The organism is Vreelandella sp. 162(4c) (genome assembly GCF_058152265.1).
Genome location: NZ_CM176981.1, coordinates 4,802,671 through 4,860,341 on the forward strand (window position 1 = coordinate 4,802,671; position 57,671 = coordinate 4,860,341).

At 55.8% G+C, this 57,671-nt stretch carries 49 protein-coding genes (2 of these 49 only partly in view); 21 read left to right on the forward strand and 28 right to left on the reverse strand.

The genetic code is table 11. From position 1 onward, the window contains the following. From AC4EYZ_RS22075 to AC4EYZ_RS22100, 6 genes are all read left to right on the forward strand, one after another. Positions 1 to 252: the final stretch of a DinB family protein gene (locus AC4EYZ_RS22075; protein WP_474192841.1), read on the forward strand. 294 nt of this gene lie to the left of the window's left edge; only the last 252 of its 546 coding nucleotides appear in the window; its start codon lies off the left edge, out of view; the stop codon is at positions 250 to 252. A gap of 66 nt (positions 253 to 318) precedes the next feature. Continuing rightward, positions 319 to 588: a type II toxin-antitoxin system toxin DhiT gene (dhiT, locus tag AC4EYZ_RS22080; RefSeq protein ID WP_427769839.1), complete on the forward strand. Its 270-nt coding sequence runs from the start codon at positions 319 to 321 to the stop codon at positions 586 to 588. After that, the gene (gene dhiA, locus AC4EYZ_RS22085) at positions 582 to 1,103 is read left to right on the forward strand and encodes a type II toxin-antitoxin system antitoxin DhiA (RefSeq protein WP_427769838.1); all 522 of its coding nucleotides are present in this window, start codon (positions 582 to 584) and stop codon (positions 1,101 to 1,103) included. Before dhiT ends, dhiA begins: the two co-directional genes overlap by 7 nt. Before the next feature lie 14 nt (positions 1,104 to 1,117). Next, positions 1,118 to 1,567, forward strand: coding sequence for a hypothetical protein (locus tag AC4EYZ_RS22090; protein WP_474192840.1), 450 nt, complete (start codon positions 1,118 to 1,120; stop codon positions 1,565 to 1,567). Between the two features lie 703 nt (positions 1,568 to 2,270). After that, entirely contained in the window at positions 2,271 to 2,618 is a 348-nt protein-coding gene (locus AC4EYZ_RS22095; RefSeq protein ID WP_474192839.1) for a hypothetical protein, read from the forward strand. Beyond that, on the forward strand, positions 2,619 to 3,677 hold the full coding sequence (locus AC4EYZ_RS22100) for a protein kinase domain-containing protein (protein WP_490204018.1): 1,059 nt from the start codon (positions 2,619 to 2,621) through the stop codon (positions 3,675 to 3,677). 345 nt (positions 3,678 to 4,022) lie between these two features. Here AC4EYZ_RS22100 and pgi read toward each other — a convergent pair whose 3' ends face one another. The 4 genes from pgi to ptsP form a co-directional block, all read right to left on the reverse strand. Next, positions 4,023 to 5,684 (reverse strand): glucose-6-phosphate isomerase, encoded by a 1,662-nt coding sequence (gene pgi / locus AC4EYZ_RS22105; protein ID WP_427769834.1) that lies wholly within the window; start codon positions 5,682 to 5,684, stop codon positions 4,023 to 4,025. Positions 5,685 to 5,862: 178 nt separating this feature from the next. Continuing rightward, a complete protein-coding gene (locus AC4EYZ_RS22110) occupies positions 5,863 to 7,602 on the reverse strand; it encodes a PTS fructose-like transporter subunit IIB (RefSeq protein WP_041158636.1) in 1,740 nt (579 codons plus the stop codon). After that, complete coding sequence (gene pfkB, locus AC4EYZ_RS22115) at positions 7,599 to 8,582, reverse strand: 1-phosphofructokinase (RefSeq protein WP_490204019.1); 984 nt, start codon at positions 8,580 to 8,582, stop codon at positions 7,599 to 7,601. Before pfkB ends, AC4EYZ_RS22110 begins: the two co-directional genes overlap by 4 nt. Beyond that, positions 8,582 to 11,452, reverse strand: a complete 2,871-nt coding sequence (ptsP, locus tag AC4EYZ_RS22120) for a phosphoenolpyruvate--protein phosphotransferase (protein WP_490204020.1) — start codon at positions 11,450 to 11,452, stop codon at positions 8,582 to 8,584. Before ptsP ends, pfkB begins: the two co-directional genes overlap by 1 nt. Before the next feature lie 300 nt (positions 11,453 to 11,752). On the opposite strand from ptsP, the gene cra reads away from it, so the two are divergent. Then, positions 11,753 to 12,730, forward strand: coding sequence for a catabolite repressor/activator (cra, locus tag AC4EYZ_RS22125; RefSeq protein ID WP_022523011.1), 978 nt, complete (start codon positions 11,753 to 11,755; stop codon positions 12,728 to 12,730). Here cra and AC4EYZ_RS22130 read toward each other — a convergent pair. Both AC4EYZ_RS22130 and pyk read right to left on the reverse strand, forming a co-directional pair. Next, the gene (locus AC4EYZ_RS22130; protein ID WP_022523012.1) at positions 12,727 to 13,203 is read right to left on the reverse strand and encodes a methylglyoxal synthase; all 477 of its coding nucleotides are present in this window, start codon (positions 13,201 to 13,203) and stop codon (positions 12,727 to 12,729) included. The genes cra and AC4EYZ_RS22130 overlap by 4 nt on opposite strands. Positions 13,204 to 13,307: 104 nt before the next feature. Continuing rightward, the gene (pyk, locus tag AC4EYZ_RS22135) at positions 13,308 to 14,810 is read right to left on the reverse strand and encodes a pyruvate kinase (RefSeq protein ID WP_009287090.1); all 1,503 of its coding nucleotides are present in this window, start codon (positions 14,808 to 14,810) and stop codon (positions 13,308 to 13,310) included. Positions 14,811 to 15,021: 211 nt separating this feature from the next. On the opposite strand from pyk, the gene gap reads away from it, so the two are divergent. Next, positions 15,022 to 16,026 carry a type I glyceraldehyde-3-phosphate dehydrogenase gene (gene gap / locus AC4EYZ_RS22140; RefSeq protein WP_474192607.1) on the forward strand — a complete coding sequence of 335 codons (1,005 nt, stop codon included), beginning with the start codon at positions 15,022 to 15,024 and terminating at the stop codon, positions 16,024 to 16,026. Positions 16,027 to 16,040: 14 nt separating this feature from the next. Here gap and AC4EYZ_RS22145 read toward each other — a convergent pair whose 3' ends face one another. From AC4EYZ_RS22145 to AC4EYZ_RS22170, 6 genes are all read right to left on the reverse strand, one after another. Beyond that, positions 16,041 to 17,072 carry a LacI family DNA-binding transcriptional regulator gene (locus AC4EYZ_RS22145; RefSeq protein WP_035538316.1) on the reverse strand — a complete coding sequence of 344 codons (1,032 nt, stop codon included), beginning with the start codon at positions 17,070 to 17,072 and terminating at the stop codon, positions 16,041 to 16,043. A gap of 183 nt (positions 17,073 to 17,255) precedes the next feature. Then, positions 17,256 to 18,362, reverse strand: coding sequence for an ABC transporter ATP-binding protein (locus AC4EYZ_RS22150; RefSeq protein WP_474192606.1), 1,107 nt, complete (start codon positions 18,360 to 18,362; stop codon positions 17,256 to 17,258). 62 nt (positions 18,363 to 18,424) lie between these two features. Beyond that, complete coding sequence (locus AC4EYZ_RS22155) at positions 18,425 to 20,044, reverse strand: alpha-glucosidase family protein (protein WP_474192609.1); 1,620 nt, start codon at positions 20,042 to 20,044, stop codon at positions 18,425 to 18,427. Between the two features lie 30 nt (positions 20,045 to 20,074). Next, positions 20,075 to 20,917: a carbohydrate ABC transporter permease gene (locus tag AC4EYZ_RS22160; RefSeq protein WP_133732639.1), complete on the reverse strand. Its 843-nt coding sequence runs from the start codon at positions 20,915 to 20,917 to the stop codon at positions 20,075 to 20,077. Further along, positions 20,917 to 21,900, reverse strand: coding sequence for a carbohydrate ABC transporter permease (locus AC4EYZ_RS22165; RefSeq protein WP_490204021.1), 984 nt, complete (start codon positions 21,898 to 21,900; stop codon positions 20,917 to 20,919). Before AC4EYZ_RS22165 ends, AC4EYZ_RS22160 begins: the two co-directional genes overlap by 1 nt. Before the next feature lie 15 nt (positions 21,901 to 21,915). After that, complete coding sequence (locus AC4EYZ_RS22170; protein WP_022523019.1) at positions 21,916 to 23,187, reverse strand: ABC transporter substrate-binding protein; 1,272 nt, start codon at positions 23,185 to 23,187, stop codon at positions 21,916 to 21,918. A 455-nt stretch (positions 23,188 to 23,642) separates the two neighbouring features. Here AC4EYZ_RS22170 and AC4EYZ_RS22175 point away from each other — a divergent pair, with 455 nt between their 5' ends. The 7 genes from AC4EYZ_RS22175 (at position 23,643) to AC4EYZ_RS22205 (ending at position 32,983) form a co-directional block, all read left to right on the forward strand. Continuing rightward, the gene (locus AC4EYZ_RS22175; protein WP_027958695.1) at positions 23,643 to 25,151 is read left to right on the forward strand and encodes a carbohydrate porin; all 1,509 of its coding nucleotides are present in this window, start codon (positions 23,643 to 23,645) and stop codon (positions 25,149 to 25,151) included. Between the two features lie 139 nt (positions 25,152 to 25,290). Then, positions 25,291 to 27,996, forward strand: coding sequence for an HTH-type transcriptional regulator MalT (gene malT, locus AC4EYZ_RS22180; protein ID WP_474193046.1), 2,706 nt, complete (start codon positions 25,291 to 25,293; stop codon positions 27,994 to 27,996). A gap of 145 nt (positions 27,997 to 28,141) precedes the next feature. Continuing rightward, positions 28,142 to 29,836, forward strand: coding sequence for an alpha-glucosidase (locus AC4EYZ_RS22185; protein WP_490204022.1), 1,695 nt, complete (start codon positions 28,142 to 28,144; stop codon positions 29,834 to 29,836). Next, on the forward strand, positions 29,824 to 30,939 hold the full coding sequence (gene ugpC / locus AC4EYZ_RS22190; protein WP_474192968.1) for a sn-glycerol-3-phosphate ABC transporter ATP-binding protein UgpC: 1,116 nt from the start codon (positions 29,824 to 29,826) through the stop codon (positions 30,937 to 30,939). The genes AC4EYZ_RS22185 and ugpC overlap by 13 nt, the downstream gene beginning before the upstream one ends. Positions 30,940 to 31,051: 112 nt before the next feature. Beyond that, entirely contained in the window at positions 31,052 to 31,576 is a 525-nt protein-coding gene (locus tag AC4EYZ_RS22195; RefSeq protein ID WP_041158625.1) for a DUF3455 domain-containing protein, read from the forward strand. 118 nt (positions 31,577 to 31,694) lie between these two features. Next, positions 31,695 to 32,249 (forward strand): sigma-70 family RNA polymerase sigma factor, encoded by a 555-nt coding sequence (locus AC4EYZ_RS22200; protein WP_236614951.1) that lies wholly within the window; start codon positions 31,695 to 31,697, stop codon positions 32,247 to 32,249. Continuing rightward, positions 32,246 to 32,983: an anti-sigma factor gene (locus tag AC4EYZ_RS22205; RefSeq protein ID WP_474192967.1), complete on the forward strand. Its 738-nt coding sequence runs from the start codon at positions 32,246 to 32,248 to the stop codon at positions 32,981 to 32,983. Before AC4EYZ_RS22200 ends, AC4EYZ_RS22205 begins: the two co-directional genes overlap by 4 nt. A gap of 17 nt (positions 32,984 to 33,000) precedes the next feature. On the opposite strand, the gene trkA is transcribed toward AC4EYZ_RS22205, so the two are convergent. From trkA to malE, 7 genes are all read right to left on the reverse strand, one after another. After that, positions 33,001 to 34,374, reverse strand: a complete 1,374-nt coding sequence (gene trkA, locus AC4EYZ_RS22210; RefSeq protein WP_490204023.1) for a Trk system potassium transporter TrkA — start codon at positions 34,372 to 34,374, stop codon at positions 33,001 to 33,003. Further along, positions 34,371 to 35,093, reverse strand: a complete 723-nt coding sequence (locus AC4EYZ_RS22215; RefSeq protein ID WP_474192703.1) for a response regulator — start codon at positions 35,091 to 35,093, stop codon at positions 34,371 to 34,373. Before AC4EYZ_RS22215 ends, trkA begins: the two co-directional genes overlap by 4 nt. Continuing rightward, complete coding sequence (locus AC4EYZ_RS22220) at positions 35,083 to 36,228, reverse strand: sensor histidine kinase (RefSeq protein WP_474192702.1); 1,146 nt, start codon at positions 36,226 to 36,228, stop codon at positions 35,083 to 35,085. Before AC4EYZ_RS22220 ends, AC4EYZ_RS22215 begins: the two co-directional genes overlap by 11 nt. Positions 36,229 to 36,268: 40 nt before the next feature. Beyond that, positions 36,269 to 37,759: a TrkH family potassium uptake protein gene (locus AC4EYZ_RS22225; protein WP_474192701.1), complete on the reverse strand. Its 1,491-nt coding sequence runs from the start codon at positions 37,757 to 37,759 to the stop codon at positions 36,269 to 36,271. Between the two features lie 133 nt (positions 37,760 to 37,892). Beyond that, positions 37,893 to 38,783, reverse strand: a complete 891-nt coding sequence (malG, locus tag AC4EYZ_RS22230; RefSeq protein WP_027957650.1) for a maltose ABC transporter permease MalG — start codon at positions 38,781 to 38,783, stop codon at positions 37,893 to 37,895. Between the two features lie 10 nt (positions 38,784 to 38,793). Then, positions 38,794 to 40,365 carry a maltose ABC transporter permease MalF gene (malF, locus tag AC4EYZ_RS22235; RefSeq protein ID WP_088699807.1) on the reverse strand — a complete coding sequence of 524 codons (1,572 nt, stop codon included), beginning with the start codon at positions 40,363 to 40,365 and terminating at the stop codon, positions 38,794 to 38,796. 74 nt (positions 40,366 to 40,439) lie between these two features. Then, entirely contained in the window at positions 40,440 to 41,627 is a 1,188-nt protein-coding gene (gene malE / locus AC4EYZ_RS22240; protein WP_490204024.1) for a maltose/maltodextrin ABC transporter substrate-binding protein MalE, read from the reverse strand. Between the two features lie 308 nt (positions 41,628 to 41,935). On the opposite strand from malE, the gene zwf reads away from it, so the two are divergent. From zwf to AC4EYZ_RS22260, 4 genes are all read left to right on the forward strand, one after another. After that, complete coding sequence (gene zwf, locus AC4EYZ_RS22245) at positions 41,936 to 43,441, forward strand: glucose-6-phosphate dehydrogenase (protein WP_088699809.1); 1,506 nt, start codon at positions 41,936 to 41,938, stop codon at positions 43,439 to 43,441. A gap of 1 nt (position 43,442) precedes the next feature. Then, the gene (gene pgl / locus AC4EYZ_RS22250) at positions 43,443 to 44,108 is read left to right on the forward strand and encodes a 6-phosphogluconolactonase (protein WP_474192759.1); all 666 of its coding nucleotides are present in this window, start codon (positions 43,443 to 43,445) and stop codon (positions 44,106 to 44,108) included. 45 nt (positions 44,109 to 44,153) lie between these two features. Continuing rightward, entirely contained in the window at positions 44,154 to 44,816 is a 663-nt protein-coding gene (locus AC4EYZ_RS22255) for a bifunctional 4-hydroxy-2-oxoglutarate aldolase/2-dehydro-3-deoxy-phosphogluconate aldolase (protein WP_022523036.1), read from the forward strand. Between the two features lie 249 nt (positions 44,817 to 45,065). Further along, positions 45,066 to 46,661, forward strand: a complete 1,596-nt coding sequence (locus AC4EYZ_RS22260) for a solute:sodium symporter family transporter (protein WP_009287074.1) — start codon at positions 45,066 to 45,068, stop codon at positions 46,659 to 46,661. A 93-nt stretch (positions 46,662 to 46,754) separates the two neighbouring features. Here the strand turns inward: AC4EYZ_RS22260 and AC4EYZ_RS22265 are convergent, their stop codons facing one another. From AC4EYZ_RS22265 to edd, 9 genes are all read right to left on the reverse strand, one after another. Further along, positions 46,755 to 47,651 carry an SMP-30/gluconolactonase/LRE family protein gene (locus tag AC4EYZ_RS22265; protein WP_474192758.1) on the reverse strand — a complete coding sequence of 299 codons (897 nt, stop codon included), beginning with the start codon at positions 47,649 to 47,651 and terminating at the stop codon, positions 46,755 to 46,757. Positions 47,652 to 47,666: 15 nt separating this feature from the next. Beyond that, positions 47,667 to 48,287 carry a 2-dehydro-3-deoxy-6-phosphogalactonate aldolase gene (locus AC4EYZ_RS22270; RefSeq protein ID WP_258955969.1) on the reverse strand — a complete coding sequence of 207 codons (621 nt, stop codon included), beginning with the start codon at positions 48,285 to 48,287 and terminating at the stop codon, positions 47,667 to 47,669. A gap of 7 nt (positions 48,288 to 48,294) precedes the next feature. After that, complete coding sequence (locus tag AC4EYZ_RS22275; protein WP_490204025.1) at positions 48,295 to 49,293, reverse strand: 2-dehydro-3-deoxygalactonokinase; 999 nt, start codon at positions 49,291 to 49,293, stop codon at positions 48,295 to 48,297. Positions 49,294 to 49,296: 3 nt separating this feature from the next. Then, the gene (gene dgoD / locus AC4EYZ_RS22280) at positions 49,297 to 50,445 is read right to left on the reverse strand and encodes a galactonate dehydratase (protein ID WP_009287071.1); all 1,149 of its coding nucleotides are present in this window, start codon (positions 50,443 to 50,445) and stop codon (positions 49,297 to 49,299) included. Between the two features lie 43 nt (positions 50,446 to 50,488). After that, positions 50,489 to 51,208: a FadR/GntR family transcriptional regulator gene (locus AC4EYZ_RS22285; RefSeq protein ID WP_190373037.1), complete on the reverse strand. Its 720-nt coding sequence runs from the start codon at positions 51,206 to 51,208 to the stop codon at positions 50,489 to 50,491. Between the two features lie 181 nt (positions 51,209 to 51,389). Beyond that, complete coding sequence (locus tag AC4EYZ_RS22290; RefSeq protein ID WP_474191881.1) at positions 51,390 to 52,340, reverse strand: carbohydrate kinase family protein; 951 nt, start codon at positions 52,338 to 52,340, stop codon at positions 51,390 to 51,392. A 37-nt stretch (positions 52,341 to 52,377) separates the two neighbouring features. After that, the gene (locus tag AC4EYZ_RS22295; protein ID WP_039859176.1) at positions 52,378 to 53,247 is read right to left on the reverse strand and encodes an aldo/keto reductase; all 870 of its coding nucleotides are present in this window, start codon (positions 53,245 to 53,247) and stop codon (positions 52,378 to 52,380) included. A gap of 35 nt (positions 53,248 to 53,282) precedes the next feature. Then, positions 53,283 to 54,248: a glucokinase gene (gene glk, locus AC4EYZ_RS22300; protein WP_474191882.1), complete on the reverse strand. Its 966-nt coding sequence runs from the start codon at positions 54,246 to 54,248 to the stop codon at positions 53,283 to 53,285. Next, positions 54,248 to 56,137 carry a phosphogluconate dehydratase gene (edd, locus tag AC4EYZ_RS22305; RefSeq protein WP_474191883.1) on the reverse strand — a complete coding sequence of 630 codons (1,890 nt, stop codon included), beginning with the start codon at positions 56,135 to 56,137 and terminating at the stop codon, positions 54,248 to 54,250. Before edd ends, glk begins: the two co-directional genes overlap by 1 nt. A 281-nt stretch (positions 56,138 to 56,418) precedes the next feature. Here edd and cobT point away from each other — a divergent pair, with 281 nt between their 5' ends. Continuing rightward, positions 56,419 to 57,468: a nicotinate-nucleotide--dimethylbenzimidazole phosphoribosyltransferase gene (gene cobT / locus AC4EYZ_RS22310; protein WP_474191884.1), complete on the forward strand. Its 1,050-nt coding sequence runs from the start codon at positions 56,419 to 56,421 to the stop codon at positions 57,466 to 57,468. Further along, positions 57,465 to 57,671 carry the start of an adenosylcobinamide-phosphate synthase CbiB gene (cbiB, locus tag AC4EYZ_RS22315; RefSeq protein ID WP_427769815.1) on the forward strand. 798 nt of this gene lie beyond the right edge of the window, so only the first 207 of its 1,005 coding nucleotides appear in the window; the start codon lies at positions 57,465 to 57,467; the stop codon falls past the right edge of the window. Before cobT ends, cbiB begins: the two co-directional genes overlap by 4 nt.

Sequence of the window (57,671 nt, forward strand, 5' to 3'; positions counted from 1 at the left end):
CATCGCCAATGGCTCGATACCGTGATTATTAACTGGGTAGCGGCGCTGACAGACGACGATTTGAGTACCACGCTGAGTTATCACAACATAAAAGGAGTGGCCTCAAAACGGCGCTACTCAAGCCTGATCGTTCACTTCTTCAATCACCAAACCCACCACCGCGGGCAGGCATCTACTTTGTTCTCCCAAGCCGGTGTAGATATTGGTGTCACCGATCTGCTGGCGTTGATTCCGGAGGAGGTGGATGGATGATGATTATTTTGTCTCTTTTAAGATACAGTGCTATTCTGTCTTTAGGGTGTAATTCAAGAGGTGCTCATGCCAGAGATTGATGCTCTGCTAGGGCTTTCATTTTGTATGTATTTTTTTGATAACAAGCAGCATAAGCTACCTCATTTACACGTTAAGTACGGTAGCTTCGAGTTGATCGTCGCTATCGAATCCGGTGAATGCCTAGAAGGCTATTTACCCAATAAACAACGTAAGCGGGCTGAAAAGCATATTGCTGAGCATCGTAAGCAACTCATAGGTATGTGGCAGAAAGCGGTAAATGGTGAAAACCCAGGTAAGTTAGGTGACGTATGCTAAAGATCATTGATGTCGATTTGATTGGGCCATATAAACTAGAGCTAATTTTTAGCGATGGTTTCCAGGGTATTGCTGATTTGTCAGCATATTTTAGCAAAACTCCTTTTTCTGGGGTCAAAAACTTCCAAAAGTTCTCACTGACCGCGGGTGGGGCACTCAACTGGAGCGGTAATGAACTTTCTGCGAGCACCCTACGTGCAGTGACAAAAGGCGTGCAAAAAACAGCAGCTCTTAGCTTCAACGTGCAGGAAATGGAGGACGTCATTAAGCAAGCTTCTTGGGACTCTATGCAGGAAGGACGCCCCGACATTTTGCAGGCTGCCATTCGCTCTTATGTGGAGCAGTTTGGGCATAGCCAAGTCATTGCCAAAGCAGGTATCAAAAGCCGTACTAGTGCATATCGTTCTTTAAAGCCACAAACCACACCCAATTTCGCCACTTTGGTTCAACTGGGGCATGCGGTCATCGAATTAGCTAAAGAAAATATCAACGGACGTTCTGAAACACAGCTATAGATCCAGGAAATTAAATGACACCTTTCTCCATCCTTCTAATACGTGTATTGGCAATTTACCTTGCGTTGAGCCCTCTTATGTCGGTGTCACCGATGCTGTTTATCCAGAGGCCGGATGAGTCGATAAACGAATGGCTGCCTGTGTTAATAGCATGGGTATTGATGCCCATGGTAGCGGGCGTTGTACTCTGGTTTTCAGCACGAGCGTTAGCTAATAAAATCCATGCTAGCTCTCGCGAAGAGCCAAGCGTAAATATTAGTGATGAAGGCTTAGTGCGAGCAGGTAGCTTTCTGATAGGTGTCTATCTGTTTGTTCAATACCTAGGCATAACGATTAGTCAGTGGGCCTGGGGTGGCATTCTTGCCTATGGCTCGCTGTCCGTTATCGTCATCAGCGTGGGATTGGTAGTAGGGACTAGCTCTATGGGTAAGCTATATAAAAAGGTTAAGTATGCAGGTGGTTGAAGGGTGTTTTCAAGCCCACAACCGAAAAAATGGCGCTTTTTTACTAATTTAATCTAGATTTTTTTATGACCACTTCATGCGTGCTAATCATCGTAGATATGTAGTAAGGCATGAGCAGTACTTCTATCGGGGAGTGTAACAATCCTTATACTAAGGGCAGTATGTGTTGCTGATATAGGAGTATGGTGTAGCATGATAAAAACTACGTTAACTTTGCTCGTTAGTCTACTCTGGTTTAGAGAGCTGGTTGCACATGCGCGGCACATTACGTAATTGGTCTTTGTTGGCGTCAGTAATCGTTTATACGAGCCTGTAGGCATGAAAACAAAGCCTGAGTTGTCAAATTGCTGGGACAACGCACCCATGGAGAGGTTTTCAGGAGCCTGAAGGCTGACCGGGCAACCATGTATGGTTATAGCTATAGCTATAGCTAATTTGTTCAAGCACAGCGCCATATTGTAAAGTATTTAATTGGGTATTACAGCCATCTTCGGCCGCATCAGGACAGAAAAAGGCATGAGCCCGAATCAGGTTGAGGAATGTTGCTGAATTAACTATAAATCGATGGACAGTTTTATTTTGCCACTAAAAATATATTAAGGAAGGGTTGGTGAGAATATATAGAGGAGTTTCAAAATACTATAGAGCCTGTACATTAGAAAACGAATATTTAAAAACACCTAGGTTGCCTAGGAATGTTAGTGTGAATGTCCATAATGTTGCGGATAAATGGTTCTATAATAAATTCGGCATAAAAGCTCGAAGTGAATGTATTTTTTGCACTCCATGCATAGAACAAGCAAAAGAGTTTGGGAGGCCGTGTGAAGTATCCTTGGCAGAAGGGCTAGAGTATGTTTTGGTTTATAGTGTCAATGTTGAAGATTTTATCGAAATTGAATTTGATATAAGAGACGTAAGTGACGACAATGAAATAATTTTATGGCTGGAAAATAAGTCGTATGAAAGTGTAAGATCATTAGAGGAATTACCCAAAGGCTTTCAAGGAGAGATTATGCTTTATTGTGAAAAATATAAAATTTCGGAGGTTTGAATGGAGGAAGTAAAAGAGTTATTGGGTTCACTTGGCTTGTTGGAAATTGATGGATATAAATTTTCAAAAAAATTAAGTGGTGGAAGTGCTCTTAGTAGTTTGTATGTTAAGAATGATGAGAAAGTAGTATTCAAATTTTTAATAGCACCGAGGAATTGTATTGAATTAGAAAGATTTAAGCTTGAATTTTCAGTGTTAAATAATAATAAAGTCAATTTTTTATACAATGAAAGACGCATGTTCCTTTTTTTGGGGCCGGAGGCTAGTTATCCTTTGCCTAGAATAAAGTGCGAGCTTAGAAGCAAATTTTCAGATTTGGTTAATTATTTCGCTTATGCTTATGAAGATGGGGAGTTGTTGCCATCGCTAACATCTAAGTTAGAAAGCTCAGAAGATAAAATATTACTACTATATCGCTTGTCATCAGGGTTGAATTATTTTAATCAAGTGGGTTATTCTCATAGAGATTTGCATCCTAGTAATATTTTATTATTAGATGGTTTTCAGATGACAAAAGATAGATCACAAGAAAATGACCCTAGAGTTAAGTTCTTGGATATGGGTAATTGTCAAAAAAATAGAGAAAATTCTGATATAATTCCTTTAGAAAGAGATTTAGATGAAGATGCCGTTTTTAAAGATAATAATAGGCGTATTTTAGCTTCGTTCGTATCCATGCCACCAGATTTTTTGAGAAAAGGGGAGTTTACCAAAAACTATGATAGCTGGTCTTTTGGCATTTACGCATATCAGTTGTTATTTGGCGAAACCCCATTTGAAGCAAATCAGATAGGGGACATAACTTCTTTGCTAGAAACTAGAGAGTTTAACGAAAATTACGAGATTAATTTAAATTCACTATCAGTTGGTATGAAGCTAGTATTAAAGCATTTATTGTCGCCGGATGGTGAAAGTCGTCCATCAATTGATACAATTGTACGGCTTTTTCATTGGTTGGTTAATGAGAATAAAAGGTTTCAAAACTCAATTTTTATTAAAGAAGTTATTCATAATGATGGTTTTGACCCTTATCATAATCCAATAGATGATTATTATTAATCTTGAGTATTATTTAATGAGAGCCTGGTAGGTGTTGAGGTTTTTCGTCAGCCTTTTTTTGACAATTCGAGTAGTAACATCTGCTCGACGTGGCGTTGCTCCCACCTTAATCCGAGTTTGAAGATGTAAATAAAGCGCTGATGCTTAAGTTTTATAAGGGATAGGATGGTAAACGATAATTAGTATGCTTGCATGTCCCTTTTCAAAGTCCATATTTAAAAATAAGTGCACGAAGGTGGTTGATCAGCTCTAGTCGTTTTCAATGGCTAATCTGCACAATAAAAATGCCTTGGCTTGTTCCAAGGCATTTCTGGTTCCGAATGCTTAAAGATACTGTCGTTCAATCTAACCTTTCTTTTTACTCGCCTTTTTACCGCTTTCGGCTTGGCCATTTTTTTCCATACTGCCACTCTGAAAATGCGCACGCACCAGTTCCAACAGTCCCTGCGTGGAGGTGTCGAAGTCAGCGGCGTTGGTGTCGATGCGTTCGCTGATTTCACCGGCGATGCGCTTGCCGAGCTGTACGCCCCACTGGTCAAAGGAGTTGATGTTCCAGATTACCCCTTGCACAAACACCTTGTGCTCGTAGAGCGCGATTAGTGCCCCCAGGTTTTTCGGCGTTAGCTCATCCAGCAGTAGCGTGCTGGAAGGACGGTTGCCGGGACAGCTGTAGGGGTCGTGTTGACTGAGCTCTTTGCTGTCCCCTTGGCTGCCTTCCATAAAGGCGTTGGCCTGGGCGAGCATATTGGTCAGTAGGGCGAAGTGGTGGTCTTCCACGCCCGGTTCGGGTTTGAGCGAGGCAATAAAATCAATCGGCACGTAGCGGGTGCCCTGGTGCAGTAGCTGGAAGAAGGCGTGCTGGCCGTTGGAACCGGTTTGGCCCCATACAATCGGGCCGGTTTTATAGTTCACCGGGTGGCCGAAAATATCCACCGACTTACCGTTTGACTCCATATCCAGCTGCTGCAAAAACGAAGGCAGTTGGTTCAGCGCCTGGTCGTAAGGCACGATGGCTTGGGTCTCAGCGCCAATAAAGTTGATGTACCAAATACCAATCAGTGCCATCAGCACGGGCATGTTTTGCGAGAAGGGCGCGTTGATGAAATGGTTATCCATCTCATGAGCGCCTTCCAGCAGTTCGATAAAGCCTTCGAAACCGATCGACAGCGCAATCGGCAGCCCGATGGACGACCACATGGAGTAGCGTCCACCCACCCAGGCCCAGAACTCGAACACGTTCTCTTCGCGAATGCCGAACTCCATGGCTGCTTTGCGGTTGGTGGAGGCGGCAATAAAGTGCGCGCCTACGTCGGCGTCTTCGCCAGCGTTCTCCAGGAACCAGCGCCGCGCGGTTTTGGCGTTAAGCAGGGTCTCCTGGGTAGAGAAGGTCTTGGTGGAGACGATAAACAGCGTGGTGGCGGGGTCGAGGCGCGAAAGTACCTTCTGAATATGGGTGCCGTCCACATTGGAAACGAAGTGGAAGTGGAGTTCCGGATGGCGGTATTTGAGCAGTGCGCGAACCGCCATATTGGGCCCAAGATCCGAGCCACCAATGCCGATATTGACCACATCTTTAATGCGTTTGCCGTTGTAGCCTTTCCATTCACCGCTGCGCACCGCTTCCGAGAACAGCTTGATCTGCTCGCGGGTGCGGGTTATCTCCGGCATAACGTCTTCGCCGTCCACATATACCGGCTCATCGCCTAAGTGACGCAGAGCCGTATGCAGTACCGGGCGGTTTTCCGTAACGTTGATAATATCCCCGGAGAACATCTGTGCCCGGCGCTGTACCAGTGCGGAGTGGTCGGCTAGCTCAATCAGCTTGGTAAGCACTTCATCGGAGACATGGTGCTTGGAGTAGTCGAGAAACAGACCGCCCACCCGTAAACTCATTTTCTCAAAGCGCTGCGGGTCATTGGTGAAGTAGTCACGAATGCGGTCGTTTGCGGTTTTGTCGCGCAAGCGTTCAAGTGCCTGCCAGGTAACACTGCGAGTGAGCTGAAACATAGGATGATCCGTTTGTTATAGGTGAATTGGTGATCAAAAAGTAGGTTATGTAAAAATACTACATAAAAAATGACAAAGAGTAGAGGGTATAAGTGGCGTAAAGAGGTACTAAATGCGTAAAGCGACGTATTTAAAAGGGCAGGCATGTTCGCCTGCCCTCATTTTTTGGTAACAGCGGTTAGGTGGCGAGTGCTACCTGGGCCGCATCACGTTTGATAAACGCATAGCTTAAACCCGTCACCAACGAGCCAGCCACAATAGCGCCAAGGTAGAGCAGTACCGGGGTAATGGCGTTGGGAATCAGCAGTACGAAGATACCACCGTGAGGAGCCATGAGTTGCGCGCCTACCAGCATCGAGAGGGCGCCTGTGAGTGCGCCGCCCACCATGCAAGCGGGGATAACGCGTAGCGGGTCTTTCGCCGCAAAGGGAATCGCGCCTTCGCTGATAAAACAGAGGCCCAGTACAAAAGAGGCTTTGCCCGCTTCCCGCTCCGGTGCCGAGAACTTGTTGCGCGCTACAAAGCTGGCAATACCCATACCAATGGCAGGTACCATTCCCGCCGCCATGATCGCCGCCATGGGGCCGTAAGTTTCAGAGGCTAGCAGGCCTACGCCAAAGGTATAAGCCGCTTTGTTGACCGGGCCACCCAGATCGAAACACATCATCGCGCCGAGCAGGATACCCAGTAGCACAGCGTTGGTGGAGCCCATGGACTCCAGGAAACTGGTCAGAGCATTAAGCAGCGCCGCGACCGGTTCGCCAATCACATAGATCATGGTGAGGCCGGTGACCAAACTGGCGACTAGCGGAATGATCAGAATTGGCTTCAGGGATTCAACGCTAGAGGGCAGTTTGACGTAGCGAGTAACCGCCAGCGCCACGTAGCCCGCCAGGAAACCCGCCAAAATACCGCCGATAAAGCCGGAGCCGATATTGGCCGCCAGCATGCCACCAATCATACCCGGTGCGATGCCGGGGCGGTCGGCGATGGAGTAGGCAATATAACCTGCCAGCACTGGAATCATCAGTGCAAAGGCGGTGCCACCGCCGATCTGCATCAGCGCGGCGGCCAGAGTGCCTTCCTGCTCAAAGGCCTCAATACCGAACACAAAGGAGAGTGCAATCAGTAGGCCGCCCGCCACCACCATTGGCAGCATAAAGGAAACGCCGGTGAGCAGGTGCTTATAAACGCCTTTCTCTTTGACGCTCTTATTTGCTGTGCCCGCATTGCTGCTGCCGTTCTCTATGGCGGCCTCGCTGAGCGCAGCTTCAAGCGTGGGGCGCGGTTTTTTTAGCGCGTTGCCAGTAGAAGTGCGGTAGATGCGCTTACCAGCGAACCGCGACGGATCAACGTCGATATCGCAGGCCAATACGACTATGTCGGCGTCGGCGATCTCTTCTTCGGTCAATTTATCTTGTGCGCCCACCGAGCCTTGGGTTTCCACGCGAATGGCGTGGCCCATGGCTTTGCCCGCCTCTGCGAGTGCTTCGGCGGCCATAAAGGTATGCGCCACGCCGGTGGGGCAGGCAGTGACAGCAACGATTTTCTTGCCACCCGCGCTGTTTGCAGCGGTAGATGCGCTAGTAGTAGAGGCGGCAGGTGCGCTATAAATCGGCGCTTCACGCTTAGCCTGGGCTAGAAAAGCGCTGGGATCGGGGAGTGCGCTGGCAATCGGTGCTTGGAATAGCCGCTTGCCTTCAAAGCGCTCTGGGGCAGGCACGTGATCGGCGGCGACCACGATCAAATCGGCATTGGCGATCTGCTCGGCAGTAGCGGCCTGGAGCGGCGCGACTTCGCCGTGCATTTCCACATGCGCCGACCAGCCTTGGCGCTGGGCGGCTTGTTCCAGGCGCTTAGCCGCGAGGAAGGTGGTCGCCATGCCGCTGGGGCAGGCGGTAATCAGAATAATATTCATAGCGTGGCTCCCTCGGTGATGGTGTCGTCAAGACGCCGTATCCGGGTGTGTTGTTGGAGTGAATCGAAATCGGCAGCGTGGGGGTTGCCCACGCCAACGTGGCGCACGGCCTCGGCCGAGAGCGCGGTGGCAAAGCGCAGCGTCTGTTCAGCGTCTTGCTGGCCGTTCTGATGAGTCAGCAGGCCGTGGAGCATGCCCGCGACAAAGGTATCGCCGGCGCAAACGGTATTCGTCGCGGTAACCTTAGGAGGTGTGGCGTGCCAGGCACCTTGAGCGTTAACCCACAACACCCCTTCGGCACCCGCTGAAATCAGCGCATGGGCGATGCCGCTTTTATGCAGCCGTTTAGCCGCATTCAAGCGAGCATCGGATGAGGTCATATCTTCGCTCGCCCACTCTGCCAGTTCGTTTTCATTAGGCTTAACACCGGCGGGGTGAGTCGCTATGGCCGCATTGAGTGCCGGGCCACTGGTATCTACCCAGAGCGGTACGCCGCTGGCGTTTAAGTGGTTTAACAGCGCGCTGAAATCGACCAGTGACAGCCCGGGGGGCAGGCTGCCCGCCACGACGACCGCCTGGGGGGGCGTCGCGCTGAAAAGCTCGGTATTTAGCGTGTCGATCAGCGCCTGCAAATGCGTGGCGTCAATGGGCATGCCGGGGCCATTAATATCGGTAACGCGGCCGCTTTGTTCCGCAATTTTGGCATTAATACGGGTTTCTCCCGGCACGCGCACAAAGGCGTCGGTCAGGGAGTACTGGGTAAATGCCAATTGAAAGGGAGCGTCGTTATCGGCACCTAAAAAGCCGCTGACGGTGACGTCGTGGCCAAGGCCTGCCAATACGCGGGCAACGTTAACGCCTTTGCCTGCCGCTTCTAACTGCGCGCTGGTGGGACGGTTGACGCTGCCTAGCACCAAGGCGTCAAGAGTAAACGCCAAATCCAGTGCCGGGTTCAGGGTAATGCATAGCACGCGGGCCATTAGCGCGCCTCCAGTGCATCGCGCACTTCATCGCTAGTCGCCTGATTCAGCGCTAACTGAGCGCTGGCTTGGGCATCAGCGAAGTCAAACTCGCGCAGGCGGGCTTTAACCAGCGGGATCTGCCGCGCGCTGACGGAAAGCTCGTCCACGCCCAGGCCTACCAGCACCGGAATGGCTACGGCATCTGAGGCCAATTCGCCGCACACGCCGACCCATTTGCCTTGGGTATGGGCAGCCGCCACGGTCATTTGAATCAAACGCAGCACAGCAGGGTGCAAACCATCGGCTTGGGCAGAGAGTTCCGGGTGGCCGCGGTCGATAGCCAGGGTGTACTGGGTTAAGTCATTAGTGCCTACTGAGAAAAAATCCACCTCGGCGGCGAGGCTGGGTGCCAGCAGCGCGCTAGAGGGTATTTCAATCATCACCCCCAACTGCACATCGGTGGCGCGCTGGGAAGTAGGGATCTCTTTGAGTAGGCGATCGTAGATGGCTTTTACAGCGCGGAACTCAGCGATATCTTTGACCATCGGCAGCATAATCCGCAGGGGACTATCCTTGCCTGCCATCAATAACGCACGCAATTGGGTCTTGAGCACATCGGGCTGTGTCAGCGCTAAGCGAATACCGCGCAGACCCAGGAAGGGGTTGTCTTCTTGGGGTACCGGCCAGTAGGGCAGTGGCTTATCACCGCCGACATCTAATGTGCGCGCTACCAGCGGGCGGCCATCCAGGGCATCAATTGCCTGACGGTACTCGCTAATCTGAGTGGCTAAGTCTGGTGCGCTGGCGTGGGCCATGAACAGGAATTCAGTACGCAGCAGGCCAACGGCCTCAGCACCGCGTTCCACTGCATCAGCGGCGTGGGCAGTGTTGCCCAGGTTGGCGGCGACTTCCACACGGTGCCCATCGCGAGTTTGGGCGACCTCGAAGCGGCTTTCCCAGGCATCGGCTTCGCGCTGCTGGAGGTCTAGTAACTGCTGCTCGGCACGCTGTAGGCGCTCTTCGGAAGGTTGCGACGTCACTCGGCCACGCTCGCCATCCAGAATCATCATACTGGCGTTGTTAAGCGCCATCACCGCTTGACCCGCGCCCACCACGGCGGGAATGCCCAGTGCACGGGCCAGAATAGCGCTGTGCGCCGTGGCGCCACCGCGAACGGTAAGCAGGCCGCGCACACGGGAAGTATCCAGCCGGGCCACATCGGAAGGGCCGATATCGTCCATCACCAGAATATAAGGGTGATCCGGCGGTTCGGGGAGCGTCACATCGCAGAGTACGCCCAACACCCGGCGACCTACGTCGCGCAGGTCGGCAGCGCGTTCGGCCAGCAGGCGGTCAGCGAGCATCTCCTGGGCGTGGGCCGCGGTTTCAATCGCTTCCCACCAGCCCGCTTCCGCCGAGCGCCCTTCACGAATGGCATCCGTCGCCGCGTGATGGAGCTCCGGGTCGTCGAGCATCTCTTCGTGCATTGAAAGAATATCGGCGACTTCGCCACCGGGGGCGTTATGCACCAATGTCTGCAGCTGGGCGGCACCCTCTTTCAGCGCGCTATTTAAACGGCTGATTTCGTGTTCAGCGTCGCTGGCGTGTTCGGCGTACTCGAACTGCATCGGGCGAATGACAAATACTGGCGCAATGGCCAAGCCCGGCGAGGCGGCCACGCCGGCGTGGGGCGTATCGGCAGCGAGAGGCTCAACGGCCGGTGTAGCGGTGCTCGCTTCCTGCGTGCTATCAAAGCCGCCGTCAAAGGGCGTTACTTTTTCTCCCAGGCCCGATTCAACAGCCTCGGCGACGGCCTCTAGCGCCGCGCTTGCCTGCTCACCCTCGGCTGACAGCACCAGCCACTGGCCGCGGCGTGCGCCCAGGCCAATCACTTTGGTTAGACTGGCGGCGGAAACCGGGGTGGCGCTGCCTTCTTCCAAACGTGCCTGAATCGGCATGGCCTGGGCGCGCGCTATCTGTACCAACTGTTTGGCGGGGCGAGCGTGCAACCCATGGGGGTTGAGCACCCGTACCCGACGGGTTTGGGTATTTGCGGTTTCGCCCGCCAGGGTGGCTAACAGCTGATCGCTGGTTTTGCCCACCAGGCTTTGGCTTTCGCTGTTTTCCAACACCGCCATCAGTTGCTCTAGCAGGGGGCGGTGGGCATCGCCATGGGCGGCCAGGCAGAACAACGCATGCACCGGATGACCAGCACTTTCCAGGGTTTGTTCAGCAGGTGTGGCCACCCCAAGCGCGGGCTGATTAACGCCCTGGGCGCTGCTAGCCAGCCACAGTCCTTTACCTAACCAGGTCGGCTGTGCCGCGGCGACGGTGGAAATAAAGCTGTTATCGACACAGCCGCTTTGGCGTAAGCGGGCGGCTGCAGCCAGGGCGAGTTCTTGTGGGTCGCGTGCCGGAAAGTTGACGCATAGGGTGTCGACATCCAGGCGCGGTTCTAATGCTGGTTTCGAAAGCAGCCGCGCTACATCTGCCGCGGAGGTGGCGTTTGCCAGTTGCTCGGAAACGCCTTCGCGATCCAGCACATGGGTGAGCTGGCGCAGAATATCCAGGTGCTCATCATTCTGGGCGGCAATCGTTACCAGTACGTGCACCTGCTGGCCGTCGTGCCACTCGACCCCTTGTGGAAACTGCAACACGCGCACGCCCGTCTGCTTCACATACTGACGGCTTTCCGGTGTACCGTGGGGTATTGCGATGGCGTTGCCTAGAAACGTTGATGATTGTGCCTCGCGGGCGTGTAGGCCGTCGCGGTACTCGGCCTCAACCAATCCGGCCTCAACCAGCGCCTCAGCGGCACTGTCCAGCGCGGTTTGCCAGCTGTCGGCGTGGCGGCCTAGCAAGATGTCATCGGGGCCGAGTGTCAACATAGTATTCTCCTGTAAACGCGCACTGTCGGCATTTTAATGGGGCAGCGTCGACGCAGCGTCGTGTACATAAAGTGATCGTCGTTAAATGATCATGGTAATGGCGTTGATGCCAATGAGATGAACCGTGCCGTTTCAGTCGGTTTATCCTTGCCATTAAATCTGGGTATGGTGCTATTAAATCTGCACATAGTGCTATGCTGAATCGATTCACTGAATGACACAAGGTTTGAGCTTTTAGACTTTGGTCTGGTAGGCGCTAACTTGCTGATAAACTGCCCGGTCACACCAGGGGGAAACCGCATGACACTTGCCGATATTGCCCGGCTAGCCGGCGTCTCGCGCACCACTGCTAGCTACGTCATTAATGGTCAGGCCGAGCAGCGCCGCATTAGCGCAGCGACAATTGAAAAAGTGATGGCGGTGGTGCGGCAACACCGCTATCACATTGACCCTCAGGCGGCTGCGCTGCGCCGGGGTGCAAGCCGCTTGCTGGGGCTTATCGTGCCGGATTTGGAGAACATTAGTTATGCTCGCCTAGCCAAACGCCTGGAGCGGGGTGCACGGGAGCAGGGTTATCAGCTGTTGATCGTAAGCTCAGATGACTGTGCAGAGAGTGAACGGACACTCGCGTTGGCGCTGCGTGCGCAACGCTGTGAGGTGTTGATAACCGCCAGTTGCTTGCCTAGCGACGATACTTTTTATGCCGACCTGGTAGACGAGGGATGGTGCGTGGTGGGGATGGACCGTGGCCTCAACCCGACGCGCTTTGCCAGTGTCGTGAGTAACGATCAGGAGGCGGCTAAGACGTTGACCCGTTCGGTGATCGGCGCGGCGACCAAGCGTATTGCCTGGTTGGAAGCGATGCCGGAGCTGTCGGTTAGCTGTGAGCGGCGGGTGGGTTTTCAGGCGGCCCTTGAAGGCAGCATGATTGAACCGCTTTATCTTACCGGGTCGCACTATGAACGTAGCGAAGGGGCGCGTTTAGCGATTCAATTGCTGGATGAACAGGGCGGTGCCGACGCACTGGTGACAGCGTCCTATACGCTGATGGAAGGGGTGTTTGATGTATTCTTGGAGCGTGGTGGCCTGCCGGAAAATATGCGTCTGGCCACCTTTGGTGATCACCGGCTGCTGGATTTCCTTCCTCAGCCAGTGAACTCGGCGCTACAGGATTATGACCGTATTGCCGAGTTAACATTGCGCTGTGCCCTAGCTGCTATGAACGGCCACTATGAGAGCGGGCTGCAGGTGGTGGCGCGTCATCTGCACCGGCGTTAAACCGTGCGCGCCTGGGCCCAAGCTGCTGCATCTGGTATCGACATATCGTAACTCTCGCTCAAGTAGGGTGAGGAGAGCACGAAGTCGGCGCTCGCCGCATTGCAGGCAACGGGGACATTCCACAGCGCCGCTAAACGCAGCAACGCTTTGACATCCGGGTCGTGGGGCTGGGGTGAGAAGGGATCCCAGAAGAAGATCAGCACATCCAGCCGCTGCTCCGCAATCCGAGCGCCAATCTGCTGGTCACCGCCCAGGGGGCCGCTCATTAGACCCTCGACTTCTAACCCTAACGCGGTTTTAAGCCGCTTAGACGTTGTTCCCGTGCCAATCAATTCGTGCTGGCTCAGCGTATCCTTCCAGCGAGTTGCCCACTCAAGCATTTCGCTCTTCTTGCCATCGTGGGCAATTAGCGCAATACGCTTGCGCGCTTGCAGCGTACGGATGGCTTGGCGGGGCGGTTGCGCGTCACTCATTTCGTCACTTCCCTCATGGTTCTATTGCCTTTCGGTCTTATGGCCGAATGGTTTTTCTTTTTAAAGGTCGTAAAAGCTAAAAGCTCGCTACAAAGGTTAGACCGTTACTCGCTATCAAAGGCAAGGATTTTCATCGTATTGGTGCCCCCATGGGCATTCATATGGTCGCCGCGAGTGAGAATGACATGCTCGCCAGGGTGGATAAATCCCTGTGCCTGCAAGCATTTCAATGCTTCTTGGTTAAGGTTGGCCGGATCCATATCGGTGGTGTTGAAAGGAATGGAAACCACGCCACGATAGAGCGCCATACGCCGCTGGGCGATAGGGCTGTGAGCCAACCCTACGATAGGCAGGCCGGAACGAATGCGCGATGCAATCAGCGGTGTATAACCGGTGGAGGTCATGCAAGCGATGGCGCTGACGCCGGATAAGTGATTCGCTGCATACATCGCCGATAGCGCGATGGTTTCATCGATGCGCTCAAAGCCCTCATGAATACGGTGGCCTGACTCCTGAGCGAGACGCTCACGCTCGGCACCCAGACACACACGGTTCATCGCTTCGATGGTTTCCACCGGGTAGTCACCTGCGGCGGTTTCCGCAGAGAGCATCACTGCATCGGTGGCGTCGAGCACCGCGTTGGCCACGTCGAAGACCTCGGCGCGGGTGGGTAGCGGCGACTCGATCATCGATTCCATCATTTGGGTGGCGGTAATGACGGCACGGTTGAGTGTGCGTGCGTGCTTGATAATGCGCTTCTGAGTACCGATCAGCGCGGCGTCGCCAATCTCAACGCCCAGGTCGCCCCTGGCCACCATGACCGCCTCAGAGGCTTCAATGATGCCATCCAGCGTAGCATCGTCGGCAACCGCTTCGGCGCGTTCAAGCTTAGCCACCAGGCCGATCTCTTTCCCGGCTTCGCCAAGCAGCTCGCGGGCTTCTTGCATATCTGCGGCGCTGCGCGGGAAGGAGACGGCTAAGTAGTCAACGCCAATCTCAATAGCGGTTTTTAGATCGGCCTTATCTTTCTCAGTAAGGGCGGGCGCTGAGAGTCCTCCTCCCTGCTTGTTAATGCCCTTATTGTTGGAGAGCTTGCCACCTACGTGAACGCGGGTATGCACTTCTTGTCCAATTACACGGGTGACATCGAGTACCAAACGGCCATCGTCGAGCAGTAGGCGGTCGCCCTCAACGACATCATCGGCCAGTGTTTGATAGTCGCAGCCGACGCGTTCTGCAGTGCCGCTATTGGCGTCCAGCGCCATGTCCAAGACAAATGCCTGGCCGACATTGAGGTTGACGGCGCCTTCGACAAAACGCGCAATACGAATTTTCGGCCCTTGCAGGTCGCCCAGCGCAGCAACGCTGCGGCCAAGGCGTTCGGCGATCTCGCGGACTTCGCTTAAGCGACGGCGGTGGTCGTCTGCCGAGCCGTGGGAGAAGTTAAGCCGCACCACATCCACACCGGCTTTTAGCATCGCTTCCAGCACGCCGGGGCGATCACTGGCGGGGCCGAGTGTGGCAACAATTTTGGTGCGCCTTAAAGGCGTATGGGAATGAGGGTTGGTAGACGCCGGTGCTGCTGTATTCGAGGTTGCATTCGTCATGGGCGCTCTCCTTGAGTAAGGGGATTGTGGGCAATTTAGTATTGGACTACGATAGCGTTTATATAGTAATTTTACTACATATTGGATATTTACTAGCCTTTTGGGGCGGTTGAAACGCTGTTTATCGGCCTCATGACGCTTAAATACGTATTTTTAGTAATTTTTTTACTAAAGGTGCAGATTGTTACTATTGGTCAATTGAGGAGCTATCATGACAATAAGAGTTGCGATTAACGGATTTGGCCGTATTGGCCGCAATGTACTGCGCGCCCTTTACGAAAACAGCTACCGTGACCGCGTACAGGTCGTCGCCATTAACGATCTCGGCGACCCCTCGCTAAATTCCCACCTGCTGCGTCACGATACCGTGCATGGCCACTTCCCCTTTAAGGTAGAACACGACGCCGAGAGCATCACGGTGGATGGTGATCGTATCGCCATCTCCTCAGAGCGCGATCCAGCGGAGTTGCCGTGGGCATCGATGAATATCGATCTGGTGATGGAGTGCACCGGGTTGTTTACCAAGCGCGAGGCGGCGGCCAAGCATATCGAAGCGGGTGCCAAGCGCGTGCTGATTTCCGCACCCAGCCCCGACGCTGATGCGACGATTGTGTATGGCGTTAATGACCAAGTGTTGACCGCTGAGCACACGGTTGTCTCTAATGCTTCCTGCACCACCAACTGCCTAGCGCCGGTCGCGAAAGCGTTGAACGATGCAGTCGGTATCGAAAACGGTTTGATGACCACGGTGCACGCTTACACCAATGATCAGAACCTCTCGGATGTTTACCACTCTGACCCCTACCGGGCGCGCAGTGCAACGCACTCCATGATCCCGACCAAAACCGGTGCTGCCGCAGCGGTGGGCTTGGTGCTACCAGAGCTGGCGGGTAAATTTGATGGCCTAGCCGTTCGCGTACCGGTGATCAACGTCTCGCTGGTGGATCTGACCTTTAGTGCCAGTCGCGATACCACTAAAGAAGAGATTAATGCCATCGTTGAGAAGGCCGCGGCTAACTCTCCGGTATTGGCTGTTAACGCTGAACCGCTGGTCTCTATTGATTTCAATCATGATGCCAACTCATCGACCTTCGATGCTAATCACACCCGCGTGAATGGCCGTCTGGTTAAAATCATGGCGTGGTACGACAACGAGTGGGGCTTCTCCAACCGTATGCTGGATACTGCGCTTGCCATGCAGGCGGCTGCTAAGTAATACCCTCCTAAGGGCTAAGGGCAGGTGTCGCCCAGCAGCAGCTCAGTTTGCAGCAACTGCTGGGCGAGGGGGATGCGGCCAAGAATCATCTGCGCTGCGACTCGCCCTTTGCCCACGCTATCCTGGCGCACCGTGGTTAAACGCGGTGCGCGGTACTGTCCTTCAGCAATGCCATCGAACCCGGTAATGCGTAACTCTTCCGGCACCCGTATACCGCGCTGCTCGGCTAGCGTTAGCGCCGTGAGTGCAATACGGTCAGACATGCACAGCAGCAGGTCTGGCCGTTGTTCTAGTGGCTGGTCGAGAATCTCGGCAATCACCGGCGAGCACACCTCAAAGGTATTCTCCTCGATATTCCAGAGCGGCACTTGCGCCACATCCACACCTTGCTCACTCAGCGCGTTATGAAAGCCCTCAAGGCGGGCACGGCTAATGGTACTGGTGTTGGGCAGCAGCGTGTGCTCCGCCGTCACGCGGCCGTTGCAGACCTCTTTGGTTAAGCGCAGGTTGATAATCGCCGGGCGTTTGGGCAACTGGTTAAGCGCATGCTGGGCGATTTTATAGCTAGCAGCTGTATCATCGATATGCACCGTCGGGCAGCCTTCAATATCAAAATCGACGGCCACCAGGGTGCGTTGGGCGGGCAGTTCATCGAGCAGCTTATTGTTGGGCATTAATCCATAAACGATAAAGCCATCGGCGATATTGGCGGAGCCCGGCGGCTGTGAGGCATGGCCGCGACCCGGCAATAACAGCAGCGTGTGGCCGTGGGCATCAAGAACTTCGGCAACCCCTGATAAAAACTCGCTGGCCACGGCATCGTTCAAACTGTAGGTCAGGCTTTCCGCAAGAATCACCGCAATAATCCGCGAGCGGCCGGTGCGCAGGCTGCGCGCTTTGGCGTCAGGGCCGCTGTACCCCAGCCTTTTCGCCTCTTTGAGTATGCGTTCGCGCAGGGCTGGAGAAAGCTGATCCGGCCGGTTAAAGGCATTGGAAATCGTGGCAGTGGAGACGTTGAGTTCCTGCGCAAGATCCTTGAGTGTCATACGGCGCTGATCAGTCACGGTACTTCCTTATACAGGCTTTTTTAATAATTGAAGATTAGCTATTCAAAGGATGTGCATAATAAAATCGACCCGCTGTGTGCTGCCACTCCCCATGATAAGCGAAGGGAAGGTTAGGCACACACAGAGGGTCGTTAAAGCGGGTATCTTGGTTGACTCTTGTGCTTAAGCCGCTGCTTGTTGAGTGGATAACATCAGTGCTGCACCGCTCTCATCAAACAGGTGTACTTTTTCCCAATCCGCTGCCAGTGATACCTGCTGGCCCTCCTGCCACTGGCTAGGTGCTTCGCTGCGATGGATCAACAGCGTGTCGCCCTGTTTGGGCTCAAGGTAGACGTAAACTTCGTTACCTAAATACTCGACATTGACGATATCGAAGCAGTTGTCATCAGTGGGTGCCGCTAAGCATAGGTGCTCTGGGCGAATGCCGAGGGTCAATGCTTCGCCGCTTTGCCGCTGCTGGGCATTCTGGGGCAGGGCGAGCTCGCCAACTCCTACGGCTCGCACACGACAGCCGTTGGCGTCACCAGCGAGTAACTCTGCGGGCATGAAGTTCATGGTGGGCGAGCCGATAAACCCGGCAACGAATTTCGTCGCCGGGCGCTGGTACAACTCGTGGGGGCTGCCTACCTGCTCAACGTGTCCGCCATTGAGCACCACAATTTTGTCGGCCAGGGTCATGGCCTCCACCTGGTCGTGGGTCACGTAAATCATGGTGGAACCAAGGCGGTTATGCAGCCGTGCGATCTCGTTACGCATTTGTACCCGCAGCGAGGCATCCAGGTTGGAGAGCGGCTCGTCAAAAAGCAGAATACGCGGTTCACGCGCCATGGCTCGGCCCATGGCCACTCGCTGGCGCTGCCCGCCAGAGAGCGCCTTGGGTTTGCGGTGGAGTAGCTCTTCAAGCTGCAGAATCTTTGCTGTGCTCATGACCCGCTCGTGCACGGTCTCTTTGGCGGTCTTGGCCAGTTTCAGGCCAAACGCCATATTGTCGTAAACGGTCATATGCGGGTAGAGCGCATAGGATTGAAACACCATGCCCACACCGCGTTCCCGCGGTGGCAAGTCATTGACCACGGTGTCATCCATGCTCAGGTCGCCATCGCTAATCGATTCCAAACCGGCGATCAGGCGCAAAAGGGTCGACTTGCCGCAGCCGGAGGGGCCAACGAAAACCACAAATTCGCCGTCGCCAATATGTAGGTCCACATCGTTAATAATGTGATCGCTGCCAAACACTTTGTTGATCTTACTAAGCGTAACACTTGCCATAGGTGACTCCTTACCGACCTCAATGCTTATGTCTTCTGGGTCGGCCTGTTGTTGTTTAGAGCTTATGAGACGACGCGCATAAAGGCCGCTTGATACCCCGGTAGCGTCAGGCTGTCACCGTCGCGCTGGGGGGTAAAGCTGTGGCCCTGCAAATCGCATTCAATCGCTAGTGGCAGATTAACCGTCTGCGCTTCGGCGGTGAGGTTGAAAACACACAGCAGTGTTTCATCCCCTTTTTGTCGGCTAAAACCGAGCAGCGTTTCGCCTACATCGACCAGCGTTAAGTCACCATCGAACAGTGCGGGGTGCTGACGCCGGAAGGCCAGCATGTTGCGCAGCGCATTCAAGGTGGAGTTGGCATCATCCTGTTGGCGGCTGACCGCCATATCCCGATGGCTGGCCTCTATGGGGAGCCAGGGTTCAACGCTGGAAAAACCGCCATGTTCGCTACCGTTCCAGGGCATTGGCGTGCGGCAACCGTCGCGACCTTTGAATTCCGGCCAGAGCACTTTGCCGTAGGGGTCTTGGATGCGCTCAAAGGGCACGTCGGCTTCCGGCAGGCCGAGCTCTTCGCCTTGGTACAGGCAGACGCTACCGCGCAGCGAGCAGAGCATGGCCAGCGCCACTTTAGGGTAGGCTATGGGGTCTTCGCCAGCACCCCAGCGGGTGGCACTGCGTACGACGTCATGATTGGAGGTTGCCCAGCAGGGCCAGGCGTCGCCAGCCAGGCGCTGAAAGCGCTCCAGCACTTCATGAATATAGCGCGCAGAGTGGGGCGTGTTGAGCAAGTCGAAGGTGTAGGCCATATGCAGCTTGTCGCCACCGGCGGTGTACTCGGCCATGCGCTCCAGCGGGTTATCGTCGCCAATTTCGCCCACGGTCGTGGTGCCGGGGTATTCGTTCATCAGCGCCCGCAGATCTTTCAAGAATTCGAGGTTTTCGGGGCGGCTCAGGTCGTAGACGTGGCGCTGCCAAGTGTAGGGATTGCTATCCGGTGCGCCCAGGGTTTTAGCTTCGCCTTTGGGAACCGGCGGATTGTCGCGCAGCTCGGCGTCGTGGAAGTAGAAATTGACGGTATCCAAGCGGAAACCGTCTACGCCCAGATCCAGCCAGAAACGCATATTATCCAACTGCGCCTGACGTGCCTCCGGGTTATGGAAGTTAACGTCCGGCTGGCTGGTCAGGAAGTTATGCATATAGTACTGCTGGCGGCGGGAATCAAACGTCCACGCCGGGCCGCCGAAAATCGATAGCCAGTTGTTGGGTGGCGTGCCGTCCGGTTTGGGGTCGGCCCATACAAACCAGTCGGCTTTAGGATTGTTGCGGTTTTGGCGACTCTCCTGAAACCAGGCGTGTTGATCCGAGGTGTGGCTAATCACCTGGTCGATCATCACCTTCAGGCCCAGCGAGTGGGCTTTTGTCAGCAGCGCTTTAAAGTCTTCCAGGGTGCCGAACATGGGGTCGACGTCGCAATAATCGCTAATATCGTAGCCAAAATCGAGCATCGGCGAGGTGAAAAACGGTGATAGCCAGATACCGTCCACATTGAGAGAGGCAACGTAATCGAGTTTTTCAGTAATACCGTTAAGATCGCCAATACCGTCACCGCGGCTATCCATAAAGCTGCGCGGGTAGATCTGGTAGATAACCCCGCCGCGCCACCAGAGTGTGTTGTCTTGCATCGTAGAGTCCAACGTTGACATAAAAATTCCTTATCCTTTAACGGCGCCTGCGGTAAGGCCTGACACAATGCGGCGCTGGAAGATAATCACTAATACGACCAGTGGCACCGTGACCACCACAGAAGCGGCCATAATCGGCCCCCAGGGCAGTTCGTAGGCACTGCCGCCTGACAGCAGCGCAATAGCGACGGGCACCGTGCGCTGGGCGTCGGTCAGCGTGAAGGTGAGGGCAAACAGAAACTCGTTCCACGCGGCGATAAATGCCAGCAGGCCGGTGGTCGCCATGGCGGGCCACATCAGCGGAAGAAACACTTTCGTGATGGTTATCCAGGGCGTGGCGCCGTCCATGATGGCGGCCTCTTCCAGCTCCATGGGCAACTGCTTCATAAAGGTGGTCAATACCCATACGGTGAAGGGCAGGGTGAAGATGGTGTAGCTTAAAATCAGCCCGGCGGGGTTGTTGTAGAGATTGAGCGCACGAATCACCTCAAAAAGCCCGGAAAGCACCGCTACCTGGGGGAACATCGACACCCCGAGAATTACCAGCAGCACCGTGGAGCGGCCCCGAAAGCGCACCCGGCCCAGGGCGTAAGAGGCGGTAATGCCGAGTAGCAGGGCAATAAACACCACGCTAAACGCCACCACGATGGAGTTGAAAATAGCGCGCAGAAAGCTGGTCTGGCTAAAAATGCTGATGTAGTTATCGAAGTTCCAGTTCGAAGGCCAAAGCTCAACGCGGAACAGGTCGCTCGACGGTTTTAACGAGGTGATGACCGCGTAGTAAAACGGGAAAACGGCGTACACCATAATCAGCACAATCAACGCCCAAAACCCGATGCGCTTGGCTATTTTGGCCAACTGACGCGTATTCATTAGTCGCCTCCCAATTGGATTTGTTTACGCCCAAGGTAGAGGTAAGCCACGGTAGCCAGGGCAATGATCAAGAACAGCAGGGTAGAAGCGGCGCTGCCGTAACCGACATCCTGGAACTCGACCAGCTGTTGGCGGGCATAGACCGACATCGACATGGTGCTGGTGGAGTTGGAGGTGAGTACGTAGATAACATCGAAGACACGCAGCGCATCCAGCAGGCGGAAGATCACCGCGACCATTAACGCCGGGGTAATCAACGGTAGGGTAACTTTGAAGAACACCCGCAGCGGGTGAATGCCGTCTACCTCGGCGGCCTCATAGCAATCCTTGGGCAGCATCTGCAGAGCCGCAAGCACCAGCAGCGCCACGAAGGGAATGGTTTTCCATACATCGACCATAATTACCGCCCACATGGAGTAGGCGGCGTTCGCCGTCCAGGCGATGGGGGCATCGATAATGCCCACGTTCATCAGCAGGTGATTGATGATGCCGAATTGGTCGTTGAGCATCCATGCCCACATTTGCGCGGAAACAATGGTTGGAATTGCCCAGGGAATCAGCACCGCAGCGCGCACAATTACGCGCCCCTTAAACTCGGCGTTCAAAATCAGCGCTACAATCACCCCGAAAACCACTTCCAGTGATACCGACACCACCGAGAAGTAGACGGTGTTCCATACCGACTGCCACCACACTGAGTCGGCCAGTACCCCATACCAGCGGCCATCGTCATAGACGAGGTAGTTCTCGAAGCCAATCAGATTGGCAGCGCCTAAATCTGACAGTGATGCATCGGTGAAGCTGAGAAAAAAGGTGCGCACCAGTGGCCAGCCAGCGACCAGGGTTAACGCAATCAGCATGGGGGCTAAAAAAAGCCAGGCGGCTTTAACCCGCTGTCGGCGAACCTTAGTGCCCCGGCGCGGCTTGGTAGTGAAAGAACGCGCCCCGGCGGGCGCGTCATCATGCTTGATGGAGGTCGACATGGAAAGGCTCCAGGGTTACCAGTTGCGACGCTTCAGGCGAGCCAATTCGTCTTCAAGATCAGCGACCGCTTGAGTGCCATCTTTAGTGCCGGAAAGCACGTCATGGGAGGTGCTGAAGAAGGCGTTACTCACCCGGCCATAAGCATCACCGGTGGGGGCAGAGGGGCGAGCGACCGCATTGACGAAGGTGTCGTAAAGGGTGCCAAAGAAGGGCACGGCTTCAAGCACTTCGTCATCCTGGTAGAGGGCGTCGATAGTGGGGTTGTAAGAGGCCTGTATGGCGCGACGCTTCTGTTCCTCTTCACCGGTCAGGAAGGCGACCAGGTCGGCGGCCAGCTCGGGGTGTTCGCTGTAGCGCGATACCGCCAGGTTCCAGCCGCCCAGGCCAGCGGCACTTTGGCCGTTTTCGCCACCTGCGGGCAGTTGGGTAACACCTACTTTGCCGCGAACGTCACTGTCTTCGCTTTGGGCCAGTGCCCAGGCGTAGGGCCAATTGCGCATAAACACGGCACCGCCGCTTTGGAAGACGCCGCGCGCTTCCTCTTCGGTGTAATTGAGCACACCGTTAGGCGAAATATCACCAATCCACGATGCGGCTAGGTCGAGTGCTTCTGCGGCGTGTTCGTTGTTAATGCTAATTTCGCCATCGGCTTCCACCACTGTGCCGCCGCCAAAGCTGGCTACCCACTCAAGGGCGTTAACGGTCAAACCTTCATAGGAGCGCCCCTGGAAGACATAGCCCTGCATACCGTCTTGGCCCTCAGCGCGCTCGGCGTCTTTGATCTCGCGGGCAATTTCGGTGAGTTCTTGCCAGGTTTTTGGCACGTCATGGCCATACTTTTCCAGCAAGTCTTCGCGGTAGTAGAGCACGCCCGCATCGGTGAACCACGGCATGGCGACTAAACGGTCATCGATGGTGTTGTTGGTGACGATGGTGTCAAAGTGCCCGGCAGCGGCGTCATCGCCAAGCACTTCTTTGAGGTCGAGTAGGTGATTGGCGAGTAGGCCGGGCCACACCACGTCAATCTGCATCACATCGATATCGCTGGAGTTAGCCGAAAGGATCTGCTGGTAGAGCGAAAGGCGCTCGGTGGAGGAGTTGGGCGTTGAAACAACATCGACGCTATGGCCGGTTTTCTCTTCCCAGGCGCGTACGCCTTCCTGGCACAGCGTCAGCTCTGCGCCGACTGCGCCACAGGAAATGGTGAGTTCTTCAGCCTGAGCTTGGCTTGTTGCACTCAGCGTGCTGGCTACTGCGATGGCGGTAGTGATTAAAGTCTTTTTCATAACGGCGTACCTCGACGTTTATTGTTGTGGATGGTGTGGCTTCTAAATTAGCGTTAATTCACAAACTCAACGTTTGTTCAATGGCTCTCTTAATCTTTATCTTAATCGATTAAGATTGTGCTGCTCAGTTAGCCGCTTTGATCGAGGAAGTTCAATAGCGACTTTTGTCTAACGGCATTGTTCAGTTTTCACTAAATAAAATCGTTCCTTAGACATTAGTCGCTAATTAGCAACTAGCCGTTGGTAAAAAGAGACTTAATCGATTAAGTTTTGGCTACCTTTCCTTAAGCGCCGTGGCGTTTAGCAGCAAAGCCACTACCCCCTGGGTGAACCGTGCAAGGGAAGTGTTATCGATTCGATCTTAATCGATTTAGGCAAAAGCGCTTACAGGCAGACGCTTAAAAACAGGCGCTAATAAACAACCGCTTGCCAATAACAATAGGGTACTCAAAACAATGCATAAAATGACATTTAAAACGCCGTTAGCCATTGCTATTGCCACCGCCAGCTTGGGAATGAGCGGTGTTGCTTCGGCACAAATGACCATGGAACAACGCTTTGCCGAGCTTGAAGCCCGCATTGAAGCCGCGGAACAGCGCGCTGATGCCGCCGAGCGCCGTGCCGAGATTGCCGAGCAATCACAGTCGACTGCCGTGGCGACAGAGAGCGACGCGGAGATCGAAGAGCGTCTGGCTCGGGTGGAGCGTTACGCCGATGGCGAAGAGGGTTTCTCGTTCAACGTTTATGCGCGTTCAGGCTTGTTGATTGGCGAAGATGGTAAAAGCGAGAATGCTGGCCCTTACCTGACACCCGCGGGTGGAGAGGGCGGCGCCGTTGGCCGTTTAGGCAATGAGCCGGACACCTACGCTGAAGCTATTTTCAACTACCGCATGCAGTTCGATAACGGCGCCAAAGCGCTTTATCGCACCATGATTGCTGACGGCACGACCTCCAGCAATGACTGGACTGGTGGCGAGTCCGATCTCAACGTGCGCCAAGTGTTTGCTGAATTCAGCGATCTTCCCAGCTTTACCGGCGCATTTGAAAACGCCTCTATCTGGGCCGGTAAGCGCTTTGACCGCGATAACTTCGATATCCACTGGCTCGACAGTGATGTGATTTTCCTGGCCGGTACCGGTGGCGGTATCTACGACATGCAGTTGGCAGACAACTGGAAATCTAACCTCTCGATTTATGGCCGTAGTTTTTCTGACTATCCGATTGTTGACCGCGAGAACCCCGGTCTTGAAGGCGACACCGACAACCTGATCCTGACCTCCAACAACTACTTCGGCAACTGGCAGTGGATGGTCAACGGTATGTCCGCTGCAGACAACGACGAGCGCGACATTGATGTCGGCCAAACTGCTGCCGATACTGGTTTCCACACCATGATTGCTTATCATGGCGACAGCTTCTTCGGCATGGGCGAGGGTAGTTTCAAAGCGGCCGTGCTGCATGGTCAGGGGTTAGGCGCCGAGACCAAAAGTATTGGTTCACGGGGTGATCTAACTGATGACGCTACCGCCACGCGCCTAGCGCTCTATGGCACCACTTATATTGCCCCGCAGTGGCGCGTTGCCCCCTCCATTCTGGCTGAAACCAGCGAAGACCGTTATGCCCAGGGCGATAAGTACAACTGGGCAGGGCTCAACGTGCGCCTAGCCAACGAGTTAACGCAGAACTTCGAAATGCAGTACGAAGCGGGCTATCAGTGGATGGATCTCGATCCCCAGGGTTATAGCGGTCGTAACGCCGTGGATGGTGGCTTCAGCAAATTCACGATTGCGCCCACCTTCAAGCCTGAAGTCGGCGGCTTCTGGCAGCGTCCTGAGATTCGTCTGTTCACCACCTTCAGCGATTGGGATGACGACCTTAACAACTACGGTGCCAGCTCACTGGGCAACGAAGGCTTTACCGGTGGTCAGTGGACTTTCGGCGTTCAGACCGAGGTATGGTTCTAAACCGATGTAAGTTGGTTAGCGTTTAACTGTTTCTTCTCCAATGCACTTTGCCCGCGACATGTCGCGGGCTTTTTTATAGCTTTAAAAGAATTTGTGAATAGTATTTATGGAGGGCTAGCAGGGTTGCTCAGGAGCGTTTATGTCACTACTGCAAGAGAAATTAAAAGCGCCGCCGCTACCGCTTGGTGTAGTGGCCCGGCCGCGCCTTAATGACCGTTTCGGGTTAGATGAACGTGTCCGCTTACTGATGGTGCAGGCGCCTCCAGGCTATGGCAAAACCACGCTGCTGGCTGAGCGGCTGACCGCGCTGGAGCAAGAGGCCACTTGGCTAGGCTTGGATCAGCGCGACAACCAACCCGCGCGGTTTTTAGCCTACTGGCAGGCAGCGCTCGATGGACTGTTAATCGAGCACATACGGCTTTCACCCGTGGCAGACGATGGAGACTGCGTGGAGCAGTTAGAGCGCTGGCTTGGCGAATTGCCTGAGCAGCGCTCGCCGTGTCGTTTGGTAGTGGATAATTTTGAGCACCTTAGCCACCCGGATATCTTAGCTGGGATCGCCCACTGGCTGCGTCATCAGCCGCCTTGGCTAACGTTAACGCTGGCCAGCCGCTCAAGGCCAGCATTGGGTTTGGCAAGCCTGCGGCTAAGAGGTGAACTCGAAGAGATCGACCTTCACGCGTTGGCCTTTGACAGCGAGGAGGCGCAAACCCTGTGTGCCGAACAGTTGAGCTTTCCCCCCACGCGAGTCAGCCTGGAACGTGCACTGCGCAGAAGCGGTGGCTGGGTAATGGCGTTGAGCTGGCTGGTAGAGCGCACCACCACGCGGGCAGGGTTTGACGCCCTGGTTGACCGGTTAAGTGGTGCCCACCCAGACTTTGCCGCTTGGTTTGACGAACTGCTCTCCGCTGCACTGCCATTGGAAGAGCGAGAGCTAATGCTGCAACTGGGGGTACTGGAGCGCTTTTCCCCCGAGCTTATGGCCCGACTACTGGAAGGGGAGCGCTTGACCCAGCGCCTGGAGGCCTTTGAACAAGCGGGGCTATTTATTGAACGCCCAGACCCGCATGCTCAGTGGTACCGCTTTCAACGACTGTTTGGCGAGCACCTCCGTCATCGCCGTCATGAGCTTAGTTTGGCCACCCAGCGCGTGCTGCACCAGCGCGCAAGCCAGGCGTGGTTAGCCTTGAACGATCCGGTGATGGCTCTGCGCCAGGCGATACTCGCCGAGGCCCCCGATGATGTGGCAAGCCTACTGACCGCCCATGGACCCGCCTTGCTGGCAAGCGGCGCCTATTCACTGTTGGCCAAGGGCTTCGCCCTGCTCGGTGAGCCGCGGCTCTCTACCTGTCCGGAACACACGCTGCTCTATGGCTGGGTCTCCCATGCTCAGTTTCAGTTTGATATTACCGCACGCGTAATTGGCTGGATTGAAGCACAGTTGCACGCGTCAGAGTGGCAGTTGCTCAGCGCTGAATTCGCTACGCTGCGCGCCCAGTTAGCGATTAACCAGGGCGATGCCGAGCGAGCCGCACCGCTGGCCGAGCAAGCGCTAGCCGTGCCCGCCCGCTATTTAGCTTCCACGCCGCTGACTGCCACTGCCATCTTAAGCGAGGCGCGCTTTGTGCTGGGCTATTTGGAAGAGTCGCTGCAGCGGGTGCGCGAGGTAGAGCGTCAGGCCCGCCAGCGTGGCGATCATCAACTGCTGCTCTGGTCGTTTTGCCATCAGTCGGAGACGCTGGTGGCTCAGGGGCGCCTACAGGCCGCCTACGATATTCAGGAGCGCGCCTTTGCCCACCTGGAGCGCGCGGAGCTTGAGCACCTGCCCGTGGCGGAGTTTCTCTACCGCATTCGCAGTCAGGTACTCTGGGAGTGGCACCGGCTGGATGAAGCCGAGCAGGCCGCGCTGAAAGGCATCGCCGTGCTGGATAACCAGGGGGAGCGCTGGACACTTCAGTGTCATATCCAACTGGCCAAAATCGCCCAAAGCCGTGGCGACCAAGCCCAGTGCGCTGACCATATTCGGCGGCTGCGCAAAATTCTCGCAGAAGGGGATTACCATATTGACTGGGTGGCGAATGCTCACGCTACCCTGTTGGCCTGGTGGCACTCCACCCAGGATCTTGATGCGGTAGAGCGCTGGCGCCAGGAAGCGCCGCCCCCCATTACTGAAGGGGCCACCAACCACTTTTCCCAGTGCAATGTGCGCAACCACGCTCGGGCGCTCACGCTGCTGGGGCGCTTTGATGAAGCCTGCATGCTATTAGAGGCCCTTGAAGTGCACACTCAGCGCTTGGGGCTGGTCACGGATGCCAACCGCAACCAGATCTGTCTCGCGGCAGCGGCGTGGTATGCAGGAAGAGAAGAGCATGCCTGCCAGCATATGCATCAAGCGCTGAGCTTGGCTTCCCGCACCGCCCTGGTGGGCAGCTTTCTGCGACTGGGCAAACCCCTTGGGGAGTTGCTCAATCGGTTGCTCGACAGCGGCACCTTGGATGCCTTAGAGCAGGCGAGGGCAGAGCGGTTGCTGGCGCTTGCGGGGCGCCAGAAGGATTTTGGCAGCGCCCGACGCTTAATGCTGGATGAAACGGTGATCGCTGATATTGTCGCCCGGCCAGATGTCCCCGAGCTGATCCGCACTTCGCCGCTCACTCGCCGGGAGTGGCAAATCCTGGGGCTGATTCATGCCGGGCTTTCCAATGAGCAGATCGCCGAGCAGCTGTCGGTGGCGCCTACCACCATCAAAACCCATATCCGCAGCCTCTATCAAAAGCAGAATATTCGACGCCGCGACGAAGCGATTGCCCTGGCGGGACAGTTGCTGGCGCATATTCAGGGGGAATAAGTCGACAGACGGGCTACTCCTAACGCCTACGCCCAGAGTCACCCTGGGGGGAGGATTTTATCTTGTGAGCAACCCTGCATCATGCCAAGTAACCAGCAAGAACTATGTCAAGAACTGTGACAAGAACTATGGCAAGGACAAAACAATGATGCAGACAACCTCTACTTCCCACTACGTTGGCAGCCAAGGGGCCGACTGGTGGCGCGGCGCCGTGATTTATCAAATCTACCCGCGCAGCTTTATGGACAGCAACGGCGACGGCATTGGCGACTTAAAAGGCGTGATCGACAAGCTCGATTACATCGCCTCGCTTAACGTCGATGCGATTTGGCTGTCGCCATTCTTTACCTCACCGATGAAAGACTTCGGCTACGACATCAGCAACTATCGCGATGTTGATCCGATGTTTGGCACCCTGGAGGATTTCGACCGTTTAGTCGAGGGTGCCCATGCCAGGGGGCTAAAAGTCACCATTGATCAAGTCATGTCGCACACTGCCGATCAGCATGCCTGGTTCGAAGAGAGTCGCCAAAGTCGTGATAATTCCAAAGCCGACTGGTACGTTTGGGCTGACCCTAAGCCCGATGGCGCGCCGCCCACTAACTGGCAATCCGTGTTTGGTGGCAGCGCCTGGCAGTGGGACACCCGCCGCTGCCAGTACTATCTGCATAACTTCCTGGCTAGCCAGCCGGATTTAAATTTCCGCACACCTGCGGTGGTCGATGCCATGCTGGAGGAAGTGCGCTTCTGGCTAGAGCGGGGCGTGGATGGCTTCCGGCTGGATGCGGTGAACTTCTGCACCCACGGCGAGCTAAAAGATAACCCGCCGCGCCAGGAGATGACCGAAAGCTTTCTAGGTGTTCGCCCCGACAACCCCTACGGCTACCAGCTCCACCAATACGATAAAACCCAGCCGGAGAACCTGTTGTTTCTGGAGCGGCTGCGCGCGCTGCTGGATGAGTACCCCGGCACCACTAGCGTGGGCGAGGTGGGCGACGACGATGCCTTGGGCGTGATGGCGGAATACTCCCAGGGCGGTAAGCGGCTACATATGTGCTACTCGTTCAACCTGCTCACCGACAAATACGACCCCGGCTACTTGCACGAAACGCTAACCGAAATGGAAGCGCGCATTGGCGATGGCTGGCCCTGCTGGGCGCTGGGCAACCACGACGTGACGCGGCTGGCAACTCGCTGGCAGGCGGAAGGGCAGCTGGATAAGCTGCGCCTTTATATGGTGTTTCTACTCACTCAGCGCGGTAGCGTATGCCTTTATCAAGGTGAAGAGTTAGGACTGCCCGAAGCTCAGCTAACGTTTGAACAGTTGGTTGACCCTGCGGGTATTACCTTCTGGCCAGCTTATAGAGGCCGAGACGGCTGCCGAACGCCGCACCCCTGGCAGGCCGATGCTCGCCATGCAGGCTTCAGCAGCGCCACACCCTGGCTACCGGTGCCTGACACTCATGCTAGCCTCGCCGTTGACCAGCAAGATAACGACACCGATTCATTGCTCAATGCCTACCGCGATTTTTTAGCCTTCCGCCGTACTCAGCCTGCGTTGGTGAAGGGCAATGTGCGCTATCACGCTGTGCGTGACGATGTGCTCTGTCTTGAGCGCACCTACCAGCAAACACGGTTACTGATTGCACTGAATTTTAGCAGCCAAACGGTCATTCGTTCGGTACCTGAAGGCACAGAAGCCATTGCCGATGCCCCCGCGTGGCTAACCGGTGAGTGGCAGGGCAGCCAACTGTCGCTTCCGCAACTCTCCCTTCCGCCCTATGGCGTGGCCATTGCCCGCTGCCCCCAGCTTGAGGAGAACGCACCATGGGACGTCTAACGCTAAGTGGTATCGGTAAATCTTTTGATGGCGTGGAAATTTCGCGGGATATCGATCTCACCATCGAAGACGGCGAGTTTGTAGTCTTTGTTGGCCCCTCCGGCTGCGGAAAGTCCACGCTGCTGCGCATGATTGCCGGGCTTGAAGATATCAGCGAAGGGGATATGCAGTTGGATGGCCAGCGGATAAACGAGATTCCGCCCCAGGAACGGGATATCGGCATGGTGTTCCAATCCTACGCCCTCTACCCGCATATGAGCGTGGCCGAGAACATGGCTTTTGGCCTGAAGCTGGCCCGCACCGACAAAGCGGAAATTCACCGCCGCGTTCAACACGCCGCCGAGATGTTACACCTCACCGAGCTATTGGAGCGTAAGCCCAAAGACCTCTCCGGCGGCCAACGCCAGCGGGTAGCCATTGGCCGCACGCTGGTCAAAGAGCCTGCTGTGTTTCTGTTCGACGAGCCGCTCTCTAACCTGGACGCCGCGCTGCGGGTGGATATGCGGGTGCAGATCGCTGCGCTGCATAAGCGCTTGAACGCCACCATGATCTACGTGACCCACGACCAAGTGGAGGCGATGACGCTGGCTGACCGCATTGTGCTGCTTTCCCGGGGAAGAATCGCCCAGGTAGGTGCGCCGCTCTCGCTTTATCACTTTCCCAAAACCTTAGAGGTGGGGGAGTTTATCGGCTCGCCGCGCATCAATACCTTCCCGGTGACGGTAGTCGACCCGGGTGAGCGCCAAACGGTAGTGCGTTTGCCTAACGGGGAGACACTGACGGTGGCGGTCAATGGCAAGCACCTCCATTCCGGTGATGGCGCCACTTTGGGATTGCGGGCGGAAGATTTTGTATCGCCTGAACAGGCGGAGGCTCGGCTGACAGCGAGATTAATGGTGGCGGAAAAGCTGGGTTACGAAACCCTGGCGCATCTGCAGGTAGACGGTATAGACGCTACCTTAACCCAGCGTTTGGATGGCTTAACGCAACTAACCGAAGGCCAAACGATCGACTTGGGTTTAGCGGGCCAGCATTGCCATCTTTTTGATCTACAGGGGAGTGCCTGCCCGCGGCAGGTGGTGGTAGATGGGGTAAGCCAATAATCGCCCATCTTATTTTTTTCAATAAAAGTGCATCCAATACGTCTCCTCGCGGGTAATCCCTATACAGGCGCTATTTAAGGCGGCTGATAAAACCCCTTTGAGGAGACTGAAAATGACCATCCAACCTCTTACGCGTGCAGCACTCGCCGCTACCTTGATTGCATCCTTCAGTCACGTCGCGCTGGCAGACATGACGCCCGCGGAAGTCCAGGTGCCGGACGGCAACACCGTCGCTCTCGAAACCGTAGGCGTTGGCGCTATTACCTACATGTGCGAAACCCAGGACGACGGCAACATGGGCTGGGTATTCAAAGGCCCTCACGCTGCGCTTAACGACAGCGAAGGCACACAGGTAGGAAGCTATTACGGCCCGCCAGCCACCTGGGAAGCGTTGGATGGCTCAAAAATTACCGGCACTCAGCTAGCCACGGCCGCTAATGGTGATGGCAACATTCCACTTCAATTTGTGGAAGCCAATCCGGCTGAAGGCGAAGGCGCTATGAGCGGTGTTAGTTACATTCAGCGCCTGAACACTCAGGGTGGTGTTGCCCCGGACGTCACCTGCGATATGGATCACGATGGAGCTACTGCGGTAGTGACCTACCAGGCGGACTATATCTTCTGGGTTGCTGAATAAGTCGACTGGAATGTTAATTCCGCTGGGGGCTCGTCTGTCGAGTCCCCAGCGGCTATGCTGTCTCTGAGAACGACGACTGGCGTCGGTGCCGTCACCAGGGAGCTAGGGTTTGACTGACGTGTATTCAGAATTTGATCATGCTGCGGCATTAGCCAACTGTGCCCGTGGCGAGCATGACGCCTTGCACCAACTCTATGTTCATGAAGGTGCCCGACTATTAGGCGTCGTCATAAGAATCGTCAAGGATCGTGGTATGGCCGAGGATATTGTCCACGATGCCTGTCTTAATATTTGGCAGCATGCCGATAGTTTTGATCCCGCCAAAGGATCCGCGCGGACGTGGATATTTAGCGTGGCGCGTCACCTGGCACTGAACGCTATCCGTTATCGCGACCGTGAAGTCACTTTTGATAATCACGATCCCACCGAATTAGATCTCGATGAACATTTTCAGCACGCCTCCGTTGCCGATGAAGCTTTCGATTGGCAAACCGGCCAGCGGATGGATAGCTGTTTGGAAGCGCTTGAGCCGGAGCGGCGTAACTGCGTACTCCATGCCTATGTTGACGGCCTTAGTCATGCGGAAATTGCGGCGCATACCGGCGCGCCGCTGGGAACCGTAAAAGCCTGGATCAAACGCAGTTTGCTGCGCCTACGGGAGTGTATGGCATGAGCCGCCCCAGTCAGCACGAACACCAAGACGACCATACTTTAGCGGGTGAATACGTGCTGGGTACGCTTTCGTTAGAGCAGCGTAAGGCGCTAGAGGCCCGGCTACCTAACGAGCCTGAATTGCAACAAGCCGTGATGGCTTGGGAAGAGCGTTTCTTGCCCTATACCGCTATCACCGACCCGGTAACGCCTTCTGACAATTTATGGCCGCGTATTGAGCGCAGCTTAGCGTCACGGGAAGCGCTTGCTAAGCGTGCTCGACCTGCCTCTGTCGTGCCGCCAAGACCTCGCCGCATGCTGCACAGCCTGCCGCTTTGGCGCGGCGCTGCCGGGTTTGGCTTAGCGGCGGCGTTAGTATTGGGCGTGATGCTGGCCAATGAAGTAACTGAACCGACGACCCCCGAGTACATGGTGGTTCTGCTTGCTCCGCAAACGCAGTCAGCGGGTTGGGTAGTGCAGGCCTCATCACGCCAGGAAATCGAGCTGATCCCATTGGGTAGTTTCGAAGTACCTGAAGGTAAAGCGCTTGAGTTTTGGACCAAAGCAGATGAGTGGCAGGCCCCTGTATCGCTTGGCTTAGTGGAACCAGGGCAGCCGATCCGTTTGCGCTTGGATGAACTGCCGCCTCTTGAGGATAACCAGCTATTTGAGCTAACGCTGGAAGACGAAACCGGCTCACCAACCGGCCTGCCCACCGGGCCGATTGAGTTTATTGGCCGCGCGGTCGAGATTTAGCCACTCAAAAGCGCCAGTTAAAAGAACGTCAAGCCGACCTGGAACAGGCGCTCCACGTCGCGAATGCGGCGCTTGTCGATCACGAATAGAATCACGTGGTCGCCGCTCTCAACCATCACATCGCCGTGGGCGATGATGACTTCCTTGCCGCGCACAATCGCACCGATGGTGGTGCCGTCGGGCAGTGCGATATCGCGGATGGTACGGCCTACCACTTTTGATGACTGCTTGTCGCCGTGGGCGATGGCTTCAATGGCCTCGGCGGCGCCCCGGCGCAGCGAGTGGACGTTGACGATATCGCCCCGGCGCACGTGGGTCAGCAGGCTGCCAATGGTCGCCTGCTGGGGAGAAATAGCGATATCGATCTCGCCCCCCTGCACCAAGTCCACATAGGCGGCGTTGTTGATCAGCGTCAGCACCTTCTTCGCCCCCAAACGCTTGGCGAGTAGCGACGACATGATATTGACCTCGTCGTCGTTGGTCAGCGCGCAGAAGATATCGCACTCTTCGATATTCTCCTCTTCCAGTAAGCGCTTGCTGGTGGCGCTGCCATGGAGCACCACGGTGCGATCCAGCCGCTCGGAGAGGGTGGTGCAGCGCTCCAGGCTGTGCTCGATGATCTTGACTTGGTGGCTATGCTCCAAATGCTCCGCCAGCCGCTCGCCGATATTACCACCCCCGGCGATCACTACCCGGCGGAAGTCCCGCTCGACCCGGCGCAGCTCGCTCATCACTGCGCGAATATCCCGGCGGGCGGCGAGGAAGAACACCTCGTCGTCAGCCTCGATGACCGTATCGCCACGGGGAATGATTGGGCGGTTACGGCGGTAAATCGCCGCCACCCGGGTATCCACGTTGGGCATATGGTGGCGCAGAAAGGCCAAATCCTGGCCCACCAGCGGGCCACCGTAGAACGCTTTCACCGCCACCAGCTGTACCAGGCCACCGGCAAACTCCAGCACCTGCAGGGCACCGGGGTGCTCGATCAGGCGGCGTACGTGGTCGGTGACCACCTGCTCGGGGCTGATCAGTACATCAATGGGGATCGCTTCGTGGGCAAAAAGGCCTTTACGGGTCAAATACGCGGTGGCGCGCACCCGGGCAATTTTAGTCGGCGTGCGAAACAGCGTATGGGCGACCTGGCAGGCGATCATATTGATCTCGTCGCTGTTGGTGACAGCGATCAACATATCGGCGTCTTCACAGCCTGCCTGGCGCAACACAATCGGGTAGGAACCTGCCCCGGTGACCGTGCGGATATCGATTTTGGTGTGCAGCTCGCGCAGTTTTTTGGTGTCAGTGTCAACGACGGTGATGTCGTTTTCCTCGCGGGCGAGGTGTTCTGCCAGTGTGCCGCCGACCTGGCCGGCGCCGAGAATAATAATTTTCATACGGTCTTGTCCTCACGGTCAGGCTCAAAAGAGAGTCGGTAACCAATGCCGGGTTCAGTTTGCAGAAGGGAGGGGGACTGGGGGTCATCACCTAGCTTTTGACGCAACTTGCTCACCACTATGCGCAAGTAATGCGTATCTTCCTGGTGAGTTGGGCCCCATACCTGTCGTAATAGCTGGGTCTGCGTGACCACTCGCCCAGCTGAAGCAATAAGCTGGGCCAGCACGGCGAACTCTTTAGGCGTTAGATGAATGGCCTCGCCGTGCAGGCTCACTTGGTAAGCGGCCAGGTCGACGATCAAGCCGCCATGCTGGAAACGCTGGGCGCTTGGGTTGGCGCGCCGCCTTAATAGGGCTCGAATACGTGCCAGCAGCTCTTGAATGCCGAATGGTTTGGTAACATAGTCGCTTGCCCCGTTATCCAGGGCGCGCACTTTTTCAGCCTCATGGCCGCGCACCGAAACAATGATCACGGGTACCTCACTATGCTTGCGGATCGAGTCGAGTACTTGCTGTCCATCCATGTCTGGCAGACCAAGATCCAGTAAAACGATGTCTGCATTAGCGGTGAGGGCATCAGCATTGAGTTTTTCCAACCCTTCGCGACCACTGGCCGCCTCAATCACCTGAAATCCTTGAGAGGTGAGGCTGATACGCAAAAAGTGGCGAATGTGTGGCTCGTCATCAATGACTAATACGCGCGCTTGATCAGTGCTCATTCTCAGCGTCCTTGCTGGGTGCCGATAGGGGCAGCGTCATGGTAATCCTGGTGCCAACATTGTCAGGCCCAGGGCTTGCGTGGATTTGACCCGCGTGGGCGCCAAGCATTCCCCGACAAATCGCCAGCCCCAGGCCGCTACCGTGCAGGCTGCGATCGCCGTCGTTACCGGTGACAAACATATCGAACACGCGCTCGCGTAGTGCTTCGGGTATGCCAGGGCCTTGGTCGGTAACCGAAAACAATAAGATGGACGGGTCTCCAGCCCTTTTATCATCACGACATTGGGCTTCGATAGTGATATGGCCATTAGGTGGTGAGAAGCGCGCCGCATTTTCAAGCACGTTGACCAGCGCTTGCTCAATCAGGGCGGGGTGAACGTAAAGTAGTGGTAGCTCTTTTGACCAGTGCTGCTCGACTTGGAAACCTTCAAGGGCACTGCCCAGTCGCTTCCGCGCAGAAGTAACTAAATCATCAAACGCCACCCAATCGCGCTCGATTTTCATATCGCCATGCCCTAGTCGGGTCATGTCCAACAAATTCTGTATATAGCGGTTAAGGCGTTCACTTTCGCTTAATACGCCATCTAGTAACGCAAAGCGATCCTGTTGACTGAGCTGTGCATCAAGAGTGCGAAGCGAGCTGGCCGCGCCAATAATCGACGCTAGCGGAGTGCGCAGGTCGTGGGAAACCGACGATAGCAGCGCTGAACGCAACCTCTCCTGCTCTTCAGCCAAGCGAGCGGCACTAAGCTCCAGCAGGCGTTGGCGGCTGTCTCCGGCGAGCTTGCCGACTACCAGTGCGACTAATAGAAAGAACAGCAGTGTTAGCAGTTGCTCTTGCTCTTCAACCGCTAACGAAAAGTGCGGAACGGTGAAGCAAAAATTAAACGTCAGAAACCCCAGTACGGCACATAGCAGAGCTGCGTAGCTTCCTGCTAACACCGCACTGGCGAGAACCGCCGTAAGAAAAATCAGCGAAAGATTAGCCAAGGCTAGCCAGGTATATAGTCCCCAGGCGATTAGCAGAGCAATTAGCGTGCTCGCCAGCGCAATCAGGATTTCTGACGGCATTGGCAAGCGCAACTGGTTCGCAATCTGCCCAAAGGGTTTGAACATCGGTTTTCTAAACGTCATGACACGATTGTCCTTCACGAACGTCCTTCAAAATGATCGGCTAGCGCCGCCAGAACATTGGGGTCAGTAACACCACGACGGTGAGTATTTCTAACCGCCCCATCAGCATGCCAATGCATAGCAACCATTTCGCCGCGTCGGGTAGGGGGGCAAAATTACCTGCGGGGCCGATGATATCGCCTAGACCAGGGCCCACATTGGTGACTGCGGTGGCGGCACCGGAAAGAGCGGTGACTAAATCCAACCCCAGGGCAGAGAGGCTCAACGCCAGTGCCGCTATGGTGATAAAAAAGAAGAACGAGAAGGCCACTACGCTGCGCGAGATATCACTGGTGACCGGCTGATGGTTATAGCGAGTGGTAAACACACCATTGGCATGGATGAGGTAACGCAACTGGTTAAGCAGCATTAAAGAAGCAATCTGAAACCGGAAGATTTTCATTCCGCCGCTAGTAGAGCCGCTGCAGCCGCCCACAAAGGTCAGGTAGAAAAAAGCGACCACCGGCAGCGCCCCCCACTGGGTGTAATCATCCGATGCATAGCCGGTGGTGGTTACCACTGAAATAATGTTAAAGGTAACGTGGGTGAGCGATTCAAACCAGTTGTCGCCCTGGGTGATGCGCCAGACACTGATTAGCAAAATCGCGGCCATCAAGAGCTTTAACAGCCCAAGTACCTGCTGATCGTTCCATAGGGCACTGCGCGACCCGCGTATAAAACGGATATACAGTACAAAGGGAAGCGCACCGCTCAGCATGAAAAAACTGGCCATCCACAGCAGCCATGGCTGTTCGCTATAGGCGCCGAAGGAAGCGTCGGAATTGGCAAAGCCGCCGGTAGAAAGCGACGTCATACCATGTACGGTGGCGTCTAAGAGCGTCATCCCGCCGAACCAATAACTACCAATCGCGACCAGGGTTAGGCTGACATAGATCGTTAGCGTCGCTTTGGCAATACCGCCAGTGCGTGGCATCACTTTATCCGACCAGTCGGACGACTCGGTGTGAAACAACCGCATACCACCTACTTTAAGAAACGGCAAAATCGCAATACCCATGACGATAATGCCGATGCCGCCCATCCATTGCATGAGCCCTCTCCATAGCTTCAATCCATCGGAAAAGTGCTCAATACCGACCAGAATCGTGGATCCCGTCGTAGTTATCGCTGATACCGATTCAAACACCGCATTGGTGAAGGTTAACTGTGGGGCGCCCAGCACCAGCGGCAGGCTGGCAAAACCGCTAATGGTGACCCAACTGGCGGCGGTAAGAATAAACATCTGCCATGGCTTCAACTCTAAAGCTGTGCGATAGGTGAGTAACCAAGTAAGCGCTGCGGCGCCAAGTACAATCAGAATGGAAACACCGAAGGCGGGTGCATCAGGGTCTCTCTCAATTAGCAGTACGACGAAAGGCACCATCATGAACAGAGCTAGCACAACCCAGAGAATCGAAATAATTTTAAAAACAGGTGCCCAGTGCCGATACGCATTCCTGCTACGGTAAAACCATGGTGTGAATGGAGTCATATGCCCAGCTCGCCGTTTAGTATTCTTAATATTTGCTATGACACCATGACCTTCCATAAAAAGTCTGTAAAAAAACAAAAAAACCCAGCACTCTGCTGGGTTTGGGCAAGCTAGTTAAACACCTTCGTTAGATTTAACCTTTAACGCCCCCGGCGGTTAATCCACCAATAATCCAACGCTGGCAGATCAGGAACGCCACGGTGATTGGCAGCCCCGAGAGCACGGCAGCGGCGGCGAAGTCGCCCCAGCGCTGATTATGGTCGGCCAGGTACTGCTGGGCGCCCACCGCGAGGGTGAGCTTATGCTCATCCACTAGCAGCACCGATGCCATGGGGTACTCCATGATGCTCATCACAAACGCCAGGATGAACACCACCATCAGAATCGGTACCGACAGCGGCAGCAGGATGTAGCGAAACGCCTGCCAGGTGCTTGCCCCGTCCACCATGGCAGCTTCTTCGAGCGACCCGTCGATGGATTCGAAGTAGCCCTTGATCGTCCATATATGCAGCGCTACCGCGCCGAGCGAGGCGACAATCAGCGCGCCATGGGTGTTGATCCCCAGCCAGCCGACGAACTGACCCAGCCGGTCGAACAGTGCGTAGAGCGCCACCAGCGAGAGCACGGCGGGGAACATCTGGAAAATCAGCATGCCTTTCAACAGCGGCTCCTTGCCCTTAAAGCGCATACGGGCAAAGGCGTAGGCGCTGGTGGTTGCTAACATAAGAATTAATACCGATGACACGACTGCTACTTTGATGGAGTTCCACAGCCACAGCAGTACCGGAAAGGGGGGCTGGACGATGCTACCGTCCGGGCGCTCCCAGGGAATACCCAGCGCCAGTGACCAGTGCTCCAACGAGAAGCGCTCGGGGATCAAGCTCCCCGAGGCAAAGTTTCCCTCACGAAACGAGATTGAAATTACCAACAGCAGCGGAAACACGATCAGTGAAACAAAGCCGATCAGCGCCATATGGGCGCCCCATCGCCGTGCGCGAATGGAGCGGGGTTGAACCATCGCCATCGTAAACCTCCTAAACTTTAACCTTGGAAAGCCGCAAATTCACCACCGACATGCCCACCACCAGCAGGAAGATCAGCGTAGCAATGGCTGCCGCCAGACCGAAGTTCTGGCCGGCATCCTGGAAGGCGATGCGGTAGGTATAGCTCACCAGCAGGTCGGTGGTGCCCGCGGGCGTGCTGGCACCCAGAATGTCCGGGCTGCCCCCGGTGAGCAGCGCAATCAGTACGAAGTTATTGAAGTTGAATGCAAAGGCGGCGATTAACAGCGGCGTGAGTGGCTTGATGATCAGCGGCAGAGTGATCTTCATCAGGTTGGTGATCGGCCCGCCGCCGTCTACCGCCGAGGCCTCGTAAAGATCGCCGGGGATCGACTGAATCAGCCCCATGCACAGCAACAGCATGTAGGGGTAGCCCAGCCAGGTATTGACGATCAGCAGCATGGTTCGGGCTAGCCAGGGGTCGGTAAACCACTCCGGCGAAATGCCGAACAGTGCCTCCAGAATCATGTTCACCTCACCAAAATGCTGATTGAACATGCCTTTGAAAATCAGAATCGAAATAAACGCTGGAACCGCGTAGGGCAGTATCAGCAGCGTCCGATAGACCGCCTTGCCCTTGAGCTGATCCCACTGCAGCAGCGAGGCGAGGACGAACCCCACGGCCAGCGTGAACAGTACGGTGAGCCCGGCAAACACGAAGGTCCAGACAAATATCTGCATAAACGGCCCGCGTATATCCGGGTCGGTGAAGATCTTGCTGTAGTTGGTGAAGCCCACGTTCACCGGCCACCCAGGGGTGATGCGTTCGCCGTTCTCGGTGACGAAAAAGCCGATATCGTTATCCGGCGTCAGCACCTGACCCTCCTGCTGATCATAAAGGCTGCCGTTGTCACGAATCTCATAGCGGTCGATCATTGGCGCGAACTGGCGCAGGCCCGCCATGCGTAGCTCGGTGCCCCCGGGCGTTTGCAGGCGCAGCGCCTGGAGGGCGTCGCGGGCCTGGATAGCTGCGCGCATGGGAAGCGGCTCACCTTCGGGCGGGCCGTCTACGGCTTGGGTTGGAGCGCGACGGACTTCGCTGTTAGTTAGGTTGATCGCGGCGGATAGTAGCCGGTCGTTGTCGCCCGCAGGAGCGTCGCTTTCCAGGTAGAGGCGCACCAGCTCGTCCTGCTGGTAAAGCGAATAGGAAAAGGCTGCGCCCTCTGCTTGGTAGCTTTGGGCGGTGAGCTGAGCGCGCACGCGCTCCTGGCTGAGCAGGTTGTCCGAGCTGTAGTTACTGAAGCTAATGCCGACGGTATACACCAGCGGGAACATAACGAAAACGCCAAGCCCGGCCACTGCCGGGAAAATATACCGGTGGCTCATCAGCGAACGTCGACTGAATACCACGCCCAGCGACGTGCCAAGCACTAAAAATAGCAGCGCAAACACCCATTGGCCGTGCAGATAAAAAGCCATCACCAGCCAAAGTAGGGCCAGTACCATCAGCCCGATCACGCTGCGCATTGCCCAGCGGGAATAGCGTTCGGCCACATGGCGGGAGCGGTGGCGGGGCAAACCCCGCGAAGCATTCGTGGTAAACATTAAAGATGTCCTGCGAAACTGCCCGGCCTTGCCAGCGGTGTGCCATGGCAGGGCAGTGAAGGAAAGGCGAGTGGCTACTGGCGCATACGCCGCGCGGCGGCATCCAGTGCTTCCTGGGGGGACTGACGCCCGCTGCCGATGTTTTGCAACGCGGGTTCCATAGCTGCCCAGAAGGCGCCCATTTCAGGAATGTTCGGCATCGGCATACCGACTTCAGCGTTCTCGAGGGTAGCCGCGATGTTGGGGTTGTCGGCAAGCTCGGCCTGATAGTCGATGTGGGCCACGGCCCCCAGCGACCCATCGCTGTTGAAGGTGCGCATACCCTCCTCGCTGAGCAGGTAGTTTTCCAGGAACTCGACGGCCAGGAAGTCATTGGGCGACGCTGAGTTGATCATTGCCGTCATAACGCCAAACATGGGCTTGGCACGTTCGTCGCCGACCTTGGGCAGCAGGGCGACGCCGTAATCAATGTCGCTGCGCTCAAGGTTCGGCCAGGCCCAGGGGCCGCTAATCATGGTCGCCACTTCGCCCTTGTTAAAGCGGTTATCCATGATGCTGTAGTCGGTTCCCCGCGGCACCACGTCGCTTTCGATCAGCTCGACCAGCAACTCAGCACCCTGTACGGCGCCTTGGTTGTTAACGCCAATATCGGTAACGTCGTAGCCTGCGTCAGTTTGTTTAAACGGGTAGCCACCGTTAGCGGCTAGCAGCGTCCAGCCGTAGTAGGGCTCGCTGTAGTCGAACAGGATGGCTTTTTTACCCTCTTGGGAAAGCGTCTCGTCCAGCTGCATTAGCTCGGCAAAGCTCTCCGGTGGCGTGTCCACCAGGGCTTTGTTGTAAATGAGGCCGAGTGACTCCACTGAAATGGGGTAGCCATAGGTTTCGCCATTCCACAGGGCAGCTTCCCAAGAGAAGTCATAAAAAGACTCACGGAAGCTGTCACTAGGCGCTATCTGTTTTAATAGGCCGCTTTGTGCCCACTCGCCAATCCGGTCGTGTGCCCAGATCACGATATCCGGCCCTTGGCCACTACCTGCCGCCTGTTGAAAACGGTCTGTCAGGTTATCCGGAAAGACCACCTCAACTTCGATGCCCGTCTCTTCAAGAAACTGATCGGCCAGCAGCTGAATGCCTTCCTGGCCCTTGTTGTCGCCCATCCAGATGGTTAAGCGGTCATCTTCGAACGCGAAGGCTGGCAGGGTAGCGCTGGCAGCCAGAGTGGCTGTGAGTAACGGCCTGATAAAGTAGCGTAGCGTTGCCATCGAGTAATAACCTCGTTGTTGTTGTGGTCATTTTGGTGTTGTGGTCATTTATTTATCAACTTCCGCAGAGTGGCCAATTATGCGCAAGGTCACCTCCTCCTCAGGGGGCGTAGCAGTGGCGTATATCAAGGGCGTAGAGTAAAAGTGGAAGGAGAGGGATTGATATGAAGTGCTGAGTGCGTCGATAGAGCAGAATCCGCGGTTATTTTGTAGTAAAATTACACGAATTATTGCGTACAATACCCGTATTACGGTAAATTTTAGGTAATCTAACTACATTAGATGCCTAATTATAAACAGGAGTGACGATGAGCCAGTCCACTGCTTCCCAAGGTGCACCGCTGGGCGATCCGAATAACGCTATTGATTTAGCGCTGTTTGGGGCGCTGGGTGATCTTGCCATGCGCAAGCTATTTCCTGCCTTATACCATCTTGATCGCGAAGGCTTGATGCCTGAAAGCACGCGCATTATGGGGCTGGCTCGCCATGAGCATGACGCTGCATCGTTCCGGAAAATGGTTAACGACGCGCTGCAGAAACGGTTGAAAAGCAGCGAGCAGGATAAGCAGAGCCTTGAGCGCTTTCTCGCCCGCCTAGATTATTTAAAACTCGATTTTTCCAGCGTTGAAGGTTACGACGCCATTCGCCAGTGGCGAAAGGGCTCACCGCGCCCAATGGTGGTCTATCTCTCCGTTGGTGCGCCTATTTATGGCGATATCTGCCGTCACCTGCAGGCCAGTAAAAGCCTGGACGATGAGTCCCGTGTGGTGGTTGAGAAACCCATCGGCTACGACCTGCACTCATCCATTGAAATTAACGACGCCATTGGTCAAGTATTTCCCGAATCGCGGATTTACCGTATTGACCACTATTTAGGTAAAGAGACCGTACAGAACCTGATTGCGCTGCGTTTTGCCAACCCGCTGTTTGGTACCCAGTGGAACCAGAACAATATCTCCCATGTGGAAATTACCGTTGCCGAAAAAGTGGGCATCGAAGGGCGCTGGGGTTATTTCGACCAGGCGGGTCAACTGCGGGACATGGTGCAAAACCACTTGCTGCAGCTGCTGTGCTTAATCGCCATGGATCCGCCTTCTAACTTGGATGCCGACGCCATTCGCGATGAGAAGGTGAAGGTGCTTAAAGCGCTCAAGCCGTTTGTGGGCGAGGCGCTTGGCCGTGATGTGGTTCGCGGCCAATATATCGCCGGCACCAGCGATGGCCAGTCGGTGCCGGGTTACCTGGAAGAAGAGGGCGCCAATACCCAGAGCCAGACCGAAACCTTTGTGGCCATGAAAACCGAAGTGGCTAACTGGCGCTGGGCAGGCGTGCCGTTCTATCTGCGCACCGGTAAACGCATGCCGGAGAAGCTCTCGCAGATCGTCATTCACTTCCGTCAGCAGCCCCACTATATCTTCGACCCGGATCAGCGCGGCATCGCCTCTAATAAGTTGATTATTCGCCTGCAGCCGGAAGAGGGTATTGCCCTGCAAGTATTGACCAAAGATAGCGGTTTGGATAAAGGCATGCGTCTGCGCCCGGGGCCGCTGCATTTGGACTTCAACAGCGCATTTCCCAAATCGCGGATACCCGATGCTTACGAGCGCCTGCTGCTCGAAGTCATGAAAGGTCAGCAGTACCTGTTCGTGCGTCGCGATGAAATTGAACACGCCTGGCGCTGGTGCGACCAGCTCATTGATGGCTGGAAAAAACGCGACACGCCGCCGCGTCGTTATCCAGCAGGCTCTTGGGGGCCGGTCGCTTCTATTGCCATGATTACTCAGGATGGACGCAGCTGGTACGAGGATTATTAATATGAGCCAAGCACGCCAACAGTTGGCCGAGCAGCTTGCCGAAGCTGTGTTTCAAGGGCTGCAAGAAGATTTAAACCATCAGGAGCGCGTCCTACTGGTCGTTTCTGGTGGCTCTACGCCAGTGCCCTTTTTTAAGGCACTGGCGGCCAAGCCGCTGCCCTGGGATCGGGTAGATGTAACGCTGGCCGATGAGCGTTGGGTAGACGAGCAGAGCAGCGATAGCAACGCCAAGTTGGTGCGTGAGCATCTTCTACAGGGCGAAGCATCGGCGGCCACTTTTATACCGTTAACTTGCAGCGCGGCTACACCTGAAGAGGGCGTTGATGAAGTTGCCAAGCAAGCGGAATCGCTAGCGTGGCCTGCCAGCGTGGTGATTCTAGGTATGGGCGGTGATGGTCATACGGCGTCACTATTTCCCGATAGTCCTGAACTGACCCTGGCCCTTGCCACCGAGGAGCTGTTAGTGGCGGTAAGAACGCCTAGTCAGCCGCAACCCCGGATCACCTTTTCCGCCGATCGCCTGCATCAGGCGCGGCGGCATATTCTGCATATTACCGGCGATGATAAACGCGCCGTATTGGCCAAGGCACTAAGTGGCGACGATGTTCGTCAACTGCCTATTCGTGCCTTTTTAACCTGCCCGCTGGCCATTTATTGGGCGCCTTGAGCGCTAACTGCCTTAGCCAATAATAAGTTGCTTGGAGACTCACTAATGACTATCGACAAACAGTTACCTTCTACACGCACTGCAGAGCTGGATAGCATCTGCTTGAAAGCCGAGGTGATTCCGGTCATCACTATCGAGCGTTTGGAAGATGCGGTACCGCTAGGCCGCGCCCTGGTAGAGGGTGGCTTAACCGTATTAGAAATTACCTTGCGAACTGACTGCGCGCTTGAAGCGGTTAAGCGTATGCGTGAAGCGTTGCCAGGTGCCAGCATTGGCGTGGGCACGGTGCTGACGCCTGCCCAGTATCGCCAGGCCGAGCAGGTTGGCGCTGACTTTGTGGTAACACCAGGCGCCACGGAAGCCCTCTATCGTTACGGTGTTGAAAGCCCGGTGCCCATGCTGCCGGGGGTCTCGACAGTTTCTGAACTAATGACCGGCTGGCAGTACGGCTACCGTCGGTTCAAGTTCTTCCCGGCGGAATCCAGCGGTGGAGCCAAAGCCATCAAAGCGTTTGGCGCGCCGATTCCTGAAGCCCGCTTCTGTCCCACTGGCGGTATCACCGTCGACAACGCCGATGATTATCTATCGCTGCCCAATGTGATGTGCGTAGGTGGCTCCTGGCTAACACCCAAAGCAATGGTGGAAGCGGAAGATTGGGATGGCATCCGTGAGCTGGCCCGCCAGTCCGCGGAGCGCTTTCATCACTAAATAGGCATCCACTAGCAACCCGTCGCGGGCCGCATAAATGCATACCCTAGTTATGGTTTTAACCATTACTAGGGTTTTTTTATAGTGAAGTTTTGTCATTCGCGTATCGTAACCGCCTGCGTACGACCAAAGACGTATAACGGGCTATATTCAGCTCAATTAAAATGACGGCAAGATTTGTCTGACATTTCGCTATTCGCGCATACATAAAGGTGCGTGCCACTTACAATGATGATGAGGTGAGTCAAAATGCACGCGTTGACCTTGGCGTCCTTCCTGTTTTTTACAGGGCTTGTCGCCTTTATCACTTGGCGGATCACCCGCCGAGATGACCACTCAAGCACCAGCGGCTACTTTCTTGCCGGACGTACGCTAACCTTCCCGCTGATTGCCGGCTCTCTATTGATGACCAACCTCTCCACCGAGCAAATGGTGGGGCTCAATGGGGCGGCCTTTTCTGATGGTTTAAGCGTAATGGCCTGGGAAGTGGTCGCGGTTATCGCCCTAGTGGCGTTGGCGCTATTCTTCCTTCCGCGGTTTTTGAAAAGTGGTATTGCCACGCTGCCGCAGCTTCTCGAAATTCGTTTCGATAAAACGACTCAGCTAATCACCAATATCATCTTCTTGATTGCTTACGCGGTGATTCTGCTACCGATCATTCTCTATTCAGGTGCCATCGGCCTGCAGGGCATGCTCGATCTACAGGGATTAACCGGCATTGAGTCTTCGACGACGCTGCTTTGGCTAACGGTGTGGATCGTCGGTATTATCGGTTCCGTGTATGCCCTGTTTGGTGGCCTGCGCACGGTTGCAGTATCCGACACGCTCAACGGTGTTGGCCTCCTGATCGGCGGTTTTGTGATCGTCTATTTCGGCCTGCAGGCCGTGAGTGACGGCAGCGGCATCATGGAGGGTTGGAACATCCTCAAAGAGAGCGACCCGGATAAGCTGAATTCGATTGGTGGTGCTGATCAGCAGGTGCCGTTCTTTACCCTGTTTACCGGCGTTTTCCTGATTAACCTGTTCTACTGGAGCACCAACCAGCAGATTATTCAGCGTACCTTTGCAGCCAAAAACCTTGCCGAAGGTCAGAAGGGCGTGCTGCTGACCGGTCTCTTCAAGCTGCTGGGACCGCTCTACCTAGTACTGCCTGGCATCATTGCTTATCACCTTTATGCCGATCAGGGCGTGCGTGCCGATGAAGCCTATGGTCATTTGGTTTTTAACGTACTGCCGCCGTACCTCACCGGGTTTTTCGCTGCGGTGATGGTCGGTGCGATCCTGTCGTCGTTTAACTCAGCGCTTAACAGCACTACCACGATTTTCAGCCTGGGCATCTATAAAGGGGTGCTGAATAAAGAGGCCACGGAAGAGCAGGTGGTTAAGTCGGGTAAAGTGTTTGGCTGGATCATGGCCATTCTCACCATGATCATTGCGCCACTGCTGGCAGGTCAGGAGAGCCTGTTTGGCTACCTGCAGAAGATGAACGCGATTTACTTTATTCCGATTCTTGCCGTGGTGCTGGTCGGGCTGCTAACCAAACGTGTTCCGCCAATGGCGGCCAAAATCGCCCTGATCGGCGGCTGCTTATTGATCGCCGCCGGTTACTTTGTGCCACCGTTTACACTGCTGCCGCAGATCATGCACGAGTTCCACTTCGTGGCGCTGGTCTTTGTATTACTGGTGGCGGTGATGCTGATTATCGGCAAGGTGCGCCCAAGGGAAACCGACTGGATTCAGGAGCACAGCGGCGATGTGGATCTAACACCCTGGAAAGGGGCGGTACCCGCCGGTATCGTTTTGGTCGTGTTAGTGATCGTTATGTATATTAGCTTTGCTGGCTGATTGCCCGCCTTGTAGGTAATAGGTGAAGCCGTAACAGAAAGGCCCCGCTAGTATCCGCTAGTGGGGCCTTTTGCTGGGAGGTTCGTGGGAGAGTTATGCCAGACGTAGCGGCGGTTCGGCTAGGCCTTTGATGCCGGTTTCGACCACATAGAGCGAGCCTGCGGTGGGCTCTTGGGCCAGATGCTCAGCACTGAATCCCTCTTGCGCCGTGGTGATATACAGCGTTTTCAGATCAGGGCCGGCAAATGCCGGGCAGGAGGGTTGGCTGACCGGCAGCTCGACGCGGCCTATTATTTCACCGTTAGGATCCAGGCGAACGACCTGCCCAGCCCCCCATAGCGCTAGCCATAGGCAGCCTTCGCTATCCATTACCGCACCATCCGGATTACCTTGGCTGGAGAAAAAGTCTGCCCAAGGCTGCGGCTCGCCTTGCGGCCAGCCGTCGCTATCCAGCGCCCAGCGCATCACTACACCCGTCACGGTGTCGGTAAACCACGCGAACTCGCCATCTGCGGAGAAGCAGATGGCATTGGGAATCGTCAGGCCTGAACGCAGCCGCGAGAGCTCGCCGCGATGCAGGCGGTAAAGGCTTCCAGCGTTTCTTTCAGCGCTTTTCCCCATGCTGGAGAGCCACAGGCTGCCGTGGCGATCAATGCGTGCGTCATTGCTGCGGGTGATAGGGTTATCGGCCTCGAAATCACTCAGCTTTTCGATACTGCCGCTGCTTGGGTTGAAGCGGCTTAAACGGTCTTCACCGACTAACAACAGGCCACCTTCAGCAAGGGGCGCTGCCAGAGACACCCGATGATCGAGCTGATAGTGGCCGCTTTCCCCGGTGGCGGGGGATAGCCAGTGCAGCTGTTTTTCCAGAATGTCGCACCAATAAAGGCGCTGATTTTTGGCGTCCCACTGCGGGCCTTCACCCAGTGAGCAGCGGCAATCGACAGCTAACTCGGCCTGCCACGTTGAAACACTCATATCGGTATTCATTATTGTTGGTTCTCCTTATTGTTCTCCCGCTAACCAGGCATCGACGAGGGCTTGAGCCTGTTTTCCCACCTGAGAGGCGCTTTGGCCAGGTTTGTATAATGCGCTACCCAGACCTGCACCATCGACACCCGCTGCGCGCCATTCGGCGAAATTATCGACTCCAGCGCCGCCGACGGCATACAAAAGCGTGCCTGCCGGAAGCACGGCGCGTACTGCTTTCATTCCTTCTAATCCTACCTGCACTGCGGGGAAGAGTTTAAGCCCGGTGGCGCCTGCATCCAGCGCATCGAAGGCCTCAGAAGGCGTCACAATACCCGGCCAGCTGGCCATGCCGAGCTTATGGGTTTCTTCAATCACCGCTGGCCGACAGTTGGGAGAAACGATTAGGCGTCCACCAGCAGCGTGAACTTCACGCACCTGAGCCGGAGTGAGCACCGTACCCGCACCAATGACCGCACGCTCACCAAATGCGTCGACCAAGCGGCGAATGCTCTCCAGCGGGTTGGGTGAGTTAAGCGGTACCTCAATCTGGGTGATACCCGCGGCCAGCACCGCTTCCGCGACATCCACGGCCTCATCAGGCGTTACACCGCGTAAAATTCCAATCAGTGGCAGCGACATAGCCAATTTCTCCATGCTTAATTTATTTTAACGCGCGATGGGCGAGGCGCAGGCCTGCTAAGACGGCGGTGTCGCCATCCACATGTTGTGTCTGATAGCCGATCGCATTGAGTGCCAACGTGTAGCGCTGACTAAGCGCTTGGTTGCCAATCAGCATGATTGGCTTATCGCTGGGGCACTCACGGCAGGCGCCAGCAAGCTCAAGGCCAATGGCGAGCCCAGAGAGCCTGGCCGCAAGAACGGCCCCGCGCGTGTCGCCAGCAGGTAGCCGGCCATCGAGTAAATCTTGCGCGCGCAGCCCGAACAGGCGGCTACTAAAGGTTTCGGGGGCTTGATGAATCTCGCTGACGGCCGAAATAAAAGCCTCACGGCAAGCTGCATCGTTAAGATCATCCCTTGCCGCTGAAGGTGATAAAACGGAATGCTTCAGCACCGACTGGTTGGCGAGCAGTTGGTAAAGCTCGCCGGTCAGGTAGGTCGAAAACCCGCTCACTGCGCCCACCTCCAGGGTTGCCCATTTGGCGTGAGTGCCGGGCAGGCAGGCGAGGCCAGTAAAATCTGGCGAATCAGCGACGAGCCCCGCCAACTGAGTCTCTTCACCGCGCATCACATCAAAGTGAGTCGCGGTACCGCGGGTTTGGCTTAAACCAGGCAGCAGGTAAACACCTAGCTGGTCACCCGTAAGCGTTGGCGTCACTGCGCCTTGGCTAAGCTGGTCAAGCCGCGTGGGTACCGGCAAATAGGCGGCTTCCAACCAGCCCTGGCGAGCGCCTGCCATACCGCACACCATCACCTTCGTCGTACCGGTGGTGGGTAGCCAATCGCCCACCAATCGCAGCAGCTCGGCTTCGTACTTGTCGGCCTTTAGCGACAGCATGCCCTTGTCACTACTGGCTTGGGCAATCACTTGGTCGTGTTGATCCAGCCCCCAGGCGCGCAGATTGCTGGAGCCCCAGTCAACGGCAATCCAGGTTAATTGACCTGCAATGTCAGGTGTTTCACTCATCTCGGTTGATCCCATGGCTTACCACTCCGCAATAGAGCCATCTTCATGAGTCCAGACCGGGTTGCGCCAGCGGTGGCCCACCTTGGCGCGCTCCTCAACGAACTCCTCGTTGATCTCGACACCCAGGCCTGGGCCTTGGGGAATGGCGCAGAATCCGTCTTCAATGGCGAGGGCGGATTTATCGACCAGGTAATCGAGGACGTCGTTGCCCTGGTTGTAGTGAATGCCCATGCTCTGCTCTTGGATAAAGGCGTTGTGGCTGACCGCATCCAGCTGTAAAGAGGCGGCCAGGGTTAACGGGCCGAGCGGGCAGTGGGGCGCTAAGGCGACGTCATAAGCGGAGGCCAGGGCGGCGATTTTGAGACCTTCGCTAATGCCGCCACAGTGGGAAATATCCGGCTGGATAATGTCGATCATGCCGTCGGCCAGCAAATCCCGGAACTGGAAGCGGGTATGCAGCCGCTCGCCAGTTGCCAATGGGTAGCCCAAACCACCGGCAATATCTTTCAAGCAGGGCAGATGTTCAGGGGCGACCGGCTCTTCCACAAACATGGGGTGAAAGGGTTCTAGCTCGCGCAGCAGTGCTTTGGCCATAGGGCGGTGCACGCGGCCATGAAAGTCGATGCCGATGCCTACATCTGGCCCAACGGCGTTGCGGGCTTCTGCCACTCGGGCAACGGCTTCATCGACCTTGCGGTGTGAGTCGACGATTTGCAGCTCGGGGGTGCCGTTCATTTTAAAAGCCGTGAAGCCTTTGTCGACCAGCGCTTTGGCACCCGCGCCTACGTCGCTTGGGCGGTCGCCACCCGTCCAGGCATACATGCGCATTTTGTCGCGCACGGCACCGCCTAACAACTGATGAACGGGCACACCCAGGTCGCGACCTTTAAGATCCCACAGCGCCTGGTCAATACCGGCAATCGCACTCATCAGAATCGGCCCGCCGCGATAAAAACCGGCGCGATACATGATGTTCCAAAGATGCTCGATGCGGTGCGGGTCTTGGCCGATCAAGTAGTCGGAAAGCTCGTGTACGGCGGCTTCAACGGTTGCCGCGCGGCCTTCAATTACCGGTTCACCCCAGCCGTAACAGCCTTCATCGGTCTCGATCTTGAGAAACAGCCAGCGCGGGGGGACTTGCCAGGTCTTGAGTTTGGTAATTTTCATGTTCAGTCATCCTTCTGAATAGATAGTATTCATTGAGTAATTGTTAGCTGACGATGCCAAGGTCGATGGCCGTGCGGCGCAGCACTTCTCTCGCGGCGGTTTCTGCGGCGCTGGCATCGTGGCTGCGGATAGCGTCAAGTACCTGGCGGTGGCGCGCGAGACTGTCGTCCAGGGTGTCCGTGCGGTGTTGCGAGCGATGTATTAGCGCCATGATCGAAGGGCGCAATAAATGGCCCATTTGCCGCCAGACTAAATTGTGGCTGGCCCGGTAGGTGGCGTCGTGAAAGGCGACATCGTACTCGGCATGCTCAGCACGCGCTTCAACACTGCCTGCGCTGCTCTCCATGCCTGCATAGGCGCTCTCCAGACGTTCTATGTCTTCAGCCTGAGCTGCCTGAGCAGCGAGTCCTGCGACCACCGGTTCAGCAGAAAAACGAAAGGCGTAAATAGCCCTTACCAACTGTGGGTCAAGGTTGACCAGCCCGGTCATCCATTCGCTCATCAGTGGGTCGAGTAGATGCCAATCGCCCATCTCGCGAACCAGCGTGCCACGGCCCGCGGTGCGCTCTAATAAACCCGCAGCGGTGAGGCTGGTGAGTGCGTTACGCACTTGGTTACGGCTAACGGCAAAGTGTTTACCGATATCCAGCTCACGGGGGAAAACATCACCTGGCTGCCAATGGCCTGCCAGCAGTGCTTGGGCGAGTAAACGGGCTAACTGTTCAGCGCCACCCTGGTGGGGCGGTAGAGCGTCCAGCGTCATCGGTCATCTCTTGTTCTTTATTGGATAAACCCTAGTCTAGTAAATGTCTGACATTTCCACAAGCGAGCCGCTTTAGACAAAAGTCCGAATTAGATTGGCGACGAGTCGACCCCTAAGAAGCATAAAAAAAGCGCGCCTGCGTGGGGCGCGCCATTTGTTAATGGGTTATAGCTCTACTTAGTTAGCCAATAATATCCGCTCGCGTTGGCAGCGCTGCGTAAGCGCCTGGCCGGGTGACCGCATGGGCGCCACAGCGGCAGGCGGTATTCACTGCGCTGAGTAGAAAATCCGTATCGCTCTGCCAGTGTTCATTGATGCCGTGGGCCGAGAGCTCCGCCAACAGCCCGCCAATAAAGGCGTCGCCCCCGGCGGTGGTGTCGACCGCTTCCACTTTGGGTGGCGCAATGCGCTGGTCGATGCCGACGCCTTTGATTACGACATCATTGGGGCCGTCGGTAATCAAAATAACTTTTACACCTGCGGCAAGCCGCTCTGAAAGCCACGATTCTGCAGGATGATCGGCGCGCAAGTAGTCGAGCTCTTCCTGGGAGAGCTTGAGCAGCTCAGCGCCGTCTAGCAGCTGTGTGACTAAGCTGGCATCGGCTTCGCCGCCGGGCCACAGGTTGTGGCGTAGGTTGGCATCTACACTGACCAGGCAGCCTGCGCGCTTGGCCATGGTGGCCATCGCCAGGGTAACGTCGGCGATCTCTGGGTCGGTTAGGCTGTTACTGCACAAGTGCAGAATGGCAGGGTTCTCGAATACGCCATGGGGTAAATGCTCAAGGCGATAAAGCAGGTCAGCAGCGGGCGGGCGATAGAAATCAAAAGTGCGTTCGCCCACGTCATCCCGGGAAACGAACGCCAGCGCCGTACGGGATTGCTGGGTGTACACAATGCCGCTGGTGTCTACACCGTGGCTATTGAGCTCACGCACCAAAAAATGCCCAAAGGTATCGTCGCCTACCATACCTAAAAACTGGCTAGGAACACCCAGGCGGGCGCATGCGACCGCCACGTTCGCGGGAGCGCCACCGGCGTAGGGAGTAAAGGTTTCCTGGGCATCTGTAGCCGCCCCTAAACGGCTGGAGAGCATATCAACCAGCGCTTCCCCAAACGCGATAACTGGCGTCATTATTGGCTCCTTAGTGTAATTGTTTGCAAAGACGGGTTTATGCCACGCAGTGGCCGCGGGCGGCTTCCAGCAATTCATACCACACTTCTCGGGGTAGCGTGGCAGGGCCCTTTAGCATGTCGCTGATTCGGTCAGGTTTAATGCTGCCAATCACCGGTACTGGCGAGTTAGGAAGACTACGCAGCCATGCCAGCGCTAAAGCGCTGGGGGAGCTATCAAGCTTTGTCGCCCACTTAGCCAAACATTCGCCAACGGCGCCTTGCATCAGTTGCCCGCCTGCCAGAGGCGACCACGCCATGGGGGCGTGGTCATCGGCACATAGTTCATCAAAGCTGCCGTCAAACAGCGGCGTTGTGTGGGTAATCGAGAGCTCGATTTGGTTGGCTGATAAGCGGTGATGCATGGCGCCCTGCAAGCGCCGCCACTGGCTGGGCAGGTGGTTGGAAACCCCTGCAGCGCCAATTTTGCCTGCTTCAATGGCGTCGTCCAGCGCGCGGCCGGTCGCTTCTGCGTTCATCAGCAGATCGGGACGATGAATCAGGAAATGGTCGAGGCGTTCGACATTCAAACGCACAAGTGAGGCATCAATGGCACTATTAAGATAAGCAGGGCTAGCGTTGTAGTGCTTTACCTTACCCGAACCGGGGGCGGGGTTGTCGTTAGCGATACTCGCTTTAGTGACGACATTAACCCGCTGAGCCAGGGCAGGGCGCGCCCGTAGCGCGGCGCCAAAAAGCGTCTCCCCTTGGCCGCTGCCGTAAATGTCCGCATGGTCAAACCAGTTAAGGCACTGCTCCAGGCGCGCTTCGATCCATTCTGCTAATCGCTCGGGCTCGTGCATGGCGGGTGTTTCGTGCAGACGCATCATGCCAAGTAAAAACGGCACATCAAAGGTGGCGGCGGGCATAGCAGGTTCCGTATTGATGTTGTTAGAAGTTGTGATCAGAAAACCTCTTCGTTATGCAGTGCTTCGGCGGCACCTAACAGCCCTGTCCAGGGCGCAGTTACCACCCACACGGGGATGTCAGCGTTATAGGCGCCCATACGGCCTTTATTGACAAAGGCGGCGCGCAGCTCGCTTTTTGGCAGCCACTCAAGCAAGCGCGGGAGAATACCACCGCATAGATAAACTCCGCCCCTTGCGCCCATGGTAAGGGTGGCGTCGCCGCACACATCGCCAAGAATTTTTAGAAAGCGCAGCAGGGCAGTAGTGGCGAGGCTATCGCCTTCATTGGCCGCTGTGGTCACCTCGGCTGGGCTAGTTAAGTGCGGCTCAATTCCTTCAAGGGTGGAGTAGGCTTGGTAAAGCTCCAATAAACCCTGACCGCATAAGATGCGTTCTACGCTCACCCGTTTGTGGCGCTGCAGAAATACATCCAGCAGTGCCTGCTCGGTACTGTCCGTGGGGGCAAAGGTGACGTGTCCGCCTTCGGTGGGCAGCGGAATCCAGGCGTGTTGTCCAGGAAATACCCCGGCAACGCCCAGCCCAGTGCCTGGGCCGATAATTAAGCGTGTGGAGTGTGCCTGGGTTTGCCCCGGCTGAACTTCGACCAAATCACTGGATGCCACATGGGGAACGCCCAGCGCCTGGGCGGTAAAATCGTTTATGACCTTGAATAGCGCTAGATTCAACTGTTGCTGAACGTCACTTTTCAAAAAATCCCAATGGTTATTGGTCATTTTGACCCGTTCAGCGTGAACGGGGCAGGCGAAGGCTAAACACGCCTCTTGGGGCGCGTTGTCACCGGTGGCGCCCACGCGCCCCAGATAATCCTGCACCGCTTCCACGACGCCAGGGTAGTCGGCGCAGGGTAGGTTCAATATATCGTGCGGGGTTATTTCACCGGGAGAGACCAGCGCCAAGCGTGCGTTGGTTCCCCCGATATCGCCGATGAGTGCCGGTCGCATCAGGCATCCTCTTCTGAGATTTGCCCCTGCTGACGGGCGAGATCATCGGCTTCAAAGCCACCGAATACACCAGCGCCTTCTTCACCGCGCATGGCCAGGTGGCGGAAGCCCCCAAACAGCTCGCGACCCAAGCCCACGTGGTAGTGATCCAGGTTGCCAATGGCCAGTTCCCGTTTAGCCCAGGTGGCGGGGTCGACTTTGGCTTCGAGCGTACCGGCGTTGGCATCCAGACGTACAATATCGCCATCACGCAGTTTGGCCAGCGGGCCGCCGTCCAGGGCTTCGGGGCTCATGTGAATGGAGGCGGGTACTTTGCCTGATGCACCCGACATGCGGCCATCGGTGACCAGTGCCACTTTAAAGCCACGATCCTGCAGTACGCCCAGGAAGGGGGTTAGCTTATGCAGCTCGGGCATGCCGTTGGCTTTGGGTCCCTGGAAGCGAACCACCACAATCACGTCGCGATCCAAGTCGCCGGATTCGAAGGAGGCTTTCATTTCGTTTTGATCTTCGAAGATCTTCACCGGCGCTTCTACCACGCGATGCTCTTCCGTCACTGCGGAGACTTTGATCACACCGCGACCCAGATTGCCTTTCATGACCGTCAAGCCACCCGTCGGCGCGAACGGTGTCGCTACCGGGCTGAGCACGTCTTCATCAAGGCTTTTTTCGGGGCCTTCGTGCCAAACGATTTTGCCATCTTCAAGGAACGGCTCTTGGGTGTAGGCGGTTAGGTCGGTGCCGAATACGGTGGGAATATCGCCGTGAATCAAGCCCGCGCCCAGCAGTTCGCGGAACAGGTAACTCATGCCGCCCGCTGCTTGGAAGTGGTTGATATCTGCCTGGCCGTTGGGGTAAACCCGCATCAGACTGGGGGTGACCGCCGAAAGGTCGGTGAAGTCGTCCCAGTTGAGGGTAATGCCCGCAGCGGCGGCCATGGCGATCAGGTGCATCGTGTGGTTGGTTGAACCACCGGAAGCCAGCAAGCCCACCACGGCGTTAACAATCGCGCGCTCATCAATCTGCTTATAGAACGGGCGGTAGTCGCCACCGGGTTCGGTGTTGCGGATCGCCTGCTCGGTGGCATAGCGTGTCAACGCTTCGCGCATTTCGGTGCCAGGGTTTACAAAAGAAGTGCCGGGCAGGTGTAGGCCCATCATCTCCATCATTAGCTGGTTGGAGTTGGCGGTGCCGTAGAACGTACAGGTGCCGGGGCTGTGGTAAGAGTCAGACTCGGCTTCGAGCAGCTCAGCACGGCCAACCTTGCCCTCGGCATAGAGCTGGCGAATGCGCGCCTTCTCTTTATTGGGTAAGCCGCTGGGCATGGGGCCCGCGGGTACAAACATGGCGGGCAGATGGCCAAAACGCGCCGCGCCAATAAACAGACCCGGCACGATCTTGTCGCACACGCCCAGATAAAGCGCGGCATCAAACATATTGTGCGAGAGGCCTACAGCGGTGGCCATGGCAATCACATCCCGGGAAAACAGCGATAGCTCCATGCCCGGCTGGCCCTGGGTGACACCGTCACACATGGCCGGAACGCCACCGGCAAACTGGGCGGTGGAGCCCATATCCCGAGCGGCTGCTTTAATCGTCTCAGGGAAGGTTTCCAGCGGCTGGTGCGCCGAGAGCATATCGTTGTAGGACGAGATAATGCCCAGGTTGGCGCTGTTCATCAGTTTCAGTTCGCCCTTGTCACGCGGGTTGCAAGCGGCGAAACCGTGGGCCAGATTACCGCAGCTTAGCTCAGCACGGTGCACGCCACGTTTGTGCTGGTCAGCCATGCGCCGCTCGTAGAGGGCGCGACGCTCAGCAGAACGCTCACGAATGCGCTGGGTAACCTCAGCAACGGTGGGGTTTAACGTAGCAGGTGTTGAGCTCGGCATAGGGACCTCTGCATGATAGAGACGGTGAGTGAAGCTTGTAGTTATTTTACATTTTTTGACGTCGAAATAAGAGACTTTACGGCAATAAAAACCACATTTGTAGTTTTATTACTCGAATGTGAGGTGGCAAATACACCACGCGAAATATCTAAATAAAGCCTTAACATCCTGACAGGGTGGAAGACCCTCTGATGAAATAGCAAGTATAGCACTCAGGCTTTTGCTACCATTTTGTGCTTTGCCTTTGAATGTTTGATGACCCCTAGTGGGCTGGAGCCTGCATGCACGCCATTGTTGACCACATTCAGTCAGTTGATCTCAATGCCGGTGAAGAAACGCATCGTTACTTGGATACGTTGACCAAGCCGCCAGGTAGTTTGGGTGCCTTGGAAGAGCTGGCTATTCAACTGAGCGCCATCACCGGTGAGCTCAAGCCCAGCGTGATGCCGCCTGCGGTGGTTGTGTTTGCCGCCGATCACGGGGTCGCTGTTGAGGGGGTGTCAGCCTTTCCCCAAGCAGTGACCGCCCAGATGGTGGCCAATTTTGCCAACGGTGGGGCGGCGATTAATGTCTTCGCCCGTCAGATAAGCGCGCTGGTCGAGATTGTGGATGTGGGTGTCGCTTCGCCTTTAACAATACTTGGGGTGACCTCCGCCAAGGTGCGCCATGGCACCGCCAATATGGTGTTAGAAGACGCGATGCAATGTGATCAAGCCATAGCCGCGATTGATGTGGGTATTGCGGCCGTTAAGCGAGCAAAAAGGGCAGGTGCAAAGTGCATTATGGTGGGTGAAATGGGCATCGCCAATACCACTGCCAGCAGCGCAATGCTGGCGGTGCTGACGGGTGAGTCAGTGGCAAACGTGGTGGGCGCCGGAACCGGGATTAACCCTCAGCAGCAGGCGTACAAAGTGGCGGTGATTGAACGCGCTATTGCTGCGCGCAGCGCTGACCCTCAGGTGCCTTTAGAGGTGCTGGCCAAGTTGGGTGGTCTGGAAATAGCCGCTATGACCGGTGCTTATCTGGCAGCAGCAGCCCAGCGTTTACCGGCCATTGTGGATGGCTTTATTGCCACCGTCGCAGCGCTAACCGCTTGCCGTCTATGCCCCGCCGTTCGTGGCTATCTGATTTTTGGTCATCGCTCCCAGGAGCCAGGCCATGATGTGGCATTAAAAGCGTTGGAGGCCAAGCCGCTGCTCGATATGGGCATGCGGCTAGGTGAAGGCAGTGGTGCTGCGCTGGCGTATCCATTGCTGCAAGCGGCGACAGCGATGGTGGCGGAAATGGCTACCTTTACCGATGCCGGTGTTAGCGATAAGGCATCACCATGATCCCAGGCGCCACTTTTGGCGGTATTGTTCTGATCATCTTCGCGACCGCCATTGATTTAGTGGTTGGCGATCCGCGCTCGCTGCCACATCCGGTGGTGCTGATGGGGCGCTTTATCAGTGCTTTTGAGCGGCTGTGGAATCGTGGAACTGCACAGCAGCGCAAAGTTAGTGGCTTCCTGCTAACCATTATTGTCGTCGGTGGT

What these genes read in the sequence shown, in the direction of transcription:
- dhiT (WP_427769839.1), top strand. Translation starts at nt 319, where the DNA reads ATGCCAGAGATTGATGCTCTGCTAGGGCTTTCATTTTGTATGTATTTT.
- dhiA (WP_427769838.1), top strand. Translation starts at nt 582, where the DNA reads ATGCTAAAGATCATTGATGTCGATTTGATTGGGCCATATAAACTAGAG.
- AC4EYZ_RS22090 (WP_474192840.1), top strand. Translation starts at nt 1,118, where the DNA reads ATGACACCTTTCTCCATCCTTCTAATACGTGTATTGGCAATTTACCTT.
- AC4EYZ_RS22100 (WP_490204018.1), top strand. Translation starts at nt 2,619, where the DNA reads ATGGAGGAAGTAAAAGAGTTATTGGGTTCACTTGGCTTGTTGGAAATT.
- pgi (WP_427769834.1), bottom strand. Translation starts at nt 5,684, where the DNA reads ATGTTTCAGCTCACTCGCAGTGTTACCTGGCAGGCACTTGAACGCTTG.
- AC4EYZ_RS22110 (WP_041158636.1), bottom strand. Translation starts at nt 7,602, where the DNA reads ATGAATATTATTCTGATTACCGCCTGCCCCAGCGGCATGGCGACCACC.
- pfkB (WP_490204019.1), bottom strand. Translation starts at nt 8,582, where the DNA reads ATGGCCCGCGTGCTATGCATTACCCTGAACCCGGCACTGGATTTGGCG.
- ptsP (WP_490204020.1), bottom strand. Translation starts at nt 11,452, where the DNA reads ATGTTGACACTCGGCCCCGATGACATCTTGCTAGGCCGCCACGCCGAC.
- cra (WP_022523011.1), top strand. Translation starts at nt 11,753, where the DNA reads ATGACACTTGCCGATATTGCCCGGCTAGCCGGCGTCTCGCGCACCACT.
- AC4EYZ_RS22130 (WP_022523012.1), bottom strand. Translation starts at nt 13,203, where the DNA reads ATGAGTGACGCGCAACCGCCCCGCCAAGCCATCCGTACGCTGCAAGCG.
- pyk (WP_009287090.1), bottom strand. Translation starts at nt 14,810, where the DNA reads ATGACGAATGCAACCTCGAATACAGCAGCACCGGCGTCTACCAACCCT.
- gap (WP_474192607.1), top strand. Translation starts at nt 15,022, where the DNA reads ATGACAATAAGAGTTGCGATTAACGGATTTGGCCGTATTGGCCGCAAT.
- AC4EYZ_RS22145 (WP_035538316.1), bottom strand. Translation starts at nt 17,072, where the DNA reads ATGACACTCAAGGATCTTGCGCAGGAACTCAACGTCTCCACTGCCACG.
- AC4EYZ_RS22150 (WP_474192606.1), bottom strand. Translation starts at nt 18,362, where the DNA reads ATGGCAAGTGTTACGCTTAGTAAGATCAACAAAGTGTTTGGCAGCGAT.
- AC4EYZ_RS22155 (WP_474192609.1), bottom strand. Translation starts at nt 20,044, where the DNA reads ATGCAAGACAACACACTCTGGTGGCGCGGCGGGGTTATCTACCAGATC.
- AC4EYZ_RS22160 (WP_133732639.1), bottom strand. Translation starts at nt 20,917, where the DNA reads ATGAATACGCGTCAGTTGGCCAAAATAGCCAAGCGCATCGGGTTTTGG.
- AC4EYZ_RS22165 (WP_490204021.1), bottom strand. Translation starts at nt 21,900, where the DNA reads ATGTCGACCTCCATCAAGCATGATGACGCGCCCGCCGGGGCGCGTTCT.
- AC4EYZ_RS22170 (WP_022523019.1), bottom strand. Translation starts at nt 23,187, where the DNA reads ATGAAAAAGACTTTAATCACTACCGCCATCGCAGTAGCCAGCACGCTG.
- AC4EYZ_RS22175 (WP_027958695.1), top strand. Translation starts at nt 23,643, where the DNA reads ATGCATAAAATGACATTTAAAACGCCGTTAGCCATTGCTATTGCCACC.
- malT (WP_474193046.1), top strand. Translation starts at nt 25,291, where the DNA reads ATGTCACTACTGCAAGAGAAATTAAAAGCGCCGCCGCTACCGCTTGGT.
- AC4EYZ_RS22185 (WP_490204022.1), top strand. Translation starts at nt 28,142, where the DNA reads ATGATGCAGACAACCTCTACTTCCCACTACGTTGGCAGCCAAGGGGCC.
- ugpC (WP_474192968.1), top strand. Translation starts at nt 29,824, where the DNA reads ATGGGACGTCTAACGCTAAGTGGTATCGGTAAATCTTTTGATGGCGTG.
- AC4EYZ_RS22195 (WP_041158625.1), top strand. Translation starts at nt 31,052, where the DNA reads ATGACCATCCAACCTCTTACGCGTGCAGCACTCGCCGCTACCTTGATT.
- AC4EYZ_RS22205 (WP_474192967.1), top strand. Translation starts at nt 32,246, where the DNA reads ATGAGCCGCCCCAGTCAGCACGAACACCAAGACGACCATACTTTAGCG.
- trkA (WP_490204023.1), bottom strand. Translation starts at nt 34,374, where the DNA reads ATGAAAATTATTATTCTCGGCGCCGGCCAGGTCGGCGGCACACTGGCA.
- AC4EYZ_RS22215 (WP_474192703.1), bottom strand. Translation starts at nt 35,093, where the DNA reads ATGAGCACTGATCAAGCGCGCGTATTAGTCATTGATGACGAGCCACAC.
- AC4EYZ_RS22220 (WP_474192702.1), bottom strand. Translation starts at nt 36,228, where the DNA reads ATGACGTTTAGAAAACCGATGTTCAAACCCTTTGGGCAGATTGCGAAC.
- AC4EYZ_RS22225 (WP_474192701.1), bottom strand. Translation starts at nt 37,759, where the DNA reads ATGACTCCATTCACACCATGGTTTTACCGTAGCAGGAATGCGTATCGG.
- malG (WP_027957650.1), bottom strand. Translation starts at nt 38,783, where the DNA reads ATGGCGATGGTTCAACCCCGCTCCATTCGCGCACGGCGATGGGGCGCC.
- malF (WP_088699807.1), bottom strand. Translation starts at nt 40,365, where the DNA reads ATGTTTACCACGAATGCTTCGCGGGGTTTGCCCCGCCACCGCTCCCGC.
- malE (WP_490204024.1), bottom strand. Translation starts at nt 41,627, where the DNA reads ATGGCAACGCTACGCTACTTTATCAGGCCGTTACTCACAGCCACTCTG.
- zwf (WP_088699809.1), top strand. Translation starts at nt 41,936, where the DNA reads ATGAGCCAGTCCACTGCTTCCCAAGGTGCACCGCTGGGCGATCCGAAT.
- pgl (WP_474192759.1), top strand. Translation starts at nt 43,443, where the DNA reads ATGAGCCAAGCACGCCAACAGTTGGCCGAGCAGCTTGCCGAAGCTGTG.
- AC4EYZ_RS22255 (WP_022523036.1), top strand. Translation starts at nt 44,154, where the DNA reads ATGACTATCGACAAACAGTTACCTTCTACACGCACTGCAGAGCTGGAT.
- AC4EYZ_RS22260 (WP_009287074.1), top strand. Translation starts at nt 45,066, where the DNA reads ATGCACGCGTTGACCTTGGCGTCCTTCCTGTTTTTTACAGGGCTTGTC.
- AC4EYZ_RS22265 (WP_474192758.1), bottom strand. Translation starts at nt 47,651, where the DNA reads ATGAATACCGATATGAGTGTTTCAACGTGGCAGGCCGAGTTAGCTGTC.
- AC4EYZ_RS22270 (WP_258955969.1), bottom strand. Translation starts at nt 48,287, where the DNA reads ATGGAGAAATTGGCTATGTCGCTGCCACTGATTGGAATTTTACGCGGT.
- AC4EYZ_RS22275 (WP_490204025.1), bottom strand. Translation starts at nt 49,293, where the DNA reads ATGGGATCAACCGAGATGAGTGAAACACCTGACATTGCAGGTCAATTA.
- dgoD (WP_009287071.1), bottom strand. Translation starts at nt 50,445, where the DNA reads ATGAAAATTACCAAACTCAAGACCTGGCAAGTCCCCCCGCGCTGGCTG.
- AC4EYZ_RS22285 (WP_190373037.1), bottom strand. Translation starts at nt 51,208, where the DNA reads ATGACGCTGGACGCTCTACCGCCCCACCAGGGTGGCGCTGAACAGTTA.
- AC4EYZ_RS22290 (WP_474191881.1), bottom strand. Translation starts at nt 52,340, where the DNA reads ATGACGCCAGTTATCGCGTTTGGGGAAGCGCTGGTTGATATGCTCTCC.
- AC4EYZ_RS22295 (WP_039859176.1), bottom strand. Translation starts at nt 53,247, where the DNA reads ATGCCCGCCGCCACCTTTGATGTGCCGTTTTTACTTGGCATGATGCGT.
- glk (WP_474191882.1), bottom strand. Translation starts at nt 54,248, where the DNA reads ATGCGACCGGCACTCATCGGCGATATCGGGGGAACCAACGCACGCTTG.
- edd (WP_474191883.1), bottom strand. Translation starts at nt 56,137, where the DNA reads ATGCCGAGCTCAACACCTGCTACGTTAAACCCCACCGTTGCTGAGGTT.
- cobT (WP_474191884.1), top strand. Translation starts at nt 56,419, where the DNA reads ATGCACGCCATTGTTGACCACATTCAGTCAGTTGATCTCAATGCCGGT.